This window comes from Lactiplantibacillus sp. 7.2.4, from assembly GCF_018991185.1.
Taxonomy (GTDB): Bacteria; Bacillota; Bacilli; order Lactobacillales; family Lactobacillaceae; genus Lactiplantibacillus; species Lactiplantibacillus pentosus.
Genome location: NZ_JAGYGS010000007.1, coordinates 1 through 57671, shown reverse-complemented (window position 1 = coordinate 57671; position 57671 = coordinate 1). Strand labels below are relative to the sequence as shown.

The window sequence follows — 57671 nt, the reverse complement described above, 5'->3', positions numbered from 1 at the left end:
TATTCAATATTCCATTAGTTATCGCGGTATTTATTACCGTCTTAGACGTTTTAGTTTTGCTATTATTGACCAAAATCGGTTTCCGAAAGATCGAAGCCATCGTTGTTTGCTTGATTCTCGTCATTTTATTCGTTTTCGTCTATCAAGTCGCTTTATCCAACCCAGACTGGGGCGGTGTCATCAAGGGCTTAGTTCCAACTGCTGACACCTTCTCGACTGGCCGGACGGTTAACGGGATGACGCCACTATCTGGTGCTCTTGGGATTATCGGGGCGACCGTTATGCCGCATAACCTGTACTTGCACTCTGCCATTTCACAAACGCGGAAGATTGATCACAATGATGAAGAAGATGTTGCTCGGACGGTTAAGTTTGCCGCTTGGGATTCCAACATTCAATTATCCTTCGCTTTCATCGTTAACTCACTCCTACTAATCATGGGGGTTGCCGTTTTCAAGAGTGGTGCCGTTAAGGATCCTTCATTCTTCGGGCTTTACGAAGCGCTATCGAACACTTCAATGCTCAGCAATGGGATTTTGATTAGTGTCGCTAAATCCGGTGCTTTATCAGCCTTGTTCGCAATCGCGTTACTTGCTTCTGGTCAAAACTCCACGATTACTGGGACGTTGACTGGGCAAGTGATTATGGAAGGTTTCGTTCACATGCGGATGCCACTCTGGTTACGGCGGTTAGTTACTCGGTTGATTTCTGTGATTCCAGTGCTGATTTGCGTGCTGTTGACTAGCGGCAAGAGTGCAATTGATGAACATACCACGCTGAATAATCTGATGAATAATTCGCAAGTGTTCCTGGCCTTTGCCTTACCATTCTCCATGCTGCCATTACTCATGATGACCGACAGTGCGGCTGAAATGGGCAAACGTTTCAAGAACTCGCTCTGGATCAAAGGATTTGGCTGGTTATCAGTTATCGGTTTAACCTTCTTGAACCTATTAGGGTTACCGGATTCAATTCTGGGCTTCTTCGGTGACAATCCATCTGCCGGCGAACAAACCTTCTCTAAGATTTTAGCTTACGTCTTAATCGTTGCCATCTTAGCGCTACTTGCATGGACGATCTTCGACTTACAACGCGGCAACAAGCGTTACGTCGCACAACAACTCGCCGCAGCGGCTAAGGAGGCTGACAAATAATGGCAACCAAATTCAAACGAATCTTAGTCGGTGTCGATGATTCGGCTGACGCCCTACTCGCCTTCGACTATGCGATTCATCAGGCTAAACAAGATGATGCTGAACTAGTCATCATTTCGATTCTGGAAAACGACGAAATGAACGTCTACCAAGCCTTAAGCAAAGATTACGTGCACGGCGAACGCAAGGAATTAGAGCAACACATCTTAAAATACCAGCAACAAGCTCAAGAAGCTGGTGTGACCAAGGTTCGCTCAATGATTGCGGAAGGTGAACCTGGTGAGACGATCGTTAAGGAAGTCATTCCACACGTTCAACCTGATTTACTCATCATTGGTTCATTAGCGAAGAAGGGTATTGCCAAGCACTTTGGGAGCCAAGCCGCTTACATGGCCAAATACGCCCCCGTTTCGGTACTGGTCATTCGTTAATCCAACCAGTGTTGCTAATTCAGAACATTGAATCAGTTCTTTAAAAATACAGCATTATTTGCTGACAAAAGCGGCGACTCACATCTGTGTGGGTCGCTTTTATTTTACAGATTTAATTTTTAGGATGACATAACTTTATTTGACTATTCACCTTAACCTACTATAATAGATGGTGAAGGGGGTATTTGATCATGACACCTAACGAGACCTACGAAGATTTAGAACAATTGCATCTATTACCAGCAGCCCAATTTACTTGGCGGCCCTTCACTTCTACCACCATCTTTGTTGACAGTCCGCACGACCGGCGCGTTTATCGGCTGAACTTAGCGGACGCGACCGTCGACATTTTTCAAGCAGACCCTAGTTCAGAACTCTCTGAACACTTCGAGCCCCTTAAAACGATTCAACTAACACCACAACAAATGAGTCAACTCAAGCCATCACAACCAGTTGCCTCATAATAATTGTCATTAGCACGCAAATAAGCGTTTCAGGAATGAACCTACCATTCTTGAAACGCTTATTTGAATCGATTCGATTGTGGTGTTGCTTGTCCGTTGCAGCTGGCAAAACGGCCCATCACCTGCAGTTGGTGGTGCCGCTGGCCATTAGCGATTGCTGCCGGATGTCAGCACTTAACTACACTTCTTCATCCGATACTGGCGCGCGCCGGCGGTCATGGTGAATCAGCCATAGTAAGCCCACTAATAAAATGACAATGCCAATCACGAGCGCGGCGTTTTTAAAATGAGCCTTGATTAATTCATCGCCACCCCAGGCATAAATAATGGCGGTCGGCATACTCCCTACTAGCGTCGCCCACGCCAATTGTCGTCGTGTCACCGCTGTTTCGACAGCAGCCAAGCTCACCAATGAAGTCGGAATAAACGGCACGGTGTAGCCAATAATGACGCCGAGTAGCGGATGCCGCATGTTACCGATCGCGGTCACGAGTTTTGACGATTTTTGCGTCCGATGAGCAGTCACCCGGCCGAAGAATCGCTGTGCAATCAAATTTCCCAGCGTAATCCCAATAATATTCAGGACAGCACCGAGTCCTTTGCCAAAACAAATTCCGGCGACGACACTGATCGTCGCAACGGGTGCGCCCGGAATAATTGAAAAACAAATCAATAAGGGTACCACTAACCCAATGTCTACGGCGCGATGTCGCCGCACTTGTGCGACTAGCGCATCTTGGTTGAAGACCCGGTGTTGAACGAGCTCCCAGGTACCATGATAGCGATAGACTAATAGCCCAATCAGTAGCAGTGCCAGTAGCGCAGCGCCGACGATCAGTTGCCGTTTCGTTAATTTAACTTTCACATTATCCTCCGCTAATCGTGATGGGGCTCATGCTTGATTTCATGCGCCACGTGCCCAATCATGGCATCCACCATTTCTAAAATATGGGGGTCATCTAAGCAATAGTAAACGTGCTTGCCGCGCTTAGTCTTAGACACCAATTGATACTGAAATAAAATCGCTAATTGGTGAGAAACTTGTGGTTGCGGCAGTTGCACGTGACTCACGATGGCCGTCACATCCGCTTCGTGCCGTTCTAAAAAGCGCAATATTTTGATCCGATTCACATTGCCGAGTACCTTATAGATTTTAGCGGCTTCGGCTAATAGTTGATCGCTAACTTCCATCCATGGGCCTCCGTTCCCAGTTATCACCACAGTGCTAACAAGTGACTGATTAGGCCACTATCCCAGAAAACGTAGCAGCCAATCAACACATAACAAATCTTCATTAACCGTTCACCGTGTGCCGTGATCACTCGTTGAACGACTGGCAATGTCGCCAATTGTTTAATAATAATCACTACTAGCACCGTTAACACGCCAATAAATACCAACGTCATCAAGAAATGCGCCATGCTCTCGCCAACGAGGACCGGCAAGAAAATCGATAAATTACAGCCCGCACATACCGCCAAATACGTCACCAGCACGTTCAACACTGGTGATCGACCAGAACGGTCCGCTTGCGCGTCATCATCGTCATGAAACGCCAGCCAGATTGGCAAAATTCCTAACACACCGAGTAACCATTCCGGCAAGAACAACGTTAACGTCCGACCGATAAAGAAACTCGCTGTCAGTAAAATCATATTTCCCAGGAAATAACCCCAAATAACCTGTGATAACCGGTACTTTTTGAGTAAGAACACCAACATAAAGAAGAAGTCCAAATTAACGCTCAAAAAGGTTATCGCTAAAATCCCATAGTGCATCCCATCACCCACTCTTTTATCGTTGCCTTTATTATATGTCAAATTCGACATATGTAAAGTAAAAGCTGCATCCAATTGAAAAGTGAATCGTTACTAGTCAGTCCACAATCAGATAGCCGCACCACGCAAAAAACGCCCACCAGCGCGGATAAGCATGTGCTTAACCCGCAATGGCGGACGTCTTCTGGTTGACTGCTGAATAGCAGATCAATATTGATTTCGATAGTTACTTTTAAATCATGAACTAATTAAGTGACGTACTGGCGGTTTTTCTTGAACTGATTTGACAGCTCATACCAGCAATCACACGATTCTGACACGTTAGCATCGCTTCATATCGCCACCAAGCTTGTCACGTTCTTGCCCAGTCAGCGTTAAGCACTAATCTGCAGCTAACGCATCAATTGGATTCAAGCGAGCAGCGCGCCATGCTGGTAGAATTGCCGCTAATAGCGCGATTACTAGGGCGATGATAAAGGTCGAAACAACATTGCTGAGATGAATTTCTATCATATTGTAACTGGCGATTTGGTAGAGGACTTTATTCAGCGCAGCCCCGACACCATAGGCAATTCCCGTGGCGAGCAGCGCACTGATGACCCCAATAATGAGCGATTCACTCGTGAATAAGCGGCGAATATCGCCCCGACTTTCGCCGAGTGCACGTAAAATTCCAATTTCCTTTTTACGGGCACTAACGGACATGAACATCGTCACGATAATCATCAACGCTGAAACAAGTAATGAGATACCCGCAATCGCGGCCAAAATGGTCGTCGCTAAGTTGACATACGTGTTGACGGTGTCTAGCATGCTGGCAATACTCGTGGCCCGATAAGTTCGCTTACCGCCAGTTTTGAGCTTGTTGATTTGCTTCGTGACCGCGTCATTGTGATTTCGAGAATCGACTTTAACCGCGACAGAAGTCGGTTTCGTGCTCAAATCTTTCGACGAACGCATCGCCTTCATGGTAGCGTACGAAACCGCATTGACCGCACCACCAGTCGTGCTTTCAGTGATCCCCGCAACGGTTAACTGTTGCTTGACGGTTACTGACTTACCACTGGCATTGGTCGTCTGGAAGGAGACGGTCACTTTCTTACCAACTAAGTCCTTCCAATTCTTAGACGACCACTTCTTGGCAACCGTGTCTTTATCAACGACAATTTCATTCTTACCAGCCGTATGACCCGCTTTAATAATGGATTTCCGGTTGGAAGCCGTCCAAGTTGTCAGCGTGGATGCCGTATAGTCTTTTGATCCAATTGACAGTGTCGCGTTGCTTGCACTAATAATCGGTTGAACCGTCTGAACGTGTTTAACCTTCTTCAGCTGTGCCAATTGTGTGCTACTAAAGGTCGGTTGACTAGTGGTCGTCGAACTGACCCCCATTGCGGCGGCCTGCTGATTATTAGCTTGGGCGCCGCCACCACGTTGGTTTTGGCTCGTCTTCTGATACCGACTGACCGTCACGACCCGCGGATTGACCATATCATTGATTTCTTGGTTGATATAGCCTTTGAGCCCGTTGCCTAGGCCGTTGAATAGCATCACCGCAAATAGCCCAATGGCCGTCCCAATAATAATGATTAGGTTCCAAGTCCAGGTGTAGCGTAAGTGCTTAAACGCCGTACTCATCGGTACGTACCATGGCAACTTGCGCGCAGGAATTTGTTGCCGATTTTCGTCAACTGGATAGGCGGCTTTGATCCGGTCATCCGATGTAATCTGGCCATCCGCTAATCGAACGATGCGCGTCCCGGCGTTGGCAACATCCTCAGAGTGGGTCACGCAAATCACTAACCGGCCCTCTTCTGCAATTTGGTCCAACAATTTCAGCACATCCGCCGTATTTTCAGAATCCAGCGCCCCAGTCGGTTCATCCGCAATAATGATTTGCGGGTCACTAGCGAGTGCCCGGGCAATTGCGACCCGTTGTTTCTGCCCACCAGACAACTGGTTCGGATACTTCTTGATTTGATCAGTCAATCCGACCTTCGCCAACAATTCCTTGGCCCGTTGTTCACGTGCAGCACGATTGAGCTTGGTCATATCCAATGAAATCAAAACGTTATCTAAAACCGACAAGTGATTGATCAAATTATAGGACTGATAAATATAGCCGATGGTTTCTCGGCGATACTGGTCCATTTGTTTTTCTTGGTGATGATCCAACGCGGTCCCTTGAAGCAAGACTTGGCCTTCAAATTGCCGGTCCAGCCCACCGATGATGTTCATCAGCGTTGACTTCCCGCCACCAGATTCACCTAAAATTGCCACGAACTCGCCACGTTCGAAAGTTAAATTAATCCCATTCAAAACTGGGAAGGCTTGTTTACCTAAATAATAGGCTTTGTGAATATCCTTTAATTCTAAGTAACTCACGCTAATTCACCCTACCTTACTTCACTGTCATGTGCACCAACAGTCTTGTGATGTAACAAGACTTAAACTGTGACTATTGGTCATTAAGTTTACCAGAGATTACGCTTTGGCAACACCCTAACGCGTCAATTTAATTGGAACTTAGCATAGCACGTTAGTTAGTTTATTGCAACGAAATCTAACTAAAATACTAACAATCTTTATAATTCGAGACGTGTAAGCACCATCAACTAGTTATGCGAGTGTGATTCCCCCTAGTCAGTCACATGCCCCGTTCCGATAGCTAGCAATCAGACGTTTAGTCCGCCTACTACTTAACTAGCTTGTGTACAAAAGGGCAGTTCTGAAGCGAACTCTCGTTTTTCAGAACTGCCCTCGTCGACATGGTGCTATTTAAATCACTGTGGCATTGTTAATCTACGCTAGGCGTGACGCTTCCGCCACCATACGGCTAAGCCACCAGTAATCATCAATAAGAGACTCCCTGCGACCGCCAACCAACGTTGAATCGCTTCACCGGTTTGTGGTAACCAGCTACCATGATGGGGCTTCGTGGTCGAATGTGCGCCATTAGTCGCAGTATTCGTTTCAGGTAAGGTCGTCCCATTGGTGCTGGCCGTTGACGTGCCATCTCCACCTTTGCCAGGTTTAGCCGGCGTATTGGCGTTACCATCGGGTTTAGCGGCATTTGACTTGTTGTCATCTGGCTTAACATTGCCGCTACCACCTGGTTTTGTGGTACTTGGCCCATTTTCATCTGGTTTAACTACAGTATTACCGTTACCATTTGGTTTAGTGGTGCTTGAACCATTTTCGTCCGGTTTAACTGCAACATTATCGTTGCCATCTGGTTTCTCGGTACTTGAACCATTTTCATCTGGTTTAACTACAGTATTACCGTTGCCATCTGGTTTCTCAGTACTTGAACTATTTTCATCCGGTTTAACTGCAACATTACCGTTGCCATCCGGTTTAGTGGTGCTTGAACCATTTTCGTCCGGTTTAACTACAGTATTGCCGTTACCATCTGGTTTGTCTGTACTTGACTCATTGCCATCCGGTTTAACCACGGTATTGCCGTTACCATCTGGTTTGGTCGTACTTGACCCGTTTTCATCCGGTTTAGCTGGCGTCGTTAACGGATTATCGTTGTCAAGGTCGACTAAGACTTCCGTGCCATCGGCGGTTGCCGCCATCGCTTGGCTTAACATGATCGTCTTGGCTGCTTTGGCCTTGCTTGGCACTAACTTGATCGTTACCAGATTCGTCACGGGTTGACTCGCACTGACGGTCAAACGTAATTGTCCGTTAGCCACCGTTCGGCGTAAAATTTTGACACCCGTTGGGACCTGAACGTCCGCAACGTCACGGCCAGCGAGGTCGAATTGCAAATCAAACGCGGTGAGTTGCCGCTTCTGAGCATTCGTCACTTGCACTTGTGCTTCGTGGTCATTGCGACTTAACTTCAGCGTTTCAACCGCGCGGTGTTTCTTAGTCAGCTCCGTTTGCTTGAGGAAGGCTGACGTGTCAAAGACCTGACTGTCGAACATTTGTGGGGCTTGTGGTACTTGCAAGGCGTTTAAAATCAGCGCACTCACATCCGCGTTGCTACCGCCGTGTAGTCGGCGACCGCTATCCACCGTTTCGCCACCAAGGGCCATGAAGATGCTGCGGTTATATTCATCCCAGCCGCCATGGTTGGTCCCGGCGCCACCGTGGTCCGCGTTAGCAATCACTAACGTATCATGGATGTGCCCGGTTGCTTCTAGCTTGTCCATGACGCGCTTGAATAAGCCGTCATATTGCGCGTACTTATCCCAATAATTATCGTTATACCAGCCACGACTATGGCCCTGACCATCCATGTAATCACTTTGCATGTACACTAGACCGGTGTTCTTAAACTCAGATGAGCCGATGTAGTTGGCGACATCGTCAAAGGATTTCAACGAAGCGGACTGCTTGGTCATCACAGCTGCATCTGGTTCAACAATACTGTTCACGATTGGGCCCCACTCTGAAAAGGCCGCGGCGCCACGAGTTGGGTTCTCAGCTTGAAGCATCTTGAAGACGGACGGGAACAACGCTTGTGGTTTATCAAAATCGGCAAAGTATTCTTGTCCCATTGACCCGTTAGTGCCTTGGTATTCCTTAGGTAACGTGTTCCATGGCCGTCCATGCAGCATAGAAATGTAGTTTTGAGCTGAAATTGCTGGCGAAACTGCCCGCGCAGACGTGCTCATCGCAAACTGTTTATTGAATAAATCCATCGTGTACGTGTTGCGACGCTTCTTCATAATGACCGGGTCAGTCGTCCATGCGGGTGTTTTAGTCCCTTGCGCATAGTACATCCCCTTTGGATCCCAGGGGTTACCACCACCGTCCGTCGTCAAAACGACCACGTGTTTATACGGCTTGATTTCAGCCTGATTAGCGGCAGCGACTTGGTCAGTTGCGGAAGCTAAGGCCACGTCACCGACCCCAATAATACCGTCATCATTGTAATCAAGGGCGTATTTTCCTTGAATTTCAACGGATTGAGCGGGTCCTAATTGAACCGTCGTGTTTTTGGTGTTTTGTTCCAATTGAATTTGCGTCTCACCCGCCGTTTTGGCTTTTAGATTAAGATGTGCCAGTCGAGTCTGGGCGTATTTCTTGAAATCAGCCGTCGACAAATTAGCGGTCGTCGTCACGCGGACCCGTCCCGGCTGAACGAGTTGTACCTGCGTCTGATTGCCTTGCAATAGTCGTTCAGCACCGACATAATCGAACTTGTTGGCATCATAAACCACATCGATGGTCAACGGTTGCGCTGGCGTTGCCTTTAGTTGCCGGGCGTGTACATTCAGCCCATAAGTATGGCCTGCTGCAATGCGCTTCGCTCCTACCAAACGCGTCGCTACAGACTGTTCAACGGGCGCTACTGCATGCTTGCCCTGTTGCGCTTGATCGTTCAATTGGCTGACTTGTTCAGGAGTGAGTACTTGGTCATACAATCGGGCCTGCTTGATTTGCCCCGTCATCATCGACTGCACGTGTGAGCCAGGTGCGGCATCGCCACCTAGGACGAAATCCTTGGTATTTTGTGCCAGCTTCAAATCACCCGGCATGGCCACTTGTTGCACCAATTTGCCATCAAGATACAGACTCGCCGTCTTATTTTTATCAATCACACCGACCGCATGCACCCACTGGCCCTTATGCAGCAGCCCTTTAGGCGTTTTGTAGCCGGCACCATCATGGGCATAGAAAACCACTTGATTATTTTCAACGCCGAGGCCGAGGCCACCACCTTGTTGGCTCGAGAAAATCTCATGTTCGTGACCGGCATCAGCGGCTGGGTCATATTTGAAGTAGGCTTCAACCGCCATACCACTCTGGATCTGACGGAATTGGTCATCCGTGAAAGTGGTGTAAAACGCGGATTTGCCATCAAAATTCAAGACTTGATCATCAAATTCTGGCGTCTTGGTCACTGACGGTTGGCCCACCAATTGCCATTGCGTCTTACCAGCATGGTCTACCAGTTGCCGATTTTGCACTCCTAAATCGACGATCGGGGTTGGCACCGTAACGTTCGCAGCCGGAACAGCGACTTGCTCACTTGGCGTATCCACGGGGGTCACAGCGGCAATCGCTGGACTCACCGTGGTCGTTAAAATTGCAGTACATACGAATAAGGTCGTTAAAACACGCGGCTTCATTACTAAATTATCACTCCACATTTTTTATAGTAAAACTAACTGCAATATTAAGCATAGTTAACTAATGTAAAGTGTTTAGACAGAGGTTTGTAAAGAAACGATATTATTTGTGTGTAGACGCAACTAAAATCCGAAACTTCAGTGGACCGTCATGCAAAATAGCTCGTGATACCTTTCGATACAACTAAAAAATCGTTTCAAAAATGCTGTCTGGATTCTTGAAACGATTTTTTCAGTTTTATCAGTTGGCAGGTTTGCCCGACAATTGAGCCATGCCTAATCAGGTTATTATTGAGCGACTTCCTGGTAACCATTAGCGATCAATTGGTTGCGGAACCAAGTTTCAAACATAAACCCATACCAAATGTCGCCTAGTAGATTAATTGATAATGCGATCTGTTCAGTGAAGAATAACTGAACAACCATGTTTAGTAAGACCATTCCTAAGAACGGCACGGCCGTTTTCAGCGCGATAAATGGCGTCCGACAACGAACACTGAACAGCGCATAGAACCAAGTGAACAATAGTGCCCACACGTTAAACCGGGCGTACACTTTTTTGGTACTCGTCTCACCATTGATCGTTTTTGTGAACGTCATATCGTGTTTGACGCGGCGATTAAATCCAAACCACTCGGATGGTGCAAAATTCATGAAATTCCTCCTCGTTTTGTCACAACTGTCCCTTCTATTATAGAAGTTAACGAAGACGCTCGCTACTGATTGTCACGCTGGGGGCCAAAAAACTTTTGGACGACTGCCTGATACCCGTACTCGTCGTTCAGTTGTTTCAGCAATTTTTCATCATGCGTGCTCGTATAGCCAGTATGCCGCAGATGTTCATACAATTTCATATAAGGTAAGTCTTGTTTTCGCGCAAGCGCCAACTCCTGTTCAATGTCATAAGTCACTTTGCGAAATTCCGCACTGATTTGTCCCGCATCCGTGACCGTCAACAGTGCATAGTTCGCCCGCTGATCCGCCATGAACTTCGCGTACGGACTGTACGGTTGTCCAGTGGCGCCCGGATTGATGATCAATTGCCCCCGCTGACTCACGCGCATGACTTGTTGATGCGTATGCCCATAAACGGCAACGTCTGCATCCCCCGCTAAATGATCAAAACTAGTCTGTTCACCAGCTGGATAGAGGTCGTGGCCCGTCGAACGTTCTGGCTGATTATGCGCTAATTGGAACGTCAAACCGTTTAGCGTTAACTGAGTCGCAATCGGTCGCTGAATCAATTCTTCATACTGCGCCGACTGTAAATGGGTGACCAGGTATTCCGTCAGCCGCGCAAAATAAATCGTTGACGGTTCTTCTAAACGGCCGGTGCCCGTCATGATCGCGTTAATCCCCTGTTCCCAGTTGCCCTGTAGCCAGACGGATGGTGCAACGTCCGCTAACGTTTGATAAAGCTGTTGGGCTCCCGGGCCAGGCAAAAATAAGTCACCCAAAAACCAATAATCTGTGGCTCCCTGCTGCCGGGCATCCGCTAGCACCGCCTGTAACGCCGTCAAATTTCCGTGAATATCTGCCAAAACTGCAATTCGATGTAACACTACTCGTCACTCCCTCACCAATCGTTACTTCTAGTATACGCCGAGTGCAGACTAAAGTCGTTGCTGTAAAGCGACCTTATTAATCTAGCGGGATAAGTGCTAATGTTCGCATTAGTAAGCGCTTACTTGTATGCTAAAAGTAACAATTATAACGAGTGCACGTTTGCGTTGCAATGATGAACAGACGACAGGTCAACCAGTCATAGCTGGCGTCTAGTCAGTCACCGATGCCACGAACGATTGACAGCCATCTGCAGCTACCAGCGTCAGCTTTTTTAGACTGAACACGATGTCAGTCTAAAAAAGCACAATCGGCCCATTGCCGAGCAATCGGTCGTAAGCAGCTGCTTTACGTGCACGACTCGATTTAATATCCGACTAAACCTTGGGGGAGGCTTTCAACATGCAACAATTGACACCCTTAGTACATGATTTTAACTTGGACGGCTACTGGTCTGCCGTCATTGATGAGGGAACGCCTGGGCTGGCCCGTGTGAATCAGCCACTGACGCAATTACTTGGAACTTGGTTGGCAGCGCACGTGACGATTCTCTGCGACACGGCTTCGTTTCTACTGATCATTCACGACCACCATCAAAAACTTGCGATTCCTGGCCGCATTTCACCAGGCACCAGTCAGCCGTATGACATCAAGCTTGATGGTTGGCCCGTCAACAATAGTGCGGCCTTGATGGCAATCGTTCAGAAGTATTTATAGTCAAACGGCCGATTATCGATAATCGAATCCATCATTAAAATCGTGTTCGTCCCAGTCTGAATTGGACTGGGATTTTTTGCGTCATTTGCAGCCCAGTCTGAGTGACGAAATCGACAATAATCATGAAAGCGATTCATGTCCTATGTTAAACTAGAGTTAGTCAAAACTGGGGGGCACTTGCGTTGCAAATTAATAAACAACAAGTCGGTCACCGGATTCACGAACTCCGGATAACCGCGAATTTAAGTATGGCTGAACTAGCATCTGCCGTTGGTTTAGCCGGAAAAAGTACCATCAATGATTGGGAGAAAGGACGTACGCTGGCAAACGCTGAACGGATGGAAAAGTTGGCTGTCTTCTTTAAGGTACCGGTTAACTACATTCGCTATGGCAGTCTGACCGATTACGTCACGACGGTCTTCAAAGAAACGGGACTCAACCACTCTGAATTCAACGTCTTATTGTGGGAATTCGTCGATCTAACGACTACCAATCCCGACGTTTTATCCAGTGATGTGTTCACACCAACCGCGCACTCTGAACAGGACCAGTTGCAACAGACGAAAATTGCCACCGCCCTGATTACACCGACCATCAACTACGCGATTAACCAAATCGTTCCGGCTGTCGTACGCCATTTTGAATCTGACAGTTCGACCTATCCGGAACCAGACGAAGTCATTCAAGCCGGCTGTTACGTCTATCGCCATCGCATTCAAATCGTGCGGCGGACGTTTACTGGTAAATATAACCGCATCGTCCGCTTACTCGATAACGTGGACTTATATGAGAAACTTCAGCCGGATGATGATTATAAGCGCTACTTGAATCAGACGACGACACCGCAGAAGAATACCAGCAATGGCTTCTCCTTAGATGAAAAATATCAAATTCAGATGAACAAGCTCATTACAGACTTTCACCAACAACTGAACAAAATCAACGCCGCGTATCAAGCTGAACTTGCCGCGTTGGAACAAAGCGGCCCGAAATCTGCGGCCAATTAACCGAAATCCAAATAAAACCTGATTTGAAGCGCATCGTCACTTCAAATCAGGTTTTATTCATTTAATATTGCTTTGTTCACTGTGGCTCGTCGATACTGAACAAGCCGTCTAAACACGGTTGGTTGGCCATGTCCAGCGCGATTGAAATACCCGCTCAAGCTACTTAGCCACAACGGTTGCGACTTCCTGATCATGACTGACTTGTCCACTTGTGGATAATTTCAACCCTTTAGCATGTTCAACCGCGTTATCCACAATCACCATCACCGTCGTATCCTCATTGTTCTCGTTAGCCTGTTCTTGGTCAACGAAAGCTAATGGTGTTTCCGGTGTCACTTGTTCGCCCTCGTGTACATAGGTCGCAGGTGTTTCACTCATATTCGTCCCCATTTTGAGTAACACGTCGAGCTTGCAGTCGACAACTTAATCGCGCGTTGTTCAGGGATCAGTGCACTGACCGTCCCGGTAATCGGACTAAAAATATGATGACGGTCAGGCGTAACCGCAAACCCGGTCTCATCCGCTGCGACCGTTGACAAATCTACCAGCGTCCCATCAACTGGGGCGTACAATTTAACTTTTTTACCGAATGAAAATAAACTCATGATAAACCCTCCCAATTTGATTATGGTGCTGGCCAGCTACCATCTTTGATTACCTTTATCCTAACTGCTCGAACGGGTTTCAGGTCAAGGGAAAGTTGTAAAAAAGTTTTGTTTCTTATCATTAATTTGGTTTAAATCGCTGTTTGATTGATGGCCGAAACGTGTTCGAGCCGAACTGGGACTTCCGGTTAGCCTAGCAACGATGATGGCTGGGAAGCCCACCACTGCAATACTGTCGAAACGTGTTCGAGGCCGCTGAAGTCTGCGCTTGCTACGCTAAAGGTCCAATGCACAAACCGCGCTACTACTGCGATATTGCCGAAACGTGTTCGAGCCGAACTGGGACTTCCGGTTAGCCTAGCAACGATGATGACTGGGAAGCCCACCCAGCCACCATCGTTGCTAAGCTAATCCTCAGTCCCAACCCGTTCGGACCTCACACTCTAAAAAAAGTCCCCACCAGCACCGCCAGTGAAGACTCGTAACATATAGGTATGTGATACCCACAACCAAAACGATCTAGGATTTGGTTAGTGTTTGATTATCACTCGGACAAGTCGCAATCGAGTTAAAGCAACCACCGCACACATTGGTGATTCACGATTGCATCGACTTCCCCGGTTGAAACCCGTTTATCGATCGCCGAGTAATTTTTCCGCCGCCTGTAAGACGTTTTCACCATTCATCATGCCATAATCTGACATATTGATGATGTCCATCGGAATCCCAGCATTATCCGTCTTCTTCTTCACATCATTCGCCATATAACGAACTTGTGGGCCTAACAATAAGACGTCTGGATGGGGATCTTGACTCAATTGATGGTCAATATCCGCCGCGGATGTCGCAAAAATCTTGTAATCCACGCCATCCTTCTTTGCAGCCGCTTCCATCTTGCAAACCAGTAGTGAGGTTGACATGCCCGCAGAACAAGCCAACATGATAATCTTTTCAGCCATAATCACTTAATTCCTTTCTATATTACATCTTTTCGATTTCGGCGTTGCCGGCAGCAGCTTCTGCAGCAGCCTTTTCGCCTTCTTGTTTCGTCAAAATAGCATCGTACTTCTTAGCAAATGGGAAGTAGATTGCGGTTGACATAACCAACGTAATCGTTTGCCAAATCGCCATCTTCCAGCCACCAATCAGGAAGCCAGAAATAATCGCTGGCGTCGTCCACGGTGCCGCGAAACCATTCAGTGGTGGTACGATTCCAAAGTAGATCACCAAGTACGTTGATAAGGCGACGATAACTGGTGTCAAGAAGAATGGAATTGCCAAGAATGGGTTCATAACGATTGGTAACCCGAACAAGAATGGTTCGTTAATGTTGAATAATGCAGGAACAAATTCAGCTTTACCAATGGTCTTGAATTGAACTGATTTGGCAGCGAATAACGTAAAGATAACCAGACCAATCGTAATCCCAGAACCAGTTAAGTTAATGAAGTTATTGTAAAATTCGTTCGTCACAATGTGGGCACCTTGAGCAACGGTCAACTTACCTGCTTTATATAATGAAGCATTGTCGAACGTGTTCAGAATCAATAACCCACTGGTAATGGCACCCATGATTAACCCACCATGGACCCCGAAGAACCAGAAGAATGGGACTAAGAATGCAATGACTAAGGCCCCACCAAGTGAGTCTGATAACCCTTGTAGTGGCGTTTGTAGGACTTTGTAAATGAATTGCAGCATATCAGTGTTACCAAGGGCACTGAAAGCAGCGAAGATCAACATTGCGACGATTAAAATTACGCCGGCAGGAATCATGGCAGTGAATTGGTTGGCAACACTTGCAGGAACTTGTTCTGGCAAGGTAATCTTCCAACCCTTACGAATCATTGATGAGTAAGCCCAACCAACTAAAATCCCAACGATAATGGCGGCAATCATCCCTTGGCCACCCAGCCAAGTAATGTTGATGACACCAGTAACTGGTGCTTGCACGAAATCTTGTAGGACTTTTGGCAACTTATCAATGTTTTGTGAAACGGCACTCCCCGACATCACAACGTTTCCGGCAGCATTCGTAATCCCAGTGCCGGCTTTACCCATTGCAGCAACCAGTGGATTGGCAATGTTAAGCGTTTGCAAAAGTAAGAATACGGCCATGGAGGTCAAACCAGCTGGTAATGGTTCGTAACCTTCATTGCGGACATACACATAAGCAATCCCGACAGCGGCCCAGAGTGACAGTACCCCGAACGTCACGGTATAAGCTTGGTTAAAGAAAGCGGCCCAACCAGACGCCTTAACGACTGCGGCGACTGCTGGAATTGGAATATTGGATAAGATTAAGAATACGGACCCAATGATAATAAATGGTAACGCGTAAACCATCCCGTCTTGTAAGGCTTTAACTGGTTTGGTGTTAACGAACTTCATTATCGGTGGTAGAACTTTGTTGTTAATGAAATTGCTAACAGCACCATTACTACTATTTTCCATTACAATTCATCTCCATTTTTTGCTAGGACCCCTTGAAGCCAATAGTATGACTTCTTAGGAACCCGCTTTAAGTCTTTTAGATCATGATTGGTTCGGTTGACATAAACGACCCCGTAGCGTTTTTCAATATCAGCATGTGAACTTGGAATATCAATCAATCCCCAGCCAAGATAGCCAAGTACTTTAGCGCCATCAATCAACATAGCATCCTTCATTGCCTTGATATGGTCGGCATGGTACGCAATCCGCGCGTCATCTTCGATCATATGTTGGCCATCCCAGTGTTCCCGTAGGCCAATGCCGTTTTCAATCGGAAAGACTGGCACTTCATATTGGTCATACAACTTGGTAATCAAGTTCCGGAAACCGAGTGGGTCGATGGTCCAACCCCATTCATTCGCCTTCAAAAAGCGGTTAGCCTCAAATGAATAATTGAGATAGCGGTTCGGGACGGCATCCGTGGGAATCTTATCCCCATTGATGACCGTGGAACGATAATAACTAAAAGCTAAAAAATCCGCTTTCATTTTGGCAATGATGGCTTCGTCGCCTGGTTGCAAGTCGTAGTCAATCCCGTGTTGGTCAATGTAACGCAAGACTTCTGGTGAATAGTGGCCGTGGACGTAGGCGTCGTTCAAGTTATTGTTCAAAAACTCATCACTCTTACGCGCCGCCATCACGTCAATTGGTTTAGCCGTTTCTGGATAAACTGGTGTGTATGCCAACATGCCGCCGATTTTTACGTCGTCATAGTTTTGATGCACAAAATCATCCAGGCGTGCGTGCGCCAACATCGTGTGATGGAAGATTCGATACAGGTCGTTCACGCTCTGGTCGCCCTTGGTGTATCCCGAAATGTTGAACACTTCATCGGTAAAATACAGATTGTGTTCATTAAAGACGATCCAATATTTGACCCGATCTGCGAAGTGTTCAATCATCTTCTCACCGAAGCGAACGAACGCATCAACCGTGTGGCGCGACATGAACCCGTTTTCATTTTCGGCCAATGCTAACGGCATATCGAAATGATACAGGCAAATCATTGGGGTGATGCCCCGGGCCAGCATCGCATCAACTAACCGGTCATAAAAAGCAATCCCAGCTTCATTGAAGGCGCCATCCCCGTCCGGAACGACCCGCGACCATGAGATTTGAATGCGGTACATGTTCAAGTGTAAGTCCTTCATTAAATCTAAATCTTCTTCGTAACGATGGTATTCGTCAATCGCATCGTGCCAATCTGAAGTTGTCGCTGTTGCTGGTCGAACATCATAGACTGAGCGGCCCTTGCCATCCACATCCCAAGCACCCTCAGTCTGCATACTTGATACTGAGTTGCCCCAGAAAAAATCCTTGGGCATCTGTCGCTCCTTATTCATTAAACTCCTCCTGTTCTAATCACAATTTAGTTTGGAAAACGCTTTCCTCGTGAAATAATACTAGCCTAATTCGGTTTAGAAATCAACACTTTTACTTTAAAAATATATACTTTTACTAAAATTAGCCCAATCTAATTTGAATGACCGCACTAAAAAACTGATCTAACAGTAATTTTCACCATTAGACCAGTTACGACATATTATAGAATTGTCTTGCATGACTCATGATTTAAACGTGCCCACGAACTGGATCGCTGTCCGTCAGCCGTTGAGCGCTCCACCCTATTTCAGTCTGTTCTTCACCAAAGTATCCACCGCTGCTAGGACGGCCGTGTCCGCTGTACGTGGTTGCCAGCCCAATTGCTCAGCCTTTTGGATGCTGACGTCATGGTTGAGCCGCATCATCAAGTTGGCTTCGCGGAGTTGCCGATTAAATGGGGCCAGGCCGTGAACAAGCCAGTCTGGGACTAAATGTTTAGTCAGCTTGGCTGCTAATTGGGGCCGTTGTTGTTGAATCAAAGTACGAATGGCGGCCATTGTAACTGGCTTGGGTGCAACCGCTAAGTAGCGTTGATTAGCCGCTTCCGGTGCAGTCATGACCCGAACTTCTAAATCAGCAACATCGCGGACGTCGACGACATTAACGACCAAATTGGGCATCGCCTGACCCGTTAAAAGTCGGTTGACCAAATTATAACTCCCGGTAACGTGACCATTTAATGATGGTCCGAGCATCGCGCCCGCATTGACCGTTGTAAATTCCGGGCCTTCAGGATGTTGCCGCTGGTAGTCCCACCCAGCTTGCTCGGCAACTAACTTCGATTGCTCGTATAATGAGAGCCCAGCCTGGTCGACTTTGGTCCAATCGGCTTCGGTTACGGGTCGCTGATGATCTAGACGACTAAACCCGACTGCACCTAGATTAGCCGTCATTACGACTCGTTTGACCCCGGCGGCCGTTGCGGCTTTCATGATCCGCAACGTGCCATCCTTGGCTGCGTTCGCCACTGCGGCAGAAGCTTGCCCCTGATTCACAAAGACCGGTGCCGCCACACTCATGACAGTCGTGACCCCTTGCATCGCGTCATTCCAGCCAGCCTCCTGGGTCAAGTCGAGCGCGACAAAGGAAAGTTGATCTAAATTGGGCGTTCCAGCCAAAGTTTGTTGCACACCAGCGGCCTTGTCTAATGAGCGCAACGTGCCGCGCACCGCGTATCCTGCCGTCAACAATCGTTTAATGATGTGACTCGCTAAAAAGCCATTGGCACCTGTAACTAAAATTAATGATTGATTTTGCATGGTTGATCCACCTCGTATTAATGATTGTTTTTTGATTGATTTCTTGTTAATATAGCTACAATAAACCTTAGATAACACTCTAAGGCAAGCGCTTGGAGGAATTATTTTGACTTACACCATCAAAGAAGTTGCGGAAAAGGTCGGATTGAGTGCCTATACGCTTCGATTCTATGACAAACAAGGCTTATTACCGTTCGTCAGTCGCAATCAGTCGGGCTATCGGGCCTTCACTGACGGCGACTTACACTTGTTACATACGATTATTTGTTTAAAGAACACCGGTATGGCAATCAGCGACATCCGCCAATATATCGATTACGTGATGGCCGGCCCCGATTCGATTCCGCAGCGCCGCGCATTACTGACGGCTCATCGCAACGCCATTCTGGCTGAGCAAGCCAAGATCATGAGGAATTTGCAGGAAGTCGATTACAAATTGAACCTATATAACGACCCGCAAGCGAGTGAACTCGTCAATCAAGAACTCGCCCAAGCGAAATCTGAAAAGCAGGCATCCGGCTTAGCCGACCCATTTCCAGTCGCAGAATAACGCCTAAAAATACTGATAAAACGTTAATTCAACCCCAAATGACCGATTATTTCGAAAATAATCGGTTTTTTTACGGGCTAATTTTTAGCGATTTTAACGTAACATTGTTCATTTTAGGGCAGCCTAAACTTAGTTGACAGTGCTCGTCATAGACCCCGATTCAGCATTTTTTGACCGGTGGCGCCAGGTCACAGTTCGGTTACGAACATTACAAAATAGGTGGTTTCTGTAATCTTTGCATTGCGTTCTTAAAATTCGCGACACGGACAAGTAACACGTCGGGGTTAGACTGGGTTCTGTTGATTGCGACAGACATCGCAATTAAGATTTTTGTCAGTAAGTAATTTAATCGATAAACACAAAATTTATAGGAGTGTCTTAATTTGAAAAAACTTGTAAGTACAATCGTAACTACCTCAGCCGCAGCCGCTGGTTTATTCTTCGCCGGTGTGGTCAATGCTAATGCCGACTCAACTTACACCGTTAAGAGCGGTGATTCCGTATGGGCCATCGCACAAAAATTCAACACAACTATTAATAACGTTGAAACGACCAACAACATCAAGGGTCACTACATCTTACCTGGTCAAAAATTAACCATCAAGACGAGCTCATCAAACACGAACAGCTCATCTTCAAACAGCACGAGTGCTTCGACGACTAGTTCATCATCAACTAGCTCAACTTCAACTAGTTCATCAAGCAACACGACTGCAACCACGAGCTCAACGTCTTCATCAACTAGCTCATCAACTTCCACCTACACTGGTAGCAACTTAAAGAGCTACGTCTTGAGCCAAATGGAATCACGGACTGGCGTTTCGGCTTCAACTTGGAACACCATCATCACTCGTGAATCTAACTGGCAACCATACGTTGTCAACAGTACTAGTGGTGCTTATGGGTTATTCCAAAACATGCACATTAGTAGTGGTTCTGTTGAAGAACAAGTTAACGCCGCCGTTGCTTTATACGAAGCACAAGGCATGGCTGCTTGGGCCCTTTAATCTAAATCAAACACACATCCAAGTCGGGTTTTTTCCCGGCTTTTTTTGTGGCCTAAAACAGATCACAGTCGCACGCTGTCATGCACAGGGTGGATAACTTAATTGAAATCTAGCACGAGTTATCCACAGTCCGCAATAATTAAGGCGCTTGTTGTCACACGACCTGTGAACAAAGACACTCGCCCCGTGTCGATTACGGTTCAGTCATTGACTAAGCGACTGCCATTAATGATATTATCGTGAAACTATCAGCTTTATCACGGATTTGACGGCATTATTAGCTGACCCTAGCAACTATCCCCCGTTTTCAAAATTAGTTTATCGTTAATTTTGTCATATTTATTATATTAATCGTGGATATATTGACGATGATTTGAGCCGTCTCAACAGCATTCTATGCCAATCAGAAATATTTCATCGCCATAATTTTCTCAGAATCTCGCAATCGCTTCTTAAAATACCCGATACAAACGAGTAACAAGCCGCCGCTATACTAATTTTTGTTGATCAACAAAGACTGATTTTAGACTGAGACATTCAAAAAATAGGAGCGTACAACTTGAAAAAATTATTAACCACAATCTTAACAACTTCCGCTGCAACGGTTGGCTTACTGATGGCCGGAACGCTTTCTGCAAATGCCGACGCAACTTACACCGTTAAGAAGGGTGACTGTGTCTGGGCAATTTCACAAGAATACAAGACGACGATCGAGTCAATTGAAACGGCCAACAACATTCACGGCCATTTAATTTTACCAGGCCAACAACTCCGGATTCCGGGCGCAACTGCTCCAGTGACTGCAACACAAACACCAGCAGCCCCCGTAACTTCCGCGCCGGTTCAAACGGCCCCGGTTCAACAAGCACCGGCAGCGACGCCTGCGCAGCCTGCTGAAACACCAGCTGTGACTGCACCGGCAACGCCAGTTGAAACGGCACCTGCTCAAACGAGTGAACCTGCAGCGACGACCCCTGCCCCAGAAACTTACACGGGCGGCAATCTTCAAAGCTACGTTTTAGGTCAAATGCAATCACGGACGGGCGTGTCTGCCAGCACTTGGGACCACATCATCAATCGTGAATCAAACTGGCAACCACACGTGGTGAACGGCGCTAGTGGCGCTTATGGGTTATTCCAAAACATTCACATCAGCGGCGGTTCTGTCCAACAACAAATCGACGCAGCTGTTAATCTGTACCATGCACAAGGCATGCAAGCCTGGGCATTATATTAATCATTTGTCATGACAAAAGGCTGAGGATAAGATTCCTCAGCCTTTTTGGCGTGCTCGTAGTCTACTTGTTAGTTCCATCATCGTAGTCGCATGATGGATAACGCGATGGTAAGCGCACGTTTATTTCGTGACAGCCTCAACGCTTTTAATTTCAATAATTTAGCAACTACTGATGATTCAAATACCATGCATAGCCGACCGCCAGCAGTAAAATACCAATTACGCTAATCAGCAAGTACCACGGAAAAGCTACGGGCCACAACCAACCGATTGCAACCATGCCATAACTCGCCAGCAATAACAATAATCCGACGAGCCAATTAGTTTTGTGCCAGACCACTGGCGATTTGAAGGTCCAACTAATTCGGACGCCCCAACCCAAGTTACGGGGCATATCCATGCACAAGCCGCCAATCAAGCCAAACGCCACCCCGGATACCAGACCACTATTCGCTGGTTGAAACCAAACTGGCACGACTAATAATAAAATCTGATACCCTAACCACCCCGCTGCTAAGTGGGTCGTCATCCGCAAGTAATCGAACGGTTCCAGCGCTAACCGGTTGGCCAACCACGGACCACCTAGTAATAAAATCGTCGCACTGGTCCAATAAATCAGTCCCCACCAAGTCATTTGCTGATTGCCCAGCGGCAGTGGTCGTCCAAGCAAGGAGCGACTCCATGCATAGACGAGAATCAGTGTATTCAATAGACTTAGCAATTGTAAGGTTATCGGCAGCGTATGTCGTTTTGTCATTTAAGTCATCTCCCTGCTACCTATCAATAATTGTCGCACGAATAAGTTCTGCAGCAATTTTGATCTACTCACTTGAGCATCATAAACCTAACTTTTGCCCACCACGTTAGTTTGTTTTCAAGTATAATAAAAGGCAAGTGTTGGGAGATGATCTTCATGAGCACCATGCAACTGCAACATTCACAGTGGCAATTGGTTCAAGGGGGCACGAAGACCGTTGAGATTCGCCTCAATGATCCTAAACGGCAAGCACTACAAGTCGGCGACGCCATCTGCTTTTTAGATTTAGAGACTGGTCAGTCAGTGCGCACCATGCTTGTTGACAAACGAACATATGCTAGTTTTGCCGATTTACTAACCAACTATACTGCTGTTGAAGTTGGGAGTGCGCCCCACACGTCCGTTGCGCAGATGGCTGCGGACATGTTGACCATTTATTCAGCGGAACAAGTCCGCCAATGGGGTGTCGTTGCGCTGACAATTATGCGACTAGTCAGTTAACAACTGGTTGAGTTGGCGATACTGCTTCAGCATCAGTCAGCTTAGCCGGCATCGTTTCAGTCACGTTGAGCACAGGAACTTGGTGCTGCTTCGCTAACGTAACCATGTTCGTGACGATTTTGTCGCTGACTTGCTGGTTGTTCACAAACAGGGCAACTTGCTTATTTTTTAACTCCCGCTGCATCTTGTGGATAACGTGTGGCGACGGATCCGTGCCCTTTTCAACGGCATTTTCAAAATCACGATTGGCCACTTTGAAGCCCAAGCTAGTCAAGGCGTAATCGAAGACTGGTTCACTGACGAAGACCTGACGATTGCTTAATCGTTTCACTTTTGCTTGCAATTGTTGCCGTTCTTGTTGAATTGGCTTGAGTGACGCAATATACTTTTTGGCATTCGCCTTAAAATAGGCCCGGTGTTGCGGCTGCTGCTTGGCAAACTGTTTGGCCAAATATGTCGCCGTCGCTGGCATCGTTTTAGCGTCATACCACAGGTGCTCATTGACGCCGGCTTTGCGATGGAGCACGTCTTCCCCGACGCGAATCAACTTGGCTTGCTTGGTTGACCGGACGACCTTATTCATCCAACCATCGTAGCCAAGTCCGTTGGCGAGCGCCACATCCGCCTGACTGACTTGTTTGGCGACAGCTGGTGTTGGTTCGAAATCATGGGGGTCAACGGACGGCTTATTGATGATTGAGCTAACCTGAACGTGCTTACCCCCGACTGCTTTGGCCACCGCACCATAAAAGTTGGTCGTTGCGACAACCTTAATCTTACTGTTGTTCGTCGACTCTGACTTGGATTGACAGCCCGTCAACAGGCCACCACCAATTACTAAGCAAACTAATAGTACCCAAAAACGTTTCACATTTGCCACTCCTCTTTTAAATAGTAATCATTACGTTTTACAGAATAACAATAACTATCTTGATTGTAAATAGTAATATTTACTTTTTACAATTTTGTCGTGAGGTGTTTTCAATGAAAAAATTGCTCTTACCGTTCATCACCGTCCTCATTATTGGCACGGTGGTTGGAATCGTCACGCTGCACCACGCACCAGCAACGACTCCTACGACGACTGCCAAAAAAGCGCAGGTTCCCCGACGTGTCGCCCCAATCACTGCGTCCGCGGTCGCAAAGGATTCCAAATTAAAATACAGCTGTATCATTTACTATGCTGTCAAGCACCTTAAAATTCAACGCTGGCAAGAAGTTAGTGACTTCAAACTAGGCTGGCAAGTTGAAATTTATCACGAAGCGTCCCAACCGAAGTACCTCGTTTGGCCGGACAAGCATATCAAGACGAGTGCCAAAGCGCTTCAGCCGAACTGGTTTACAATCAAAAATGGTCAGGTTACTTACGATAGCTTTGGGGTGCATACATTCAAAAAAGATATGACCGCAACTGTCAGCCTGACGACAATTATTAAGCAAATCCAACAAGATCACGCCACCAAAACGGTCCGTAACATGCGCCCTAATCTAGTGGTGAAAGAACACGCGCGTGCTGATGACTAGCAGTCGCGGCTGAGTGCTGTGCATAACTAGATTGACGGCGGCAGAATAAGGGCTTGTGTCTCCCGAAATTTGTGCATAACTAATCTGACTCCAAAATAAGTCTGTGCACAACAAGTGCGACTGTGGCTAGGTATCATGTGTGAATGAGCTGATGACAGCGTCAAATTCAGACAACAATTGGTTAATTTCACATATTTTGTAAATGAAACCAGCAGCATTTCGCGTAATTATCTGGTGTAACCTACTTTTAGACTGAAATGGGGCCAACATGATGATTACGACCTGGTTTGACGACGATCCATTATTTAACCGCTACTATCCTTACGATTCAGCCTACCGTTACTACTTTGACCACGAATGGAGTCTGCCGACTGACCAAGACACGCACCTCTTCGAATTTTTAAGTCTCGGTGGATTTGCCGCTGGTTTGAGTTGGTCGGGGGTGCTAAAGAAACGGCCGGCACTGACCACCGCCTTTAGTGACTGGCAAATCGACGTCGTTGCGGCTTATGATGAGGCACATATCTCGAAGTTACTCGCTAATCCACAACTCATCCGCAACCGACGCAAAATTAGGGCGGTTATCCACAATGCACAGTTGATCCACCAGATTCAACAAACGCGCTCCTTCGCCGACTATCTCTGGCAACTGTTGAACGACCAGCAGCTGGTCTTAAACGCACCCCACTTTCGAGATTTGCCCCGAACGACCATTACCGGTAACCAGTTGGCGCGACATCTCCACCAAGCAGGCTTTCAGTTCGTGGGGCCAGTCACGGTGAATGCCTGGCTGGTTAATACCGGCTTTATTACGGCGCGGCCTGATCAACGCGGAATCATTAATGCCAATACCCGCATCATCTCACCCGTACAACCGTTATTGCCGCCGCGTTCCCCTCATCAGTTGGGACATTTTGAACCGTAACCGATACGCGAACAGGACGACGATTCACGTTTAAACACTGTTGATACAACTTTTAGCTTCAGGTCTCCACCTAAAACTCCCAGTCGCTATTTATCGATTGGAGGGCTATACTAATACCTGTATACTTTAATTTAAATGAACATAGAATAATGAATTGAAGGGTGTTTGGGTATGACTTGGTCACATTGGGAGATTTCACCATTTATTACAAGTGTTTTCTTTATTTTAGGCGTACTAACGCTTTTTTGGGTATCACAGAATTGGTTGATCACATTTTTGAATACGCATTATCAACGCGTCAATGAGTCGATTATCAACGATTGGTATGGCTTAGTGTATATGCTGGTTTTCGTCTTCGGGATGCAGGCACTGATTGTTGGTCAACCGGATGCCTGGATTTTCATGAATTTCCAACTGATTGCGCTGACTTTTTGCGGCTATTTTCTCAACATTCGGATTGCCAACTACTACTTGTATCCGCTGGTACTGGTCTTCATGATTTTTAACCGATCACTGGGTTACTGGCAATCGTGGGGCCACGCGCTAGCACTACTACTATTCTTTACGACGTTGAGAACGCTACGGAAGCGCGTGCCGTTACAAACTAAAGTCGGCCAAGTTACGTTATACTTTGTCACTTGTGCGTGCTTCGGCTTGATTTTATGGTGGTTCATGTGGCTCAAATTCAATCTTTCATGGGGGACGTATTGGCAGGAATGGGGCTACCTCATGATTTTCGAAGTGCTACTCTACATCTACGCCAGTATGTTGTCAGCCAATGCCCAACTCAAACAAAACTTGGTCTCATTCGCCAACCACGATGCCCTGACCAAAACTGAGAACTTTGCCGCCTACACGACAGCTATCAATTACCATCTGACGGCGAGTCGTCAAAATGGCGTGCCGCTGACAATGATGATGTTCGACATCGATCACTTCAAGCGCGTCAATGACACCTATGGTCATCTGGCGGGTGACCAAATTTTACAGCACGTCACCCAGGTCGCTGAGACGGTCTTTGAAGCCAACAATCCCAACATTGCCCTTTACCGAACGGGTGGTGAAGAATTCAACGTGCTCTTCCCAAGCTACGACTTAACCGAAGCGCGCTTGGTCGCTGAACAACTCTTTGCGGCTGTTAACCACCTGGTCGTTCCATTCAACGGCCATCAAATTCAACTGTCGATATCAGTCGGCATAGCGCAATTACAGCCGGAAGATACCACCCCAACTGAATTTTATCGTCGCGTCGATGACAACTTGTATGCGGCCAAGAAACATGGTCGGATGCAAATCGTGGCCAAGTAAGACTTCATGAGTACATTTTCAAACTGAATCAGAACGAAAAGTCCCCTAACAATTGGCACGAACTGCTAATGATCAGGGGACTTTCTTAAACTTGTTAACATTTTATTCTCAAAACTTCGTTGGACAATTATGGCCCTATTGCGCTGCAATCGAAACGCTACGGATATTCGCCATCGGAACGCTATGCGGTGTTTCTAAGTAAATTCGAGCACGCTGCCAGTCCAGCTTCAATAATTGGCTGGTGACGGACTGGTAGTAGCCGACGTCATCATTAAAGTAATCCAGCACGACGACCGGTAATTCTGGCATCGCAGCTAACTGCTGCAACTGTTCGGTCACCGCTTGTTTGGCCGCTGCGGTCGGATAATGCTTACGCGCGTAGATTTTGGCCCGTTTTTCAATAAGTTCGTTATACCCGGTCAGCGCAGCGAACGGCGCAAATTGTGCCGCTCGGTCACTTTGAGGCATCGGTAAATGATGTTTACTGACGGGCAGCGGTGTTGTGATAATATCGGCATATTCGCTCGTATCGTTGAACAATCCAGCTGGATTAGGTTGTGTGGTTTCTGAAGTCGTTTGTCTAGATTCTGACATTAGGCGCGGTGACCTCCAATCTGTTCATTGCGTTCAATTGTCGTCGCGTCGGCTTTTAAATCTGCCAACCGAATCACGACGTTCTTATTGCCTGAGCTTGCTTGTAAGTTTAGAATCGTCTGCTGCAGTTGTCGGTCTCGCTCACGGCGCCGTTGGTCTTGTTGCTCGCGGTTACGTGCAACAGCTGGATTTTCAAACAAATTCGTTTGCTCATAACGAGGCTGTTCGGCCACCTGCTGTTCATCGACGAGGTGGTTCGCCATGACAGTGACACGGCGAATCATCAATTTCCGATTAACTGCCTACTGATAAAGCTGTTGATAAGCCGTACTCAGCTCTGGTTGAGCCGCAGTTGCGACCGTTAATCGCGTCGTCACGTGCACCGGTTTGGGCACTTGTCGACCATAGTAATCTTCCGTCAGGGCCGACTGACTTGTTTGTGCCGTACTAGCATCATAGTCGATTCGTAGCCCAATCTGGTCCGTGACCACGTGACGTTTGACCAAATCAAAGACTAGATTGTTGATCATTCCACGAAGGACTGCCTGGCCAGCAGTGTAGTCGTATGGCCGCATCAGCACCTGGCTCGCATAAATGCCGTGCTCACTAGCATGGTAATTCTTGATGTCCGCCAGCGTTGCCGACTCATCCCCCCAAGCATGGTCGATCAACAATTCCGCGTTCTTGCCGAACTCACGGTAGAGCAGCGTTTCATTATATTGATCGGACAAACTGCCCAGCGAACAGCGCGCAATGTCCCCCATCGTATTGAGTCCCAATGCGGCCAGACGTTTGGCATAGCCGTGTCCGACCCGCCAGAAATCTGTCAATGGCTGGTGGGCCCACAGATAACGTCGATACAATTTCTCATCCATCTGGGCAATGCGGACGCCATCCGCATCCGCCGGAATCTTTTTAGCCACAATATCCATGGCGACCTTCGCTAAGTAGAGATTGGTGCCAATCCCCGCGGTGGCGGTAATCCCGGTCTCCGCTTGAATCTCGTGAATCATGGTCTTGGCTAAGGCGTGGAGCGTGACGTGGTAAGTTGCCAAGTAGTCTGTCACGTCCATGAAGACCTCATCGATTGAGTAAACGTGAATGTGCTCTGGCTTGATAAAGCGCAGATAAATGGTATAAATCTCCGCACTCTTCTGCATATAGTAAGCCATTCGCGGTGGGACGACCTGATAGTCGATGCCCAGATTCGGATGTGCTAACAGTTGGTCGCGATAAATCGACTGATGGCGCTTTACTTGGGCATAGCTCGTCTGCCGCCCGCGTTCCCGGTTCAAATCCGCTAATCGCTGTTTGACCTGGAACAAGCGTGGTCGTCCTGGTACACCGAACTGCTTCAATGCCGGTGATACCGCCAAACAAATCGTTTTATCCGTCCGGCTGGTGTCCGCCACGACCAAATTGGCATTCAGCGGGTCAAGGTGGTGCGCGACACACTCAACTGAAGCGTAGAATGATTTTAAGTCGATTGCCATGTACGTTCGTTTCGTCATCAATTCATCCTCACTTTCTAAATCAACGGCTGTCACCAGTACGACTCATTTCTCAATGGCGTGCTGGTAGGCCAAAATAAATTTCACCCCGATACCGTATCACTTTGAAAACAAAGAACGGCCGCGATTGCGCATACGGCTTGACATTTGCCACTAAGCCACGCATGCTCCGAAAACACATCACGTCTTGCAGGCCATCAGTCATATGCCCACTCTCATCCATATAAATAAACGTTAGCTGATGCCCACTGACCAAGCCTGCAAAGTACCGATTCGGATGGTCATTCAATTGGGCCACGACCTGTGGTGATAAATCCGGTGGTAAGTTGACGGCATAAAAGATGCGTCCAAAATCCGCCAAGCCAATATCGGGCTGCTGACTATTATGGCGGATATAGGTCCTAGGCGTTGCAACAGCTGAAATCAGGCGCATCAGGCTGTGTTTCGGTCTACCAGGGACCGGGTGAATCACGTTTTGCACCCACAAATGGTCAGTCACAGTGTTACCAGCCTGATCTTCAACGTTAGTTAGCGCCGTTACACCGCGACCATTATGATCACTGCCATAAGTCCTGATGACACCAGTAAAATGTTGTCGCGGACGGTCAATCAATGTTTGCCGCACTGTCTTCGCCCCCTCTTTGATTGTGTGTTCCCTTACTGTGCCGTTTATTTTGCTATTCATGCATGGTATACGAACTCTTGTTCCCTTAATTATAAAATAACTCAATCTAAAATGCCAGGATTGTTTTGCTTCAAAAATAATAATAACCGGGACATTTACGTAATCTCATATTTTTGCAGCCCAATCGTGATGATGCCACGCTCGTCTTTTACCTACCAAATAGCTATTAAGCAATTGGAACCGATTAGTTCACCTAGATACCGGTGGATCAGCCTTTCCCCGTTACATCGTCGCTAGTCAAAAGTTGAAATTTTGCTTACTCAAAAATCGGCCGCCACGCACCAATTCCTTGTGCGCAACGACCGATTTCGTCATTTTTATAATTGTTTACAACTACCGTCCTACTCGCGTTTCGAATCCTGTTCCAACTGAATCGTCAGTAATTCTGGATCTTCATTAACTAACGCTTGGAGGCGCGAAAAGAGCATCAGGAGCCAACCAAACGATAAGGCAAAGGCCTGAATCTCAAACGCCGTCAGCGATGGATAGTTGAACCAGCGAAAACCGAAGTTCAGCAGTAGGAGCAAGATGCCGACGCCGTATGATAGCCACAAAAAGTCCTTTGTGATGGCGGGTAATAGCCAGCGGACGCCAACGATCAGTAAGACGAGTAATGTCACTAGGCCGCCAGCCACCAAGTCGTGCAGCCAGTGAAAAGTCAGATTATTTGGAAATAGTCCGACTGCCCCGAAGTCGATGGCCGTTAATGTTAGTAAAATTCGCAACGTCAACGTTCGCCAAGTCCGGGGATAAATCCGGCTCAGTGAAACGAAGAGGTAGTCGATCAAAACGACCATCAGTAACGCTGAAAAAATCAACGTCAGGTTAAACTGCCACGCATTTTCAGCAGCATGTGTCCCGAGAAAGCTCAGGTTATGTTGCCACCAGCGCCGCTGACCATTGGCGGCCATTGAGATGACACAGCCACTGACGATCACGACGGTCAGAATCGAGGTTAACGACCGGGCATTAATCGTCAGGGCCGCCCCAACCATGAACGCATCCGCAAAATACGTAAACATCACGATGAGTAACAGCGACGTGAACCGGTCAAACACGACATCTGGAAATAGCAGTTCTAGCACCCAGAAGACCCCAACTAACGCAAACGCCAAAATCATGATAAAGGCGATCGTGATTACCGGGAAATTCCGCCAGTAAATGTGCCGTGAAAAGCGATTTTCAGGATCGTTTCGCGTTTTGAGAAAGAAACCGATAAACAGGAGTGCGCCCGTCACTACCCCAGCAACAATCGTCACACTCCCGATGGATTGGGCACCGGTTAGCGGGACCGGTCGCACCTTTTGAAACCACCAGTAAGCATAACTGGCAACGCCTGAGATTAAGGCGACGATCAACGGCCAAATAATCAAATATTGTTGCCACTGCGGCTGACGCGGTTGGACTTTTTCTAACACTAGCGCGTCATTTTGCACTTTTAATTGTAATTGATCATCACGGTCGATGCCGGCTCGCTCTAACGCGGAGACCGGAATTGAGACGCGCACTTGTTGCTCTTGCCCTGTCATTTCAAACTCCTAACACTTTCATTATTCAAATACCATTTGGTTCCGATAGAGCTCGGCGTAGAAGCCATCAGCGGCTAGCAGTGCTTGATGGTTGCCTTGCTCAATAATCTGACCATCTTTCAATACAACGATTTTATCTGCATTGAGGATGGTTTTCAAGCGGTGCGCGATGACAAAGCTGGTACGGCCTTGAATCACGTTGTCCATCGCCGCTTGAATATTGGCTTCCGTCACCGTATCAACGTTAGACGTCGCTTCGTCCAAAATCAACAGTTTCGGGTTAGTCAAAATCGTCCGGGCAATCGACATCAATTGTTTTTGGCCCGCAGAGAAGATGCTCTGTTCGTCAGAAACCTGCGTCTCATAACCGTCCGGCAAGCTCATCACGAAATCATGAATATTCGCCTGCTTGGCCGCATCGATCACGCGTTCCATCGACGCTGTTGGTTCCCCATACCGAATATTGTCGGCAATCGACCCAGTGAAGAGCTGCGGTTCCTGCAACACGATGCCGACATTTTGCCGCAAGACTTTCAAATCAAACGATTGAATGTCCACGCCATCAAAGGTGATCGCCCCACTATCCACGTCATAGAACCGGTTGAGCAAGTTCATCACCGTCGTCTTACCAGACCCAGTCGGTCCAACCAGTGCGACCATTTCACCGCGATGCACATGGATGGAAACACCGTGCAGAATTTCTTTGCCCGGCTGATAACTGAAGCGCACGTCATCAATCAAGAGCTCATCTTGAATACCATCCAATGTCCGACCGTGTTCAGGACTGACTTCATCGGGCTGATTACGCACTTCATCGACCCGACGCGCACCGGTAATCGCTAACTGAATCATACTATACAAACTGGTCAACGACATAATCGGTTGATAGTATTGTTGCGCATAGTTAACAAACACGACCACGAGTGCCAAGGCTGCCCCCGTCGACATACTGCCGTTGAGCGCCAACCACGAACCAAAGAAAATCACGATGGCCGTGTTCAGCAGCGACATTCCCTGCATCAATGGATTCAAAATACCAGACCAGATCTGACCCGTCAATGCGGATTTTCTGACCTTGCCGTTGTACTCGTGAAAACCATTCAGGGAATCCTGCTGTAAACCATTGGTAATCAGAACTTTTTGGCCGGTGATCTGTTCGTTGATATAACCGTTTAGCTGACCGATATCATCCTGTTGCTGGTTAACGGCGACGCCCGCCTTATGCATGACAAACGCCGCAATGATCAGGGCGATTGGCGTCGAAGCCATTGTGACCCAGGCCATCGTCGCATTCTGATTGAACATCACGATAAGCAAGCCGACAAACTGTGCCACCGCCAATAGAATTTCCAGCAGCGCCTGGTTCATTGCATTAAAAATATTATCCAAATCTGATGTAAACCGCGCTAAAATATCGCCATCGCTATGCGTATCAAAGTACTGGACTTTCATCCGCTGCATTTTACGGAATAGGCCGACACGCATGGTCCCGGTCGAGAAAGCCGTCACCCGCGCCAAAATCAAACTGGCGATAAAAATCGTACTAGCATCGCCCACGTAGAGTAAGACGTAGATGATCAACGTCCGGTTAAACGGCTGTAAACTAGCCTGTGCCCGGGTGGCCTGATTCGTCCACTGTTGCAAGTATTGCGTCAACTCTTCAACGGCGCGTCCGAGGTAAGTCGGTGCCACCACGATACACCAAGTCGAGATGGCATCAGGATGACACTCAGTAAAAAGCCTAACCAATAGCGTTTTAAATAGTGCCAGTAGTACTTACCGGCATTGCGTAAATCACTCATGTAAGCCCTCCTCTCGTGCCTTTTGCGTCTGATAAATGGCCCGATAAATCGCACTTTGCTGTAACAATTCTTGATGGGTCCCGCTACCAGAAATCCGACCATCGTCCAGGACTAAAATTTGGTCCGCACGAATAATCGAGGCGATTTTTTCGGCAATCACGACCGTCGTTGTTGAAGTGAGTTCACGGTCTAACGCCTCCTGCACGAGCTTTTCTGACCGTGCATCCAGGGCCGATGTCGCATCATCTAAAATCAGAATTTCAGGATTAGCAATGACGCCCCGTGTAATCGCGAGCCGTTGCTTCTGTCCACCAGAAAAGTTCTGTGACCGTTCTTCAACGGGCGCATCATACGTTTGTGGTAACCGTTCGATGAACTCTGCTGATTGGGCGATATTTGCTGCCCATTGCATGTGACTCGGCTGGGCATCTGGCTTCACCTGACGCAAATTGCCCGCAATCGTTCCGGAGAACAGCGTCGAACGTTGCAGCACATAGGCGACCGTGGCGCGTAACGCCTTTTCCGGCAATTCACGGACATCGATGCCCCCGATTGAGACCCGACCACTGTCTGGATCATATAACCGCGCAATCAGTTGCGCCAAGGTCGTCTTTCCAGACCCCGTCGCGCCGACGATTCCCAGCATTGAACCGGCTTTGACCGTAAACGTGACGTCCTTTAAGGTCGGTTGGTCATCACCAGGATACGTGAAGGTCACGTGGTCAAAGTGGATGTCCCCGGCAACCGGCGCATCATCACCGTCCACGTACGACATACTAGGTGTCGTCGTCATAGCTTCATTGATCCGGCCGAGCGATCAAAACGCTTAAGACGACCGGCACGACCACTAAGGTATTCATTTCAAATGCGCAAATCAAGAACAGCACACGTGGGTTAACCGTTACCCAGCGCGTTGCTGATAAGAAAACGAGTCAAATTGTTCAACTCCCACCTTTGAAGGCTAATATTAAACAAGTGACTAACTTCTAGGTGCAATTGAAAACGAATTCAAAAACGTGTCTTATCCTAATAAATTCAACAGTAGCCGCCGCAAGCATTCCAAGTCTTGCGGCGGCTATTTGTTGTGGAAATTAAACTCAAGATGGTTGGGCCTGTCCGCTGTTGTGGCATTCGGTCCCAAATTGACCAGCCAGTCCGTAGCCTCGACTATCTGCACATTTCAGGTCACGTCACATAACCGGTCAAAAATCATCAGTGTGAAATGACAATCACCGGAAAGTTCGAATATTAACTAGTTCGGTATCGACCGCCAAGCGCAGCAATCCCCCTACTTCCGCTAGTTGATGCTAAACTAAAGGTAGTGTTGGATCAAACGGCTGTCAAATTTACTTTGGTATTCCTGCTTGATACCTACTCGCCAAGACAGAAAGGATGATACAGGTATGCGCCTTCAAGACCAATTAATGCAACAACTGACCGCCGCCGAACCCGAGATGATTAAGATTCGACGGCATTTACACGCCCACCCCGAGGTTTCGTTTCACGAAAAAGCGACCGCGGCGTATCTCAAGCAATTCTATCAAGACTTAGGCCTGACCACGACTGATTATGGTGATGGCTACGGGTTCGTTGTGGACATTGATAGCGGGCATCCCGGCCCCCAACTGGCCTTACGCGCAGACTTCGATGCGCTCGCTATTCAGGAAGTCAACGACTTACCATTCAAATCGCAAACGCCTAATGTCATGCATGCGTGCGGCCACGATGGCCATACCGCGTACCTGATGATTTTGGCAAGAACGCTCTCAAATCTGAAAGACCAGTTACACGGTCGGGTGCGCATCATCCATCAGCCTGCCGAAGAAGTCTCGCCCGGTGGTGCCAAATCAATGTTAGCCGCGGGCGTTCTCGACGGTATCGACCACGTCCTAGGGCTTCACGTGATGAGCAGCATGCCGACCGGTTCCATCGGCTACCATTTGAATGCTGCGCAGACGGGCCGCGCCAATTTTACAGTTACGTTTACTGGCAAGGGTGGTCATGCGTCTATGCCACACCTTTCAAATGATGCGATCGTCGCTGGGAGCTACTTTGTGACCGCCTTACAAACCGTGGTCTCCCGCCGCATCGACCCCTTCGATACCGGGAGCGTCACAATTGGCTCGTTTGATGGCGTCGGCTCATTCAATGCCATCAAAGAACAAGTCCAGCTGAAAGGCGACGTCCGCCTAATGAATGAAGACACACGCCAAACCTTGCGCGACCAGATTGCCCAAATCGCAGACGGCGTCGGTGCGACGTTTGGCGTGCAAGTCGATATGAATTACGACGACAACTATCCGGTACTGATGAACGATGCCGCCTTGACGCAACAAGTGATTGACAGTATCCGTTCCGCCGATATTCCTGAAATCACAAAAATCTTTGACTGCGGTCCACAAGACCCTTCCGAAGACTTCGCCTACTTTGCTCAGGCCAAACCCAGCAGCTTCATCTACGCGGGTTGTCAAACGGCGCCTGGTGAAAACCATCCGCACCACAGTCCCGACTTCATGATGAATGAAGATTGCCTGCTGATTGCGGCTAAGGCGATGGGCAGTGCGACGTTGGCGTTGTTGATGGCGCCAGAGGATTGAGATTTTTTCATTAATATGTAAAAAACGACACCTCCAGTCACGAGCGTTTGCGCTGTGATACTGGCGGCATCGTTTTTTGTTATGTTTGACGTTTCTTATCAATCCTAGATAATTCTCAAACTGGAAAAACAATCTTATTAGATTGCATCTTAACTGAATGTCAGAGAAGTTTTGATTTTGTCTATTTGTCCACTTAAAATTGATTGAATACCTAATTTATCTTGCAAATTTCGAGGTTGTCCATATAAATCGGGAAGCCCCCTAAAAGGTTCAACACACACAAATGGTGCATTTTGATTTTCCGGTGACCAGATTGCTAGATATGGAAAATCAGCAAGTGAAATTTCAATCTGATTGACACTAGAAAGATTGGATAGACTTACACTTTCTAAATTTTCTGTATCTACTATTACTAATCCCTGGTTCAATAGCGAATAACTAAGTGGAAAGACGCCATTTTCTAACGTTTCCAACGAACTAGTTCCATTTATAAATGGCGCAGGATTGACCCGCAGTCGTCTAATTTCTTTAATCCGCGGTTCAAAAATCAACTGGTAGTGATCCAGTGTTCCTTTAATATTAAAACCTGGGTGTAAGCCTAATGAATAATACATCGTGTTATCATCTACATTTTCAATCTGGTAACAAATCTCTAAACGATTATCCACTAATTGATATAGTACTTCAAAACGATAATCGAACGGGTATTTTGCCAACGTTTTCAAACTAGAGACACTCTGCAATTTCACAAAGTTATAGTCACTGGCTATCACTTGAAATTCTTGATCCCGCAAAAACCCATGCTGGTTCAACTCATATTTCCGACCTCGATATTTATACGAATTGTCATTTAAGCGGCCAATAATCGGGAATAGAATGGGAGCATGTCGTTGCCAATATTGCTGATTCACATCATTCCAAATAACATTTACGCCACTCTCAAGTAGCTCTACAGACTGGATTTCTGCACCTAAAGTACTAATAACAACACGAATTTTCTCATTGGTAATTTTAATTGTCTGCACTTGCCATCACCTCGTTAACTTCGACCATATCATAATATTTTTGATATTGGTCTGGATCTACGCACCCTGTCTTTTCTTGCATGGTGTTTAACAATCCCATGGTCATACCGTTTTTCAACACATCCACTGCTGGCGCACCATCATCAAGCTTCATTGCTAACCCAGCCAGCGTTGAATCGCCCGAGCCAACTGGATTTTTCACTTTAATTTTGGGAATACGAACACGATAAAAATTGTCTTGATGTTTAGCAAATGCGCCTTTAGCTCCTAATGAAACAACAATCCATTCAATTCCTGAAAAAATCGGCTTACTCAATGTCTTTACAAGCATGGAATCATTAGTAACATCAATATGTTGATTAACAAGCGCTTGTAGCTCTGCTTCATTTGGTTTAATCAACATTGGTTTTGCAGGAGCTGTTATTGCATCCATCAACGATTCTCCAGAAGAATCTAGTAAAACTTTACAGTGTTCCTGCTTTCCAATTGTAATCAACTGTGCATAGAAATCACTTGCCACCCCTTGAGGTAACGACCCTGACATTGTTATCAATGAATAGTCGCACAGCATTCTTTTGAAAAACTTTTTAAAAGTGACTTGATCATTTTCGGAAATAGTTGGTCCTTGTTCTAATAATTCTGTTTGATCGCCACTATCATGTAGAATTGCAATTGAATTACGTGATTCCTGTTTAATCATATAAAACTCATTATCGATTTGATCACTATCTAAATGATCTTTAATATAGGCACCAAAATGCCCACCCAACATTCCAGTCGCAACAACAGACTGCCCCATCGTTGAAATTACTCGGGTGACATTGAGTCCCTTTCCGCCTGCAGTTTTGTTCACTTTGCTTACTCTATTTACATCATTCAAATTCAGATGATTTAATGTATATGCCATATCAACTGATGGATTCATGGTTACCGTTAAAATCATTGCCTTCACCTCGTATCATCAATACCAAAGAACGTCTAACAACCTTAGTTATTAGACGTTCTTTCTAAGCGTCTAGATATACTGCATTACAGCAACCTTAGTAGTCCATGGCGTTGCTGTTTCAGCCAACACCTGGTTCAAGCGCTCAATATTTTCCTTGCCTTCAGTTTGTAGCCATTTACGTCCTGCGTCATCACTCTCATTGGCGAATAGCTGCGTACTATGCTTCCAAGTTGCACGTCCACATAAGACACCATTAAATTTACAGCCTGCCTGGCTAGCAAATTTTAGTCCTTCAAGAAACATTTCATTTGAAACGCCTGCACTCAGAAAGATGAACGGAAGATTTGTAGCATCACTTTCTTCCTTAAAGTAATGGGCTGCTTCATCCTGTGAGTACACTGCATCGACATCTTTATCCGTAAACCCTGCGACATAGGCCATGTTTACAGGAACTTCAACTTTTAGCACAGTAACACCATACTTAGGGTCTGAAAACTCCTTAACGGTTTCGATAACCTTGTGCGGTTTTACTTTCGCATATTCAGCAGATTTTACATCATCAATATTTGCATCATATGTGAGTAATTCTAAGAAAAATGGTAAATCATTAGCTGCTGCTTCAGCACCTACACGCTCAACAAATGCTTGTTTGCGTTCATTGACAGTTTGACTTTCGTCAACATCATAATATAATAAGAATTTAACAGCATCTACGCCTGCTTCTTTCAAGCGTTTGATTGACCACTGTGTTAGTAAATCGGGAAAGCGTCCCGGTTCGGTGATATCATATCCAGTCTTTTCGTACGCCATTAGTAGACCTGCATTAGAATCCCGCAATTCTGATGCTGGCAGCCCATATTCTGGGTCTAATAAAATTGACGAAGCAAACGGTGTTAGTTCTTCAGAAATAGCCTTTTTAAAGTTAATAACATCATTCGTAGTTGCTGGCTTACCGCTTTTAGTGGTAAGCATTTTTTTTAATGATCCCCGTTGATCAATTGCTAATGCAGCAATGATATCTTGATCATTAGACAAACGTTGTAACGCACTGTACTTATTTTCACTTACAATCAAAGCCATAATTTATCTACTCCTAACCCCGTGATTTTCCACCAGACACATTGACAGTTTGACCTGTCATATAACTCGAACGATCAGACAAAAAGTATGTCACTAGATTGGCAACTTCACTCAATTTCCCGCTTCGACCTAATGGAATAGTTGATGTCTTAGCATATCCTGCCCGTAATTCTTCAATAGTTTCATGTCGTGAATATGCCAAGCCTTCCTCGTATGATAAAGTCCTTAAAGCAGTAGCTTCTAACACCCCTGGTGCGACGCCCACAACTCGAACATTGTATTGGCCTAATTCCTTAGCCCACGCACGTGTAAAGCCATTGATTGCACCTTTGGTTCCAGAATACATGCTTGCACCTTGTGAACCCTCAAGGCCAGATTCAGATGACATATTTACAATCACGCCATGTTTTTTATTTACTAGAACCTTAGCAACTGCTGACGACACTAAAAATACGCTCTTGACATTAACATCGAACATTTTTTCATAATTTGATTCATTAATTACATACTTACCGTCTGGATCGGTTGGATCCACCAAAATACGCGGAATGTTAATCCCTGCATTGTTGATGACGCCATCAACGGTTCCAAAATTTTTAATTGATTCAGAAACCATATTATCCACTGCATTTTTCGATGTAACATCAGTCTGTACAAAAGCTAGATTTTCATCTTGAATCTTACTTGGATGTAAATCTGCATCCACGACCTTGGCACCAGCATTGAGCAATGACTCAACGATTGCGTTACCGATACCTGACGATCCACCAGTTACAATAATCACTCGATCTTTTAATCCAAGCCAATCTTCAGTTTGCATAATATAATCCTCCTATTGTTCAGTATTATCTTTATATAATCGACTGCGTTTGTATGAAATATACGTGTAGATAAAAGCGCTTACAAACAGAACTAAAATAATCACAAACCCAATGCTCATCTCCAGGGTAAAGCCCTTAGTCAGTAAATAGGTAATTGGACTGCCAGCTTGATCTAGAGAAGAAACTTTTTTGCCAGCTGCTAATACGCCAGTTGCTCTTCCTAGCCTATCTTGTAATGTCCACATTTGATTAGAGATCCACAACGTGATGGTCATGATAACAGTCCCAGAAATTAAGGTTCTGAAAACATTTCCATGATGCACACCGGTGGTAATTGCTATAAAGAAACCAATTGTCGCCAAATCTCCAAACGGTAGAATCTTATTACCAGGCATAAGCATTGCAATAAGAATAGTCAACGGAACAAATAACAAGGATGTTGCAATCACATTAGAGTCTCCAAGTAATAAAGCAGGATCCATACCAATTGTAAAGTTGCCACCCTTGAAGCGCTTATCCATAATCTTTTTAGCGCTTTGGGAAATAGGAATAAGACCTTCCATGATATATTTGACGACTACTGGCATTAAGACCATAACAGCAGCCATTTGAATCGCCAGTTGCAATGACTTTCCAATTGTAAACTTTGCGAGTAATCCAATTACAAATCCTAGAAATGCACCAACAATTGATGGTTGGCCCAGCACTCCAAGCTTTTTCTCCACAGTTTCCGACGTCAAATTAATCCTATTTAATCCTGGAATCCGTTCAATTAAATCATCGATTGGCTTAGCGAAAATCCCCATATAAGCAGATGTACCGTGTGGAATCGAAATTCCTTCTAGACCAAAATAACCATCTGTAACTGGCTTAAAAATATCACCTAATTTGTAAGCAATTGCTGCATGTACACAAATACCAATAATTCTCCAAACAAAGCTTCCAGTTGCAATTTGCACAATTGCACCAGTAAATGCCATATGCCAAATATTCCAAATATCCACATTTACCACTTTAGTTTGTCGAGTAACCAACATTAGTACGTTTACACCAATAGCAACTGGAATTGCAATCAGTCCCATATTTGATCCCCATGCCATTGGCGATGTACCTGGCCAGCCAATATCAATCACATTTAATCCCAAATTAAAATTTTTAGCCATTGCTTCGGCTGCCTTGCCTAAATTGTTGGTCAATAATGAAATAACAAGGTTGATTCCAACAAAACCAATCCCAATTGAAATTCCAGACTTTAATGACTTACCAATTCCTTGGCCTAACAATAAGCCCAAAATGAAGATCACAATAGGAATCATGACACTCGCACCTAGATTAACAATATACTGTATAACTTGCATTATTCCACCTCATTTCTAATTAGCAACTTGAATATCAATCCCACTCTCTTTTAATTTTTCCCCTTGCTTCGAATCTAAATCGTCAACAATTAGTGTATCAATCTCATCTAGATCTGCTATTCGATTCTGATAAACCAAACCTAATTTAGAATGATCAATGCCAACTACAACACGTTCACATTGAGCAATTGCTGCCCGGCTAATGGCGGCTTCTCCTCGATGATGATTGGTCAATCCACTCTTGGCAGTCAGTCCGCTCCCAGAAAAGAATCCAACGTTAAAACTTAAGCTTCTAATTGCTGCGATAGCAACATCCCCATAAAGTGATTCTTCGTTCTTACGCACATCACCCCCTAAAACAAAAACATTGATGTCATCGAATTTATACAGATAATTAACAATCGGTAGAGAATTAGTGACAATAGATAAATTTTTGTGATGACTAAGTGCTTTTGCAATTTGTAAGCAAGTCGTACCGTAGTCTAAAAATATAGTATCTCCGTCATTAACAATTCCTGTAGCCGCTTTTGCAATTGCCTCTTTAGCAAAAATATTGGTATTTAAACGCTTAGCATAAGCAGTTTCGTGGTTGACCATGTCTAACACGGCACCACCACGAATAATCTTGATTGCAGCTGACTGTGATAACTCATATAAATCTCGACGTGCAGTTTCTCGCGTAACATCAAATTGCTCACTTAAATCGTGAATTTTAACACTGCCATCTTCACGAAGCATCTTATAAATCTGATTTTGTCTTTCCTTACCATTCATAACGTGGCCACCTCTAATACTTAATTCGAAAATATTTTCATAACTAAACATACCACGTTTGTCAAAAAATGCAACACATTGCAAAATATTTTTTTGCAATGTGTTGCACGCAGATTGAGAAAGCGCTATCATATACCTGAAAGTTAATTCTGATTTATTCTAGAAAACTTTATCAAAATAAGTGGAGATGATTGTATGGCCTATGATTTTATCAACCAAAAATTAATTTTTCCCAGAATGAAGTTTAGCGACCGCACCACTGCATTGTCCTTTCTTGCCGATCAACTAACAGATAATGATTATGTAAAAGCGTCGTTTAAACCTGCCTTATTAGAACGTGAAAAGTCGTTTCCGACTGGCTTACCAACTGGAAAGGTTAAGGTTGCAATTCCTCATGCAGACTGGCAAAACGTTAATTATTCAGGTATTGCAGTAGCAACTCTAACAACACCGGTCAAATTCAATAATATGGCTGAGCCTGAAAGTGAACTTGAAGCTTCAATAATTTTCACACTAGCCATTAATGAACCACATGGACAAGTAAAATTACTCAAGGAGTTAATGAAAATCGTCCAAGATCAGTCGCACTTAGAAAAATTATTAAGCTATGAAAACAATGATGATCTGTTCATTGATTTAAAAAACACTTTTTCGGCACTTAACGTCTAGATTCAAAAGGAGAGTAAAATAAAATGAAAAAAATTCTTGTTGCATGTGGATCCGGAATTGCCACTTCAACCGTTGCACGTAATAAATTAGAAGAAGATCTACAGGCGCGTGGTATCAATATGAATAATATTTCGATGGATCAAACTTCCATTCCACAAATTCCATCAATGGCTTCCGATTACGATTTGATTATCACCACTGCCCGGTATAAAGAAGATGTAGGCGTACCTGTTATCAATGGATTATCATTTCTAACAGGAATTAATGAAGATCATGCTGTTGATGAGATTATCGAAACACTGAACGTAGAATAATTTTCCAATATAATAATCTTGATAAAACACAAAAGACCTAGCTATCCCAACTAGGTCTTTTGTGCATCTCATCTTTTATCCTAATTAATCACCCCGCCACCAGTCACCCCATAAATCTGGGCGGTAACATAGCTCGCGTCGTTAGAAGCCAGGAAGACGTAGACTGGCGCCAATTCAGCTGGCTGTCCAGCCCGTTTTAACAACGTATCCTGACCGAACTTCGGCAGTGCTTCAATCGGTTGCCCCTGATCCAACTGTAATGGTGTCCAAATTGGCCCCGGCGCGACGCCATTGACCCGAATCCCCTTTTCGGCTGCTTCTGCCGCGAAGTTGATCGTCCAGTTTTTGATGGCCGCCTTAGTCGCCGCGTAGTCCATCAGGTGCCCACTTGGCGAATAGGCTTGAATCGACGTGGTCGTCACAATGCTGCCCCCAGCCGGCATGTGTGGCAGGGCCGCCTGCGCAATCGCCATCATCGCCACGATGTTCACCTGGAAGGTCTCCTGAACTTGCTTAATTGGTAATTTCTCAAGTGACGGCTGTGAAATCTGTTGACCGGCATTCAAGACCAGCGTATCCAAGCCACCAAAGGCCGCAATCGTCTGGTCGACTAAATCAGCCGCGACGTCATCCTGCTTCAGATCACATGGCAACAGAAGCGACTTGCGCCCCGCTGACTCAATCAGCTTGGCAACTTGCTTGGCATCCGCTTCTTCACCTGGCAAATACTGAATCGCAACGTCCGCGCCTTCGCGTGCAAAAGCAATCGCAGCGGCGCGCCCGATGCCCGAGTCGCCGCCCGTGATTAGGACACGGCGATTCAATAGCTTATCATGACCTTGATAGCTTTCTTCGCCACAGTCTGGCTCAGGTTGCATCTTCGTCTGTAATGCGGGCGTCGGCTGGTCCTGCTTCTCAAAACCGTCTGTCTTGTATAACTTGCGTGGATCACGTAAATCTGGTTGTGTCATTGTGTGGGCCTCCTTTATTTGAATACACACACCATACCGGAAATTAAGTCAAAACGACAGCCAAACGCATAAGTTTATACTAACAATCTTTATTAGTGTATCTCTTTACGTTCAACTAAATTCTTGTCATAATACGGCGTTGTAAAAGTTGATTGTTGCCCACGGACTCTTTGAAAGGAGCACTATTGTTATGATTGACCACTACCTGATTCAACCTGATGGCGTTACGACCACTTCTCGTGACAACGCCAACTGGATCGTCCTCCAAGACGCGAGCGACGACGAAACTCAGCAAGTAATTGACACCTATGAGCTGCCCGCCAATATTTTCGACAATGCCAATGAGGGTGTCGAAGTTTCAGAACTCAAAAAGCTGAAGCACACGCGTTTTGCCACTAGTTACTCGCTCGTCCTGACGAACCTCTCCGCTGCGACCGACGACAGCATCGAAGAACGATTGGAACCACTCTCGTTTGTGGTGACCGACCAATTCTTAATCACGTACGTCTGTCAGGATTCGACCTTTATCGAGCGCCTGCTTGAGCAACATGCCACCGAAATCACCTCGAATGAATTACTCGTCAGTTACGCCATCCTCGAGATTTACGAGCACTACGTTATGGAATTGACAGCGCTTAAAACCACGATTGACGAACTCGACCAAGCGGCGCGCGAAACAACGCGTAACGATGAGCTCTTCCGTCTGGCAAACACCCAACGAACGATGGTGTTCTTAGACCAGACCTTACAAGACCAGGCGAAAACGCTTGAGGCGATGTTCAATAACGACGACTATTTACAAAAATTGAATAACGAAGCGCTACAGTATGATATCGAATTGCAACAACGCTATGCCGATAAATTGGTCCGCACTTATCGAGACTTGCTCGAAACAATTGGCGGCCTATTCTCCGACATGATGGACAATCGCCTCAACCACCTGATGAAATACCTCGACTCCGCTGGGCTGATCATTTCGATTCCGGCCTTGATTACTGGAATTTGGGGTATGAATACGGGTGGTCTTCCCGGCGAAGATAGCCCCATGACTTTCATGATCGTCATCGGCCTGTCAGCCGTTCTCGCAATTGTCGCCGGGGTGCATTTGAAAAACAAGGACTTTTCAGAGTAGTGCCAATCAACCAAGTTTCCGTATTAGGACTCACCGCGCACAAAAAATCCGCCTGTTAAGTGTGTCTCCACAACTTAACGGGCGGATTTCGCTACCGTTGATGCCGATACCACCGATAATAAATCAGCATGGCGGCACCGCCAATCAATAATGCGCGCAACACCCAACTCACGGCCCACCACGTGATGAAAACCTTGATAAGCGTGATGCCATCGTTAATCGTCATCACGATGCGCCCCCGCGAGTGCTGCAAACTGGTTGAGTTTACGCTGAAAGTCCCGCTGCATCACCGGTTTAATTAATGGCAATGGTAGCCAACTCGGCGCCTCTTCCAGTAAACTGACTTGCTCATCGACCGTGGTCTGCCCGCTTGCATCCGCAGTCAGCGTAAACGTGACTTGATACGCAAGCTGGTCGCCGACACCCTGGTAGATGACCTGGTTATCATGCGTCGTTACTCGCAAATGTTCTGACGGATTAAGTCCAGCCCCGGCCCGCTCAAGCATGTAACCGTCCATTGCTGGTGCGACAGTGGTTACCGCAGTCGCCCACATTGGCAAATTCAATGGATCCGCTAACAAGCGCCGAACAGTTGCTAAACTGGCATGTGCCAAAATGCGATTGGTAAATAAAGTCTTTGTCATGATGTAACCTCCAAAGACGGCAACAATGCTTGCATCCCATCCGCACCAACCACACTTGATGAATGTGACGCCCACTGACATTGTCCCGCCCGTTTTGTTAGTTGGTGGTTACAATGTACGCGCGCCCGTAGATGATTGAAAATCAGTATACTGATAAAAACAACTAAACTATGCGTGAAATAGTTGAAAAATTAGTGGGAAATGAGCTTAAGCGGCTGCTTCTGAAATTAATAATTGGCATATTTTAATCATGACTAATTCAATGTTCATAACCAAATGCAAAGCCAACACTGGTTATCCGAACTCATCATGAACTTGCTCATGGAACAGTTCGCGAAACACTGCCGAGCGCTCGGAAGCTTGTTGTGCTGCAGTGGTGTCATTTGCTTCCAGGGCTAACTGGGCAAGTAGCTGATAACAATTGGCCAGCATATAATGTGAATTATGAGCAGTCGCAAAAGCGATCCCAGCAGTCAGACGGTTCATCGCTAATTCGGGAGCGTGCTGTTGATAAGCAACTAACCCGGCCAAATAGTAGACGATATTCAGGTTTTCTTCATATGGGCCGGCTTCAATATCTTGTAGTGCCTGTGTCACTAGTGTTTCAACGTGGGCGGCCGCGTAATGGGCTGTTTTGAACACTGCTAATGAAATCAGCGCCAACCGTGAAAGCGTCGTTAACGGTGCATTCGGCGTGGCCATTCCGAGCGCCAGTTGGATGTTTTGTATCGCGTCACCGCTCGTCGCATCGACTTGCCAGCACGCGATCCCTAAATAATAGTAATAAGCTTGCGTCTGCTCATCTGTTTGAACGTAAGTTAAGGTCGCTGGAACCAGTAAAAAGTCCTTCAACGCTTGATACTGGTGGGCGTTACAAAGCATTTCGACGCGGTGATTAAAACTCGCATCAGCGCTGATGGCGAAATTATCCGCCAATTTCAAAGCACTAACGGCGACGTTCAATCGCTGACACAACGCTAACAACAAGCGGGCGTTTGGCACATAGCGGTCATGTTCAATAGCCGACAACATCGACTGGGCACAGATGTCTTGGGCAACTTGGTGCTGGGTCAGGTGTTGCGCTTGACGTGCGGACTTAAGCGCCATTCCTAAAGTTTGCACTGGTTCATCACCTCCACTTTTTGATTGCCATCCAACCAGGTACGGCCACTGGGGCTACGAACGTTCAGCCAATGATGGTTATTAGACCTAGTGTACTAAAACAGGCCTAAAATCAGTCAAAAAAAGTACCGTTTCCCGACCCCCTTGGCCAGTAAACGATACTTTGGAATTTCACTTAATTAACATGCCGTTCGCGCACTTGGTACCAGATAATTCCGGCGACCCCGAACACGATTGGTCCGACCAGCATCCAAATCGTATTTTGAAACTTGCCCGTCTCTAAGATTGGTTGGATCAACGTAAAGACGTTGGCACCCAATACGACAATAAAGACGACCCAGCTAATGATTTTGGTCCAGGTCAATGATTTGTAGACTTCAAACGGTTTGATGATATTCTGATTTTCCTTGAACTTTGGAAACGCATAGAGCAAGAACAAGTATGGTAACGTCATTGAAACGTTCGCCATCAGCGTCAAAACGTTATAAAATGCGGACGCATCCGTGGTTGCGAAGGAGGCGACCAGAATGATCACAATGACGATCACACATTGAACCATCATGGCATAACTAGGCATCCCCGCTTTGTTGAGTTGGGTAAACTTCTTCGGCCACAGTTCCTTAGGCGTTCCCAAAATCAACGTTTTCAATGGTGAATAGGTCAACGTGAAGAAGGCCCCACTGTAAGCGAGGAACATTCCTAGCCCAGTGTAGCGTGCAAACCACAGGCCTAACGTTTTGGCCGCGGCCGCACTTAATCCCAATGATTGTCCCAAGACATAACCCAAGTTTTGCATCATGACATAACTAATATTCCCCAGGTTGGTCGTTGGGTTCGATAAAACGGCTTGCCAGTTTGTACTGATTCCCCAGCAGAAGATGCCCAGGCCGTAACCTAACGTAATCACGATCGCTGAAATGATGATGCCCCGTGGAAATGTTTTTTCAGGATTCTTAGTCTTATCAACCATCCCACCGAGCACTTCTAGGCCCCCGTAGGCAAAGATGGCGAAGACTGCGAATCCGAGTAACCCGACTGGATGTTGATAGCTCGGGTTAGGTGACGTCAGCACGTGCTGTAAGGGTTGCGCGAACTGGCCATGGTTTAACGCCAGAACGACGCCGGACACAACTAATAGGATTGCAGTCAAACTGGTGACCGCCAAACCCCCGAGACTGGTGACCCGCACGATACCCTTCATCCCTTTGATTGAAATAAAGGTGACAAGCACCATCCATAAACAAGATAAAATCCCAATCATTTGCGTCGCGTTTAGACCAAACATGGCAAAACGCTGAGTTTGGTCACTTCCAAAGAAGATGGTCGTGAATGGAATCCACACCTTTGCAGAGGTCGACACCAACCAAATGATGTACGACGCAAACCACATGAAGGTCCCCACGAACGCAAATTTTGCGTTAACACTCACTTCCAACCATTTGTACATCCCGCTGCTGTCAGATTTGACCGCGGCACCAAATTCTGCCATCATCAGTGCGAACGGAATGAAGAACAGCACGGCAGCGACCAGGTAAAATAGAATAGAACTATAGCCCATTAAATAATACGCAACCGTACTATTGGCAAAACCAAAAACGGTGGTGAAGATCATCATTACTAATGCAATTAGCGTAATCTTCTCATTATCTTTTGTTGCCATTATTGCACTTCCCCTTTTATACTGTTGTAAAGCTTAGCTCATTTTAAGATTACCGTAAGCATGCAATAAAGCGCTTTAGTTTTCCTAACAATCGGATGATTTTTCCATGTGATAATCGGTCTAATTATTAAGTTGTTCCGTTGAGAAATAATTATTGGCGCTAACTATTTCAACGAGGGAATATTCATTTAATAACTAAGTAACTTGGTTTTAACATAACTGCAACATAATTAGGGTATTCTACAGTCATCAGTTTAATCGAGTGACAAAATCAAGGGTAAAAACGGGGTATACATACATGATGAAGAATTTTAGGTTGAAATCAATTTTATGGCTGGTACTGATTGGTTGCGCTTTCGGGATGATGGTCAACGTTGCCAGCAGCTGGATTCCACAAACGACAATTACAGCGCACGCCTCAAAAAAGCTGACGCAGGCGCAAAAGATCAAGAAAATCAACGCCAAGCTTTCCAAGGCTAACCGGGCCGCGAAGAACTGGATCGCCTATCGCGAATCTGGCTACAGTTATACCGCGCGCAATGGTAAATGTTATGGCCGTTACCAACTATTGCGGTCATACTTACATGGTAACTTATCCCCTGTTAATCAGGAAAAGCGGGCCAACACCTACGTTAAAGGCCGCTACGGCACCTGGGTCAAAGCCAAGGAATTCTGGCAACATCACCACTGGTACTAAACTCAAAAATTGAATCATTCAGACTAAAAACCGCGCGTTTGGCAATGAGATTGTGAATCATTGTTGAACGGGTGGTTTTTGATATTCTAAGATATTAAAGTGATAGATTGCCAGTTTAATCATATTCTGCCAACTGAATTTTAAATATTGCACCTGATACCGCCTACTTAATCACTAGATATTGTGAAAAATATCATTATTTTCGTCAAACCTATTGCAAACTGTAATTATTGCGACTATAATTTGGGCTGTAAATTAGTAATGATAATAATTACAATAAAAGAAGGTAATTGATATGACTGAACGTAATTTTGATTTCCTAATGCCTAGCGTGAACTTTTTTGGCCCCGGTGTGATTAGCAAGATTGGTGACCGTGCCAAGACCCTGGGGATGCACAAACCCGTCATCGTCACGGATAAATTTTTGGAGAGCCTCCCGAACGGTGCCGTTGCCCAAGTCCGGGCCTCACTCGACGCTGCTGGGATCGACTATGTTATTTACAATCAAGTCGAACCTAATCCCAAAATTCATAACATTCAAGCCGTCAAAGCACTCTACGAAAGCAACCATGCCGACTCACTGATTACGATTGGCGGCGGTTCTGCGCATGATACTGGTAAGGGCGCGGGAATTATTATGACTAACGGTGACGACATCACCAAGTTAGCCGGGATTGAAACGCTCAAAAACGCCCTGCCACCACTGATTGCGGTCAACACGACTGCCGGAACAGGGTCAGAACTCACCCGCCACTGCGTTATCACCAATGAAGCCACCCATTACAAGTTCATGGTCGCATCATGGCGGAACATGCCGCTGGTTTCGTTCAACGACCCAACGCTGATGCTGGACGTTCCTAAGGGATTAACCGCCGCTACCGGGATGGACGCTTTTGTTCAGGCGATTGAACCCTTCGTTTCCGTCGACCACAATCCGATTACCGACTCGCAATGTATTCAAGCTATCAAGTTGATTGAATCTTCCTTGCGCGAGGCGGTTGCCAACGGTCATAATCTCGAGGCCCGGACCCACATGGTCGAAGCCGAAATGCTCGCCGGGATGGCCTTCAACAACGCCAACTTAGGCTACGTGCACGCGATGGCCCATCAACTCGGTGGTCAATACGACGCGCCACACGGGGTCTGCTGCGCCCTATTATTACCTTACGTTGAAGAATATAACCTGATTGCTTGTCCAGAACGCTTTGCCGAACTGGCCAAAATAATGGGTGAAAATACCGATGGCTTGTCGACCCGCGATGCCGCTGAATTAGCCATTAAAGCGATGAAACAACTCAGTGAAGATGTCGGGATTCCGCACTCAATCAAGGAAATCGGCGCCAAAATCGAGGACTTCGAACGCATGGCCAGCAACGCCCTCAAAGACGGCAACGCCTTCTCAAATCCGCGTAAAGGCACCAAGGAAGACATCATCAAGATTTTCCAAGCGGCTTATGACGCGAAGTAAAACCGTGTCTACTGACTGCCCCAGCGTACAAAATTGCTAAAGCTAGCCGCTAGCGCTTAAATGGTAGCGTTTCCGAAACGGCTTGATTCATCGACTCATCTCTAATGGCCTCGCTCATTAAATGACTACCGATGACTTTACATGTTGAATCATCGTTGCAACAACTCATCAGAGCCGGCAACAATACCATCGCGGCATCAAGTTCTAGCCATGATTAACACGCCGTTTGCCACACGTCAAAGGGCATACATTCACAACAAAAAAACAACAACGCAGTCAGCGCGATTTGCGCTAGAGCTGCGGTGTTGTTTTTGTGCTTATTTCAATCTGTTAAAGGCATCAGCCTGAAGCTTATTTGCCAGGCACGTAGTCTTCATCAATAATCAAGACTGGTTTGATGGTCTTACCACTACCAGAATCGGCATTGGCTTGATTGATATCTTCAAACTTGTAGAACTTTTCAGTCTTTTCAAATGGAAACATACCATGTTGATAGAAGTCGATCAACCGTGGAATATCAACGCCAGGAATCGAATCACCCATGTTGACCCCGATGACTTTCTTATCGTCAACGCAAAGGTCGTTCCATGAACTGATGGTAATGTTCTTAGACGTTACGGCGATCAAAGCAGCGGTCCCACCTTGTGCTAAGGCATGGATTGCGGAGACCATCACTGGTTCGACACCGGTCGTATCAACAGCGAAGTCAACCCCATAGCCGTGCGTCAACTTCTTGATGGCTTCGACTGGGTCTTCTTCTTTACTGTTGATGGCGTGCGTTGCGCCTAATTCCTTGGCTAATTCCAACCGTGAATCCACAATATCAACGGCGATCACTTCAGTACAGCCTGAAATCTTACCAGCCATCATAGCAGCTAACCCAACGGCACCAGTCCCAAAGACCGCAATTGTTTGCCCAGGACGTGGTTGGAGACTGTTCAAGACGGTCCCACTACCAGTCACGTAACCACAGCCTAAAGGTCCTAAGCGCCGTAAGTCTAATTCCTTAGGCACTTTAACGGCATTGCGTTGGTCAACCACCGTATGAGTCGTGAATGAGGATTGGTCGAACATATCACTGATATGTTGGCCGTTTTCTTGGAAATGGTCAGAACCATCTGGACGGGTCCCACTCAAGTTGTAGTCCGCATAGTTCCGGCACTTGGTTGGCATCCCTTTCAAACAGTTGTCACAAGTTCCGTCAGCGTAAAATGACAAGATAACGTGGTCACCGACTTCGAAATTAGTGACTTCAGAACCAACTTTTTCAACGATCCCAGAGCCTTCATGGCCTAAGATAACGGGATAGCCGAGTGAGGCATCACCGCGCCGAATCGCTTCATCAGAGTGGCAAATCCCGGATGCCACGATTTTAATTTGTAAATCAGTGGGTGTCATTTCTGCCAAATCAATATCATCTTTAATGACAAATGGATCATTAACTTTATCAACTACTGCTGCTTTAATCTTCATAATCAAACCCTCGTTTCAAATAGTATGTAAAACGCTTACAATTCATATTGTTACACAATCTACAATCAAATTCAAACGCTTTCATTATCGCTTACAAACGTCCAAATCCTATCAATACCGGCTAATTGCCGATTTCACCTAACGATATGATACTTAATTAGTGTAAATATAATACTAATTTGCACCGTCTTGTGAAGTTTATCGGTTATTTTCAATCATTCAATGCGACTTTCATGTAAACAAAAAACGGCATAGTGCCTAATTACAGGCACCACACCGGTTCTCTTGATCTATTTAATTAATCATTCATATACCGACATCCAGCTTTAGGCTGGTTGCGCTGTTGCTGCCCCCAGCTTGGCCTTGTTGAGCAAGACCGAACTCGTCACGACTGACAACGAGCTAAACGCCATCGCTAAGCCAGCTAACTCGGGACTCAACGTCAGTCCAATCGCGTAGAAGACCCCCGCAGCAACTGGAATACCGAGCACATTGTAGACAAAGGCCCAGAATAGGTTGAGCTTGATCCGATTAAACGTCTTCTTGCTCAAGGCTAACGCCCGGTCAACGTCGCGCAGGTCATTCTTAACGAGCACAATGCCACCCGCATCGATGGCAATATCCGTTCCAGAACCCATCGCAATACCGACGTCAGCAGTAGTCAAAGCAGGCGCATCATTGATGCCATCGCCGACAAAGGCCACCTTACCCGTCTTTTTAAGGGCTTCGACGTGGGCCGCCTTGTCACCCGGTAACACATCCGCAATTATATCATCGATACCCACTTGTGCGGCGACGGCCTGCGCGACCCGTGGATTATCCCCCGTCATCATGACGGTCTTTAATCCGCGTGCTTTTAGACTCGCAATGGCCGCTTTGGACGTTGATTTAGCGACATCCTGAATGGCAATCAACCCAATAATTTGATGATTGAGGCCGACGTAAACCACCGTTTTAGCCGCGTCCTGTAACTTAGTGGCGGCTTGGGCCAAGTCATCGCTGATCGTCTCGTCCATCAACAGCTTATGATTGCCGACAACGGCAGCTTGCCCGTCGATTTGCGCAGTGACGCCTTTACCTTCAACCGCTTGAAAATCAGTGGCCGTGGGTGCTTCAATCGCGCTATCCTGGCCGCGTTTTAGAATTGCAGCTGCTAGTGGATGTTCGGAAGCGGCCTCGAGACTAGTGGCGACCCGTAAGACTTGCGCTTCATCGCCAACGATATCCGTGACTTGGGGCTTGCCCACAGTAATCGTCCCGGTCTTGTCAAAAACGACGGTCTGAATTTCGTTAACGGCTTCCAACACTTCACCGTTTTTGATCAAAATTCCGAGCTTGGCACCACGACCGGTTCCGACCATTAAAGCAGTTGGTGTCGCTAAACCGAGCGCACATGGACAAGCAATCACGACGACCGCCACGGCAAAAATCAAAGCATTAGCCAAACTAGCGCCGAGTAACACGTACCAGGTGAGGAACGTCAAAATGGCAATAATTAAAACAACCGGCACGAAAACATCAGAGACTTTGTCCGTCAATTTCTGAATCGGGGCATGACTGTTCTGAGCCTTTTTGACCAGCTCGACGATTTGTGCCAGCATCGTTTGGTCACCGACCTTGCTAGCTCGAAACTGGAAGGTCCCGTTACTATTGATCGTCGAACCAATCACGGCATCCGATTCGTGCTTTTGAACCGGCATACTTTCACCCGTCACCATCGATTCATCAACGGTTGACTGACCAGCCGTAATGACGCCATCGACTGGAATTTTCTGGCCAGGTTTGACCCGAATAATATCACCAACCACCACTTGATCCAATGGCACTTGCACAAACTCGGTGCCGCGTAAAACTTCCGCTTCTTTGGCTTGCAAACCAACTAATTTGGCAACGGCGTTCGAGGCGTTATGCCGCATCCGTTCTTCAAAGACTTGGCCCAGTAAGACGAAGGTCGTCACGAGCGCCGCACTTTCGAAGAAGACCGCTTGACCAGTCGCCATCGCATATAAACTGTAGAAATAGGCCGTGGCCGTCCCAATCGCAACTAGCGTGTCCATGTTGGCGTGATGCTTTTTAAACGATGCCCAGGCACTTTGAAGAAACGGCCGCGCTGACACGAGCATGATGACAGTCGTCAGTGCCAGTTGCGTCCAGTCACCCCCTGGCAGCATCCACCCGAACGGCATCAAAATCATATTTGCTAATAACGGTAATGAAAAAATTAATGAAATCCAAAACCGACGCGTCGTTGTCATCCTTGGACCACCACTTTTCCACTAACCATGTCCATACCACAACTGAAGGTGAATTCACCCGCTTGATCCGTTGGAATCGTGACCGTTTGGGGCTGATTGATTGGTAAGTCCGTCGCAAATCCTAAGTCGGTCGAATGAACGTGTTCCAAACAACCTTGGGTACTCGTCCGGGTAAACGTCAATTGGGCAGGTACGCCTTGTTTGACCGTCACTTCAGCTGGTTCATATTTACCATTCACGTTAATGTTAATATTTTGTTCAGTCATAATCTGATTCCTCCGTTAATTAATGTTGTATTTATTTAATGATGACTTTGCCGTGGAACATATCCATCCCACAGGCCCACTGGTATTCGCCAGCTTTACTAGTGTCAATCGTGACCGTTTGCGTTTGATTCTGTGGGAGTTCCTGGTTGATTCCAAAATCGCTGAAAACGACGTGATCCAGACAACCTGACGCATCCTTACGCGTGAAATTGAGCACGGCCGGCACGCCCTGCTTGAGGACAACTTGTTCCGGCGAATAACCACCATTGACCTCGACATCCACTTGTTGCAAGTCCGCATCACCATCCGCAGTTACCGTCGCTGTCGTGTGCTTGCCGAAGAACCACCACAAAATAAAACCAATCGCAGCCAATCCAATGATCAAAACTAATGCTTTCGTTATCATCCAACCCATCTCCCAATTTGCATTGTCGTTTACATTTGTAATTTATATGAATAGCTTACCACCATCGTTTACAATTGTCAACGATAAAATTCAAAAAATTCAACGATGACTCGAATCGCCTGCCTTTAACAGTTTCTTACTATGGTAGGAAGTTGTAGCCGTGAATAATCCGAGTAGCCCTGTCAACAGAAAAAACGAGCAATAAAAAAACTTTTCAAGTCCACCGACCCAAAAAGCTTATCATGATGCTATTTCATTAGTTCAACGCACAGCCCAGACGCAACTGGACAGAACTAACAGATTTAACTGACTGTCCACTGTGAACCATCTCAAGTCAGGGGGCAGCTAGCTTGCCGTAATTAATGCTGGCAAATTATTAACCCAATACGGCACTCAGGTGGCTGGTTACCTGAGCACCAAAAGATAAATTTCCGTGATATCGCATTTGCTTAACGTCGTAACCACCGCTGAACACGTTTGATGCTTGCATATAAGGTACGGCTTCGGTGGTTGGCGTCCTGGTTGGGACAAACGCCAAGGGTACCTGCCGAATAGCTTGATTTAGACGATTTTCCTGCTGGCGGCAGTGGTGCATTTACCCAACCGATTCCCGCCGATTGATGCGTGTCAGCCGCTGGCGATTGCTGATCCGCATCAGAATTTTCTGTAGAAGCCACACTAGTTTCATGCTGCTGAACAGGTGCTGACTCAGCAGGATGATGTTGGTCATTATGCCGTGGATCGAGCGATTTCTGATTGACGTGCTGCTCATCGATTATTTCATTGGTTAACGGTGTCTTGACACCAACTTTTGCCTCAGAATCACTGTCGCCGGGCGTGCTCAAATGATTGGTGCTAGCTGGCTCAGAATCATCCGGTACTTGGTGATACGTGACCGTAACTTGTTGTGACTGGGTCGCTGGATTAACCGTTAATGCGGCGACACGGTCGACATCTGGAACCTTACCCGCAATGACGGGGGACGTCACCGCAGGCATGGTATCTGTATCAATTGCATGCCAGGCTTGATAAGTCAATTGACCAGTGACCAAGTCAATCTGTGCAGACCGCTGGAAACTAGTGCTTTGGTACACCTGATCAGCTACGGTCGCGCCTTCCGAATCGACGTAGTTAATGGTCCGACTGATTGACCGCATCAGATGGGTGCGGTCGCTACGAATTGGATAGGTCAACTTGGGATAACGTTTATCAACAGGTTGACCAGGAATGCCCGGATGATCCGGCGAAATCGTCAAGCGCTGATGGCCGTAACTGACGGTATGGGTAGCCATTTGCGGCGTCTTAACGGTGACGACCTGACTAGTCAACGCACTGATATTGGGTTTCGTATACCCCGCATTCGTTAGATCAGGTGAAATCACTGAGTCAAAATGGTCACGGCCAACTCGCAACCAAGCTTGGTCCGGCAAGCCAGTATCAACCTGCCCATCATCATTGAGATCATAACCCAGAATCGTTCCCGTCCGCTTTTCAACAATCATCATCTGGCGATACACCACAAGTTGCTGGACTTCAGGTGCAACTGATCGGTGCGTCCATCGATCAACATATGAGACAGTCCGGCGTTTCGTGCGATAACTAGGAATCGTTTTGGTCGCCGAGCGATAATAAACATTGACGGTAACGTCTTGGTCATCCGCATTTACAACCATTTGTTGCGGCACGACTTTCAGGTCCGGAGCTGCATAATCTTGCTGGCTCAGATCTGGTGAACGGACCGATGAAAACCAGGGTGCAGAGCCCACTAATAACCATGCTTGATCCTGACGACAAGTGTCTACCTGCCCATCACCATCCGTATCGTAACCCAGCAGTGTTCCATCACTCGCAACCACCGTTAACAGGTCATAAGTGACGCGCTGAGTAACTGATTTCACCCCTGTAATCGGCTGTAAATCTTCCCGATCCAGATAATGAATCGTTCGTGTAATGGTTCGTTCAGTTGATTGAACTTGTGTTGTGACTGAATCATCGCTAATCATTAAATCACCACCATTAATCGCACTTTTAATGAAAACGGGACAGTGCCATACTGGCAAGGGCTGCGTGCAGCGACCGTTGGATTTTTCATATTCGAAAGCATCACCGGGCGTCAAGACCAATCAAATTCGTGGACTTCTTCACTTTCTCAGTGGACGCCAGGTATCCCCTGAGTTTTTTTGCTCCCTACTGACAATCCATAACCTTTCCCGTTTAGTTTAATCAAAAAAAGACATATTTTGAACTTCAGTGCCTAGTATACTGACATTTTGAAGCCAAAACGGGAATTTGTATTGCACGGGAATAGTTCACACCTAAAATACAACTCAATCTCTGAGCGTATTTTGCTGACGGAACTCAAGTGGCGTTTGTCCGGTCTCTTTCTTAAAACGTTTTGAAAAATCAGCGGCATCATAGAAATAAAGCTCGGCCGCAATCGCTCGAATCGTCAAGTCAGACGTCAGTAACATATGTTGTGCTTCCTGAATCTTTTTCGAATTAATATAATCCCGAATCGACATATGCATTTCCTGACTAAAAGCCCGTCGAACGGTCTCCGGATTACAGCGTTTGTTGACGTGAGCCAATACTTTACGGACAGATAGTTGGTCATGCAAGTGGGCGTTAGTATAATACAGTACATCTAGTGTCGATTCCAAATGCGCATTATAAGATAAGGCATTCGGTTCGGCAATTGCTGCAAAGTCTCGCACAATCTGAACAACTAATGGTTGATAGCGGTCCGTCGTCACTGGCAGCTTGCTTAACCACTGCTGATAATCGTTACGTAACTTAACAAATTCAAAAATTTCGGCATGGTTCTCGGTACCCTCGTACGCCAAGACATCGACCAGCGCGCGCAACTGCATCTGTTTCTCCTCACTAGATAATTTATTCAATAAATCCCGTGAGCGTGTCAGATTTTCTTTAGCAAATTGAATGCCTTCCTCAATTTTTCCAGCTCTGTAAAAGCGAATAAAATCGCGTTCTAGATAGCCCAACAAAATCAAAGCTTTGGTGGTTGGGTGTTCATCATTATAATTACGCATTTGATGTAAATATTGTACAAATTGTATTTCTGTCCCCATGATTTCGATCCCCTTTACATTCTTATTCAAG

53 protein-coding genes and 3 pseudogenes (1 of these 56 running past the window's edge) are annotated in these 57671 nt (G+C 46.4%); 18 read left to right on the top strand and 38 right to left on the bottom strand.

What is annotated here, in order from left to right:
- The 3 genes from KGF70_RS03940 to KGF70_RS03930 all read left to right on the top strand — a co-directional run.
- Positions 1 to 1154, top strand: partial view of an Nramp family divalent metal transporter gene (locus tag KGF70_RS03940; protein WP_216767643.1) — the 3' portion only. Its footprint begins 439 nt before the window's first position; 1154 of the gene's 1593 nt are visible here — the last part of the coding sequence; its start codon lies off the left edge, out of view; it ends in the stop codon at positions 1152 to 1154.
- A complete protein-coding gene (locus tag KGF70_RS03935) occupies positions 1154 to 1585 on the top strand; it encodes a universal stress protein (RefSeq protein WP_050340147.1) in 432 nt (143 codons plus the stop codon). The genes KGF70_RS03940 and KGF70_RS03935 overlap by 1 nt, the downstream gene beginning before the upstream one ends.
- A gap of 191 nt (positions 1586 to 1776) precedes the next feature.
- A complete protein-coding gene (locus KGF70_RS03930) occupies positions 1777 to 2049 on the top strand; it encodes a hypothetical protein (protein WP_050340146.1) in 273 nt (90 codons plus the stop codon).
- Between the two features lie 178 nt (positions 2050 to 2227).
- On the opposite strand, the gene KGF70_RS03925 is transcribed toward KGF70_RS03930, so the two are convergent.
- The 7 genes from KGF70_RS03925 to KGF70_RS03895 form a co-directional block, all read right to left on the bottom strand.
- Positions 2228 to 2914, bottom strand: a complete 687-nt coding sequence (locus tag KGF70_RS03925) for a TVP38/TMEM64 family protein (RefSeq protein WP_105919641.1) — start codon at positions 2912 to 2914, stop codon at positions 2228 to 2230.
- Positions 2915 to 2925: 11 nt separating this feature from the next.
- Positions 2926 to 3240: a helix-turn-helix transcriptional regulator gene (locus tag KGF70_RS03920; protein WP_088770753.1), complete on the bottom strand. Its 315-nt coding sequence runs from the start codon at positions 3238 to 3240 to the stop codon at positions 2926 to 2928.
- A gap of 23 nt (positions 3241 to 3263) precedes the next feature.
- Positions 3264 to 3827: a cadmium resistance transporter gene (locus KGF70_RS03915; RefSeq protein ID WP_216767644.1), complete on the bottom strand. Its 564-nt coding sequence runs from the start codon at positions 3825 to 3827 to the stop codon at positions 3264 to 3266.
- A 381-nt stretch (positions 3828 to 4208) separates the two neighbouring features.
- Positions 4209 to 6212, bottom strand: coding sequence for an ABC transporter ATP-binding protein/permease (locus KGF70_RS03910; protein ID WP_216767645.1), 2004 nt, complete (start codon positions 6210 to 6212; stop codon positions 4209 to 4211).
- 422 nt (positions 6213 to 6634) lie between these two features.
- Positions 6635 to 9916: a LamG-like jellyroll fold domain-containing protein gene (locus KGF70_RS03905; RefSeq protein WP_216767646.1), complete on the bottom strand. Its 3282-nt coding sequence runs from the start codon at positions 9914 to 9916 to the stop codon at positions 6635 to 6637.
- Between the two features lie 288 nt (positions 9917 to 10204).
- Complete coding sequence (locus KGF70_RS03900; RefSeq protein WP_101872897.1) at positions 10205 to 10570, bottom strand: hypothetical protein; 366 nt, start codon at positions 10568 to 10570, stop codon at positions 10205 to 10207.
- A 62-nt stretch (positions 10571 to 10632) separates the two neighbouring features.
- Positions 10633 to 11478: a metallophosphoesterase family protein gene (locus KGF70_RS03895; RefSeq protein ID WP_216767647.1), complete on the bottom strand. Its 846-nt coding sequence runs from the start codon at positions 11476 to 11478 to the stop codon at positions 10633 to 10635.
- Between the two features lie 403 nt (positions 11479 to 11881).
- On the opposite strand from KGF70_RS03895, the gene KGF70_RS03890 reads away from it, so the two are divergent.
- Both KGF70_RS03890 and KGF70_RS03885 read left to right on the top strand, forming a co-directional pair.
- Positions 11882 to 12196: a hypothetical protein gene (locus tag KGF70_RS03890; protein WP_050340138.1), complete on the top strand. Its 315-nt coding sequence runs from the start codon at positions 11882 to 11884 to the stop codon at positions 12194 to 12196.
- 182 nt (positions 12197 to 12378) lie between these two features.
- A complete protein-coding gene (locus KGF70_RS03885) occupies positions 12379 to 13203 on the top strand; it encodes a helix-turn-helix domain-containing protein (protein WP_088770749.1) in 825 nt (274 codons plus the stop codon).
- Positions 13204 to 13362: 159 nt separating this feature from the next.
- On the opposite strand, the gene KGF70_RS17210 is transcribed toward KGF70_RS03885, so the two are convergent.
- The 6 genes from KGF70_RS17210 to KGF70_RS03860 all read right to left on the bottom strand — a co-directional run bounded on the left by KGF70_RS17210 (position 13363) and on the right by KGF70_RS03860 (position 18943).
- Positions 13363 to 13581 (bottom strand): hypothetical protein, encoded by a 219-nt coding sequence (locus KGF70_RS17210; RefSeq protein WP_253954682.1) that lies wholly within the window; start codon positions 13579 to 13581, stop codon positions 13363 to 13365.
- A complete protein-coding gene (locus KGF70_RS17205; protein ID WP_253954683.1) occupies positions 13578 to 13808 on the bottom strand; it encodes a PTS glucose transporter subunit IIA in 231 nt (76 codons plus the stop codon). The genes KGF70_RS17210 and KGF70_RS17205 overlap by 4 nt, the downstream gene beginning before the upstream one ends.
- Before the next feature lie 632 nt (positions 13809 to 14440).
- Positions 14441 to 14767, bottom strand: coding sequence for a PTS sugar transporter subunit IIB (locus tag KGF70_RS03875; protein ID WP_216767648.1), 327 nt, complete (start codon positions 14765 to 14767; stop codon positions 14441 to 14443).
- Positions 14768 to 14789: 22 nt separating this feature from the next.
- Positions 14790 to 16262: a PTS sugar transporter subunit IIC gene (locus KGF70_RS03870; RefSeq protein WP_216767649.1), complete on the bottom strand. Its 1473-nt coding sequence runs from the start codon at positions 16260 to 16262 to the stop codon at positions 14790 to 14792.
- Positions 16262 to 17644: a glycoside hydrolase family 1 protein gene (locus tag KGF70_RS03865; RefSeq protein ID WP_050340134.1), complete on the bottom strand. Its 1383-nt coding sequence runs from the start codon at positions 17642 to 17644 to the stop codon at positions 16262 to 16264. The genes KGF70_RS03870 and KGF70_RS03865 overlap by 1 nt, the downstream gene beginning before the upstream one ends.
- Before the next feature lie 282 nt (positions 17645 to 17926).
- The gene (locus KGF70_RS03860; protein ID WP_216767650.1) at positions 17927 to 18943 is read right to left on the bottom strand and encodes an NAD-dependent epimerase/dehydratase family protein; all 1017 of its coding nucleotides are present in this window, start codon (positions 18941 to 18943) and stop codon (positions 17927 to 17929) included.
- Positions 18944 to 19049: 106 nt separating this feature from the next.
- Here KGF70_RS03860 and KGF70_RS03855 point away from each other — a divergent pair, with 106 nt between their 5' ends.
- The 3 genes from KGF70_RS03855 (at position 19050) to KGF70_RS03845 (ending at position 21737) form a co-directional block, all read left to right on the top strand.
- On the top strand, positions 19050 to 19493 hold the full coding sequence (locus KGF70_RS03855; RefSeq protein WP_216767651.1) for a MerR family transcriptional regulator: 444 nt from the start codon (positions 19050 to 19052) through the stop codon (positions 19491 to 19493).
- Between the two features lie 383 nt (positions 19494 to 19876).
- Complete coding sequence (locus KGF70_RS03850) at positions 19877 to 20500, top strand: LysM peptidoglycan-binding domain-containing protein (protein ID WP_050340131.1); 624 nt, start codon at positions 19877 to 19879, stop codon at positions 20498 to 20500.
- Between the two features lie 559 nt (positions 20501 to 21059).
- Positions 21060 to 21737 carry a LysM peptidoglycan-binding domain-containing protein gene (locus KGF70_RS03845; RefSeq protein WP_216767652.1) on the top strand — a complete coding sequence of 226 codons (678 nt, stop codon included), beginning with the start codon at positions 21060 to 21062 and terminating at the stop codon, positions 21735 to 21737.
- A 166-nt stretch (positions 21738 to 21903) separates the two neighbouring features.
- On the opposite strand, the gene KGF70_RS03840 is transcribed toward KGF70_RS03845, so the two are convergent.
- A complete protein-coding gene (locus KGF70_RS03840; protein ID WP_253954684.1) occupies positions 21904 to 22494 on the bottom strand; it encodes an SdpI family protein in 591 nt (196 codons plus the stop codon).
- A 156-nt stretch (positions 22495 to 22650) separates the two neighbouring features.
- Between KGF70_RS03840 and KGF70_RS03835 the strand changes: the two genes are divergently transcribed.
- Positions 22651 to 22995: an ASCH domain-containing protein gene (locus KGF70_RS03835; protein ID WP_216767653.1), complete on the top strand. Its 345-nt coding sequence runs from the start codon at positions 22651 to 22653 to the stop codon at positions 22993 to 22995.
- Here KGF70_RS03835 and KGF70_RS03830 read toward each other — a convergent pair.
- Positions 22988 to 23866, bottom strand: coding sequence for a metal ABC transporter solute-binding protein (locus KGF70_RS03830; protein ID WP_367114979.1), 879 nt, complete (start codon positions 23864 to 23866; stop codon positions 22988 to 22990). The genes KGF70_RS03835 and KGF70_RS03830 overlap by 8 nt on opposite strands.
- Positions 23867 to 23979: 113 nt before the next feature.
- Between KGF70_RS03830 and KGF70_RS03825 the strand changes: the two genes are divergently transcribed.
- The 3 genes from KGF70_RS03825 to KGF70_RS03815 all read left to right on the top strand — a co-directional run bounded on the left by KGF70_RS03825 (position 23980) and on the right by KGF70_RS03815 (position 26752).
- Positions 23980 to 24519, top strand: coding sequence for a hypothetical protein (locus tag KGF70_RS03825; protein WP_216767654.1), 540 nt, complete (start codon positions 23980 to 23982; stop codon positions 24517 to 24519).
- A gap of 268 nt (positions 24520 to 24787) precedes the next feature.
- Entirely contained in the window at positions 24788 to 25444 is a 657-nt protein-coding gene (locus KGF70_RS03820) for a DNA-3-methyladenine glycosylase I (RefSeq protein ID WP_253954685.1), read from the top strand.
- Between the two features lie 171 nt (positions 25445 to 25615).
- Positions 25616 to 26752 (top strand): GGDEF domain-containing protein, encoded by a 1137-nt coding sequence (locus tag KGF70_RS03815; RefSeq protein WP_101872886.1) that lies wholly within the window; start codon positions 25616 to 25618, stop codon positions 26750 to 26752.
- Between the two features lie 135 nt (positions 26753 to 26887).
- Here the strand turns inward: KGF70_RS03815 and KGF70_RS03810 are convergent, their stop codons facing one another.
- The 6 genes and pseudogenes from KGF70_RS03810 to KGF70_RS03785 form a co-directional block, all read right to left on the bottom strand.
- Positions 26888 to 27346: a hypothetical protein gene (locus KGF70_RS03810; RefSeq protein ID WP_216767655.1), complete on the bottom strand. Its 459-nt coding sequence runs from the start codon at positions 27344 to 27346 to the stop codon at positions 26888 to 26890.
- Positions 27346 to 28857 (bottom strand): annotated as a pseudogene (locus tag KGF70_RS03805) (LytTR family transcriptional regulator). Before KGF70_RS03805 ends, KGF70_RS03810 begins: the two are co-directional and overlap by 1 nt.
- Before the next feature lie 52 nt (positions 28858 to 28909).
- Positions 28910 to 29482: a hypothetical protein gene (locus KGF70_RS03800; protein ID WP_216767656.1), complete on the bottom strand. Its 573-nt coding sequence runs from the start codon at positions 29480 to 29482 to the stop codon at positions 28910 to 28912.
- 401 nt (positions 29483 to 29883) lie between these two features.
- On the bottom strand, positions 29884 to 31071 hold the full coding sequence (locus tag KGF70_RS03795) for a hypothetical protein (RefSeq protein WP_088770736.1): 1188 nt from the start codon (positions 31069 to 31071) through the stop codon (positions 29884 to 29886).
- A gap of 21 nt (positions 31072 to 31092) precedes the next feature.
- Positions 31093 to 32873, bottom strand: a pseudogene (locus KGF70_RS03790) (ABC transporter ATP-binding protein).
- A pseudogene (locus KGF70_RS03785) lies at positions 32866 to 33690 on the bottom strand (ABC transporter ATP-binding protein); the annotation flags it as partial. The pseudogenes KGF70_RS03785 and KGF70_RS03790, both read right to left, overlap by 8 nt.
- A 586-nt stretch (positions 33691 to 34276) precedes the next feature.
- Here KGF70_RS03785 and KGF70_RS03780 point away from each other — a divergent pair.
- The gene (locus tag KGF70_RS03780) at positions 34277 to 35470 is read left to right on the top strand and encodes an amidohydrolase (protein ID WP_216767657.1); all 1194 of its coding nucleotides are present in this window, start codon (positions 34277 to 34279) and stop codon (positions 35468 to 35470) included.
- 149 nt (positions 35471 to 35619) lie between these two features.
- Here the strand turns inward: KGF70_RS03780 and KGF70_RS03775 are convergent, their stop codons facing one another.
- From KGF70_RS03775 to KGF70_RS03750, 6 genes are all read right to left on the bottom strand, one after another.
- Positions 35620 to 36495 (bottom strand): aldose 1-epimerase family protein, encoded by an 876-nt coding sequence (locus tag KGF70_RS03775; protein ID WP_101872878.1) that lies wholly within the window; start codon positions 36493 to 36495, stop codon positions 35620 to 35622.
- A complete protein-coding gene (locus tag KGF70_RS03770) occupies positions 36482 to 37438 on the bottom strand; it encodes a hexose kinase (protein ID WP_216767658.1) in 957 nt (318 codons plus the stop codon). Before KGF70_RS03770 ends, KGF70_RS03775 begins: the two co-directional genes overlap by 14 nt.
- 72 nt (positions 37439 to 37510) lie before the next feature.
- Positions 37511 to 38521 carry a tagatose-bisphosphate aldolase gene (gene lacD / locus KGF70_RS03765; protein WP_216767659.1) on the bottom strand — a complete coding sequence of 337 codons (1011 nt, stop codon included), beginning with the start codon at positions 38519 to 38521 and terminating at the stop codon, positions 37511 to 37513.
- A gap of 13 nt (positions 38522 to 38534) precedes the next feature.
- A complete protein-coding gene (locus tag KGF70_RS03760; protein WP_216767660.1) occupies positions 38535 to 39341 on the bottom strand; it encodes an SDR family oxidoreductase in 807 nt (268 codons plus the stop codon).
- A 12-nt stretch (positions 39342 to 39353) separates the two neighbouring features.
- Positions 39354 to 40700 (bottom strand): PTS galactitol transporter subunit IIC, encoded by a 1347-nt coding sequence (locus KGF70_RS03755; RefSeq protein ID WP_216767661.1) that lies wholly within the window; start codon positions 40698 to 40700, stop codon positions 39354 to 39356.
- Between the two features lie 15 nt (positions 40701 to 40715).
- Positions 40716 to 41573 carry a DeoR/GlpR family DNA-binding transcription regulator gene (locus KGF70_RS03750; RefSeq protein WP_216767662.1) on the bottom strand — a complete coding sequence of 286 codons (858 nt, stop codon included), beginning with the start codon at positions 41571 to 41573 and terminating at the stop codon, positions 40716 to 40718.
- Between the two features lie 96 nt (positions 41574 to 41669).
- Here KGF70_RS03750 and KGF70_RS03745 point away from each other — a divergent pair, with 96 nt between their 5' ends.
- Complete coding sequence (locus KGF70_RS03745; protein ID WP_216767663.1) at positions 41670 to 42143, top strand: PTS sugar transporter subunit IIA; 474 nt, start codon at positions 41670 to 41672, stop codon at positions 42141 to 42143.
- 23 nt (positions 42144 to 42166) lie between these two features.
- Positions 42167 to 42457 (top strand): PTS sugar transporter subunit IIB, encoded by a 291-nt coding sequence (locus KGF70_RS03740; RefSeq protein WP_152705613.1) that lies wholly within the window; start codon positions 42167 to 42169, stop codon positions 42455 to 42457.
- 80 nt (positions 42458 to 42537) lie between these two features.
- On the opposite strand, the gene KGF70_RS03735 is transcribed toward KGF70_RS03740, so the two are convergent.
- A complete protein-coding gene (locus KGF70_RS03735; protein WP_050340117.1) occupies positions 42538 to 43428 on the bottom strand; it encodes an SDR family oxidoreductase in 891 nt (296 codons plus the stop codon).
- A 190-nt stretch (positions 43429 to 43618) separates the two neighbouring features.
- Between KGF70_RS03735 and KGF70_RS03730 the strand changes: the two genes are divergently transcribed.
- A complete protein-coding gene (locus KGF70_RS03730) occupies positions 43619 to 44560 on the top strand; it encodes a magnesium transporter CorA family protein (protein ID WP_088770732.1) in 942 nt (313 codons plus the stop codon).
- A 91-nt stretch (positions 44561 to 44651) separates the two neighbouring features.
- Here KGF70_RS03730 and KGF70_RS17580 read toward each other — a convergent pair whose 3' ends face one another.
- The 4 genes from KGF70_RS17580 to yjeM form a co-directional block, all read right to left on the bottom strand.
- A complete protein-coding gene (locus KGF70_RS17580; RefSeq protein WP_257790728.1) occupies positions 44652 to 44786 on the bottom strand; it encodes a hypothetical protein in 135 nt (44 codons plus the stop codon).
- Entirely contained in the window at positions 44776 to 45204 is a 429-nt protein-coding gene (locus KGF70_RS03725) for an SRPBCC family protein (RefSeq protein ID WP_216767664.1), read from the bottom strand. Before KGF70_RS03725 ends, KGF70_RS17580 begins: the two co-directional genes overlap by 11 nt.
- Positions 45205 to 45498: 294 nt before the next feature.
- Positions 45499 to 46311, bottom strand: coding sequence for a helix-turn-helix transcriptional regulator (locus tag KGF70_RS03720; protein WP_216767669.1), 813 nt, complete (start codon positions 46309 to 46311; stop codon positions 45499 to 45501).
- 190 nt (positions 46312 to 46501) lie between these two features.
- Positions 46502 to 47986 (bottom strand): glutamate/gamma-aminobutyrate family transporter YjeM, encoded by a 1485-nt coding sequence (yjeM, locus tag KGF70_RS03715; RefSeq protein WP_088770729.1) that lies wholly within the window; start codon positions 47984 to 47986, stop codon positions 46502 to 46504.
- Positions 47987 to 48287: 301 nt separating this feature from the next.
- Here yjeM and KGF70_RS03710 point away from each other — a divergent pair, with 301 nt between their 5' ends.
- Positions 48288 to 48683, top strand: coding sequence for a transglycosylase (locus KGF70_RS03710; RefSeq protein WP_216767670.1), 396 nt, complete (start codon positions 48288 to 48290; stop codon positions 48681 to 48683).
- Between the two features lie 295 nt (positions 48684 to 48978).
- Positions 48979 to 50151, top strand: coding sequence for an iron-containing alcohol dehydrogenase (locus tag KGF70_RS03705; RefSeq protein WP_216767665.1), 1173 nt, complete (start codon positions 48979 to 48981; stop codon positions 50149 to 50151).
- A gap of 351 nt (positions 50152 to 50502) precedes the next feature.
- Here KGF70_RS03705 and KGF70_RS03700 read toward each other — a convergent pair whose 3' ends face one another.
- From KGF70_RS03700 to KGF70_RS03675, 6 genes are all read right to left on the bottom strand, one after another.
- Positions 50503 to 51624: an NAD(P)-dependent alcohol dehydrogenase gene (locus tag KGF70_RS03700; protein ID WP_088770728.1), complete on the bottom strand. Its 1122-nt coding sequence runs from the start codon at positions 51622 to 51624 to the stop codon at positions 50503 to 50505.
- Positions 51625 to 51950: 326 nt separating this feature from the next.
- Entirely contained in the window at positions 51951 to 53879 is a 1929-nt protein-coding gene (locus KGF70_RS03695) for a copper-translocating P-type ATPase (RefSeq protein WP_216767666.1), read from the bottom strand.
- Positions 53876 to 54145: a cupredoxin domain-containing protein gene (locus KGF70_RS03690; protein WP_050340109.1), complete on the bottom strand. Its 270-nt coding sequence runs from the start codon at positions 54143 to 54145 to the stop codon at positions 53876 to 53878. The genes KGF70_RS03695 and KGF70_RS03690 overlap by 4 nt, the downstream gene beginning before the upstream one ends.
- A gap of 31 nt (positions 54146 to 54176) precedes the next feature.
- The gene (locus KGF70_RS03685) at positions 54177 to 54551 is read right to left on the bottom strand and encodes a cupredoxin domain-containing protein (RefSeq protein ID WP_050340108.1); all 375 of its coding nucleotides are present in this window, start codon (positions 54549 to 54551) and stop codon (positions 54177 to 54179) included.
- Between the two features lie 449 nt (positions 54552 to 55000).
- Positions 55001 to 56554: a hypothetical protein gene (locus KGF70_RS03680; RefSeq protein WP_216767667.1), complete on the bottom strand. Its 1554-nt coding sequence runs from the start codon at positions 56552 to 56554 to the stop codon at positions 55001 to 55003.
- Between the two features lie 324 nt (positions 56555 to 56878).
- Positions 56879 to 57640, bottom strand: a complete 762-nt coding sequence (locus KGF70_RS03675) for an AraC family transcriptional regulator (RefSeq protein ID WP_216767671.1) — start codon at positions 57638 to 57640, stop codon at positions 56879 to 56881.
- Positions 57641 to 57671 lie beyond the last annotated feature (31 nt).

Bases quoted from the DNA above. Each gene is read 5' to 3' on its own strand.
- KGF70_RS03905 (WP_216767646.1), bottom strand. From the start codon at position 9,916: ATGAAGCCGCGTGTTTTAACGACCTTATTCGTATGTACTGCAATTTTA.
- KGF70_RS03870 (WP_216767649.1), bottom strand. From the start codon at position 16,262: ATGGAAAATAGTAGTAATGGTGCTGTTAGCAATTTCATTAACAACAAA.
- KGF70_RS17210 (WP_253954682.1), bottom strand. From the start codon at position 13,581: ATGAGTGAAACACCTGCGACCTATGTACACGAGGGCGAACAAGTGACA.
- KGF70_RS03835 (WP_216767653.1), top strand. From the start codon at position 22,651: ATGAGCACCATGCAACTGCAACATTCACAGTGGCAATTGGTTCAAGGG.
- KGF70_RS03720 (WP_216767669.1), bottom strand. From the start codon at position 46,311: ATGGCGCTTAAGTCCGCACGTCAAGCGCAACACCTGACCCAGCACCAA.
- KGF70_RS03840 (WP_253954684.1), bottom strand. From the start codon at position 22,494: ATGACAAAACGACATACGCTGCCGATAACCTTACAATTGCTAAGTCTA.
- KGF70_RS03755 (WP_216767661.1), bottom strand. From the start codon at position 40,700: ATGCAAGTTATACAGTATATTGTTAATCTAGGTGCGAGTGTCATGATT.
- lacD (WP_216767659.1), bottom strand. From the start codon at position 38,521: ATGGCTTTGATTGTAAGTGAAAATAAGTACAGTGCGTTACAACGTTTG.
- KGF70_RS03820 (WP_253954685.1), top strand. From the start codon at position 24,788: ATGATGATTACGACCTGGTTTGACGACGATCCATTATTTAACCGCTAC.
- KGF70_RS03700 (WP_088770728.1), bottom strand. From the start codon at position 51,624: ATGAAGATTAAAGCAGCAGTAGTTGATAAAGTTAATGATCCATTTGTC.
- KGF70_RS03760 (WP_216767660.1), bottom strand. From the start codon at position 39,341: ATGCAAACTGAAGATTGGCTTGGATTAAAAGATCGAGTGATTATTGTA.
- KGF70_RS03915 (WP_216767644.1), bottom strand. From the start codon at position 3,827: ATGCACTATGGGATTTTAGCGATAACCTTTTTGAGCGTTAATTTGGAC.
- KGF70_RS03865 (WP_050340134.1), bottom strand. From the start codon at position 17,644: ATGAATAAGGAGCGACAGATGCCCAAGGATTTTTTCTGGGGCAACTCA.
- KGF70_RS03740 (WP_152705613.1), top strand. From the start codon at position 42,167: ATGAAAAAAATTCTTGTTGCATGTGGATCCGGAATTGCCACTTCAACC.
- KGF70_RS03695 (WP_216767666.1), bottom strand. From the start codon at position 53,879: ATGACAACGACGCGTCGGTTTTGGATTTCATTAATTTTTTCATTACCG.
- KGF70_RS03745 (WP_216767663.1), top strand. From the start codon at position 41,670: ATGGCCTATGATTTTATCAACCAAAAATTAATTTTTCCCAGAATGAAG.
- KGF70_RS17205 (WP_253954683.1), bottom strand. From the start codon at position 13,808: ATGAGTTTATTTTCATTCGGTAAAAAAGTTAAATTGTACGCCCCAGTT.
- KGF70_RS03920 (WP_088770753.1), bottom strand. From the start codon at position 3,240: ATGGAAGTTAGCGATCAACTATTAGCCGAAGCCGCTAAAATCTATAAG.
- KGF70_RS03890 (WP_050340138.1), top strand. From the start codon at position 11,882: ATGCAACAATTGACACCCTTAGTACATGATTTTAACTTGGACGGCTAC.
- yjeM (WP_088770729.1), bottom strand. From the start codon at position 47,986: ATGGCAACAAAAGATAATGAGAAGATTACGCTAATTGCATTAGTAATG.
- KGF70_RS03690 (WP_050340109.1), bottom strand. From the start codon at position 54,145: ATGACTGAACAAAATATTAACATTAACGTGAATGGTAAATATGAACCA.
- KGF70_RS03710 (WP_216767670.1), top strand. From the start codon at position 48,288: ATGAAGAATTTTAGGTTGAAATCAATTTTATGGCTGGTACTGATTGGT.
- KGF70_RS03795 (WP_088770736.1), bottom strand. From the start codon at position 31,071: ATGACAGGGCAAGAGCAACAAGTGCGCGTCTCAATTCCGGTCTCCGCG.
- KGF70_RS03735 (WP_050340117.1), bottom strand. From the start codon at position 43,428: ATGACACAACCAGATTTACGTGATCCACGCAAGTTATACAAGACAGAC.
- KGF70_RS03815 (WP_101872886.1), top strand. From the start codon at position 25,616: ATGACTTGGTCACATTGGGAGATTTCACCATTTATTACAAGTGTTTTC.
- KGF70_RS03935 (WP_050340147.1), top strand. From the start codon at position 1,154: ATGGCAACCAAATTCAAACGAATCTTAGTCGGTGTCGATGATTCGGCT.
- KGF70_RS03875 (WP_216767648.1), bottom strand. From the start codon at position 14,767: ATGGCTGAAAAGATTATCATGTTGGCTTGTTCTGCGGGCATGTCAACC.
- KGF70_RS17580 (WP_257790728.1), bottom strand. From the start codon at position 44,786: ATGACGATTAACGATGGCATCACGCTTATCAAGGTTTTCATCACGTGG.
- KGF70_RS03825 (WP_216767654.1), top strand. From the start codon at position 23,980: ATGAAAAAATTGCTCTTACCGTTCATCACCGTCCTCATTATTGGCACG.
- KGF70_RS03930 (WP_050340146.1), top strand. From the start codon at position 1,777: ATGACACCTAACGAGACCTACGAAGATTTAGAACAATTGCATCTATTA.
- KGF70_RS03705 (WP_216767665.1), top strand. From the start codon at position 48,979: ATGACTGAACGTAATTTTGATTTCCTAATGCCTAGCGTGAACTTTTTT.
- KGF70_RS03680 (WP_216767667.1), bottom strand. From the start codon at position 56,554: ATGATTAGCGATGATTCAGTCACAACACAAGTTCAATCAACTGAACGA.
- KGF70_RS03860 (WP_216767650.1), bottom strand. From the start codon at position 18,943: ATGCAAAATCAATCATTAATTTTAGTTACAGGTGCCAATGGCTTTTTA.
- KGF70_RS03770 (WP_216767658.1), bottom strand. From the start codon at position 37,438: ATGATTTTAACGGTAACCATGAATCCATCAGTTGATATGGCATATACA.
- KGF70_RS03810 (WP_216767655.1), bottom strand. From the start codon at position 27,346: ATGTCAGAATCTAGACAAACGACTTCAGAAACCACACAACCTAATCCA.
- KGF70_RS03685 (WP_050340108.1), bottom strand. From the start codon at position 54,551: ATGATAACGAAAGCATTAGTTTTGATCATTGGATTGGCTGCGATTGGT.
- KGF70_RS03675 (WP_216767671.1), bottom strand. From the start codon at position 57,640: ATGGGGACAGAAATACAATTTGTACAATATTTACATCAAATGCGTAAT.
- KGF70_RS03730 (WP_088770732.1), top strand. From the start codon at position 43,619: ATGATTGACCACTACCTGATTCAACCTGATGGCGTTACGACCACTTCT.
- KGF70_RS03780 (WP_216767657.1), top strand. From the start codon at position 34,277: ATGCGCCTTCAAGACCAATTAATGCAACAACTGACCGCCGCCGAACCC.
- KGF70_RS03900 (WP_101872897.1), bottom strand. From the start codon at position 10,570: ATGAATTTTGCACCATCCGAGTGGTTTGGATTTAATCGCCGCGTCAAA.
- KGF70_RS03725 (WP_216767664.1), bottom strand. From the start codon at position 45,204: ATGACAAAGACTTTATTTACCAATCGCATTTTGGCACATGCCAGTTTA.